Annotated in this window: 46 protein-coding genes and 1 pseudogene (1 of these 47 only partly in view); 25 read left to right on the top strand and 22 right to left on the bottom strand. The window is 68.8% G+C overall.

Features of this window, described 5'->3' with window-relative positions:
- Positions 1–681, bottom strand: partial view of a peptidoglycan DD-metalloendopeptidase family protein gene (locus tag I8J34_RS07015; protein ID WP_214360693.1) — the 5' portion only. Its footprint begins 147 nt before the window's first position; only the first 681 of its 828 coding nucleotides appear in the window; its start codon is at positions 679–681; its stop codon lies off the left edge, out of view.
- Positions 682–752: 71 nt separating this feature from the next.
- On the opposite strand from I8J34_RS07015, the gene I8J34_RS07010 reads away from it, so the two are divergent.
- The 10 genes from I8J34_RS07010 to I8J34_RS06965 all read left to right on the top strand — a co-directional run bounded on the left by I8J34_RS07010 (position 753) and on the right by I8J34_RS06965 (position 15751).
- A complete protein-coding gene (locus I8J34_RS07010) occupies positions 753–1121 on the top strand; it encodes a sirohydrochlorin chelatase (protein WP_214360692.1) in 369 nt (122 codons plus the stop codon).
- A gap of 54 nt (positions 1122–1175) precedes the next feature.
- Entirely contained in the window at positions 1176–2972 is a 1797-nt protein-coding gene (locus I8J34_RS07005; RefSeq protein WP_214360691.1) for a CHASE domain-containing protein, read from the top strand.
- A 74-nt stretch (positions 2973–3046) separates the two neighbouring features.
- Positions 3047–4090 carry an efflux RND transporter periplasmic adaptor subunit gene (locus tag I8J34_RS07000; protein WP_214360690.1) on the top strand — a complete coding sequence of 348 codons (1044 nt, stop codon included), beginning with the start codon at positions 3047–3049 and terminating at the stop codon, positions 4088–4090.
- Between the two features lie 92 nt (positions 4091–4182).
- Positions 4183–5469 carry an NAD(P)/FAD-dependent oxidoreductase gene (locus I8J34_RS06995; RefSeq protein WP_214360689.1) on the top strand — a complete coding sequence of 429 codons (1287 nt, stop codon included), beginning with the start codon at positions 4183–4185 and terminating at the stop codon, positions 5467–5469.
- Positions 5466–8732 (top strand): efflux RND transporter permease subunit, encoded by a 3267-nt coding sequence (locus tag I8J34_RS06990; protein ID WP_214360688.1) that lies wholly within the window; start codon positions 5466–5468, stop codon positions 8730–8732. The genes I8J34_RS06995 and I8J34_RS06990 overlap by 4 nt, the downstream gene beginning before the upstream one ends.
- Positions 8729–8953: a YgaP family membrane protein gene (locus tag I8J34_RS06985; protein ID WP_214360687.1), complete on the top strand. Its 225-nt coding sequence runs from the start codon at positions 8729–8731 to the stop codon at positions 8951–8953. The genes I8J34_RS06990 and I8J34_RS06985 overlap by 4 nt, the downstream gene beginning before the upstream one ends.
- Before the next feature lie 58 nt (positions 8954–9011).
- A complete protein-coding gene (locus tag I8J34_RS06980; RefSeq protein WP_214360686.1) occupies positions 9012–12752 on the top strand; it encodes a PAS domain S-box protein in 3741 nt (1246 codons plus the stop codon).
- On the top strand, positions 12749–13654 hold the full coding sequence (locus I8J34_RS06975) for a response regulator (RefSeq protein ID WP_214360685.1): 906 nt from the start codon (positions 12749–12751) through the stop codon (positions 13652–13654). Before I8J34_RS06980 ends, I8J34_RS06975 begins: the two co-directional genes overlap by 4 nt.
- Positions 13655–13789: 135 nt before the next feature.
- Entirely contained in the window at positions 13790–15379 is a 1590-nt protein-coding gene (locus I8J34_RS06970) for a SpoIIE family protein phosphatase (RefSeq protein ID WP_214360684.1), read from the top strand.
- Positions 15380–15448: 69 nt separating this feature from the next.
- Positions 15449–15751: a PilZ domain-containing protein gene (locus tag I8J34_RS06965; RefSeq protein WP_214360683.1), complete on the top strand. Its 303-nt coding sequence runs from the start codon at positions 15449–15451 to the stop codon at positions 15749–15751.
- 11 nt (positions 15752–15762) lie between these two features.
- On the opposite strand, the gene I8J34_RS06960 is transcribed toward I8J34_RS06965, so the two are convergent.
- The 12 genes from I8J34_RS06960 to I8J34_RS06905 form a co-directional block, all read right to left on the bottom strand.
- Positions 15763–16056 carry a hypothetical protein gene (locus I8J34_RS06960; RefSeq protein ID WP_214360682.1) on the bottom strand — a complete coding sequence of 98 codons (294 nt, stop codon included), beginning with the start codon at positions 16054–16056 and terminating at the stop codon, positions 15763–15765.
- 98 nt (positions 16057–16154) lie between these two features.
- Complete coding sequence (locus tag I8J34_RS06955; RefSeq protein WP_214360681.1) at positions 16155–17867, bottom strand: bifunctional protein-serine/threonine kinase/phosphatase; 1713 nt, start codon at positions 17865–17867, stop codon at positions 16155–16157.
- 128 nt (positions 17868–17995) lie between these two features.
- Positions 17996–19465, bottom strand: a complete 1470-nt coding sequence (locus I8J34_RS06950) for a NarK family nitrate/nitrite MFS transporter (protein WP_214360680.1) — start codon at positions 19463–19465, stop codon at positions 17996–17998.
- A gap of 115 nt (positions 19466–19580) precedes the next feature.
- Entirely contained in the window at positions 19581–19922 is a 342-nt protein-coding gene (gene nirD, locus I8J34_RS06945) for a nitrite reductase small subunit NirD (RefSeq protein WP_214360679.1), read from the bottom strand.
- A gap of 102 nt (positions 19923–20024) precedes the next feature.
- Positions 20025–22466 (bottom strand): nitrite reductase large subunit NirB, encoded by a 2442-nt coding sequence (nirB, locus tag I8J34_RS06940; RefSeq protein ID WP_214360678.1) that lies wholly within the window; start codon positions 22464–22466, stop codon positions 20025–20027.
- A 214-nt stretch (positions 22467–22680) separates the two neighbouring features.
- Positions 22681–23184, bottom strand: a complete 504-nt coding sequence (locus I8J34_RS06935; protein ID WP_214360677.1) for a disulfide bond formation protein B — start codon at positions 23182–23184, stop codon at positions 22681–22683.
- Positions 23185–23308: 124 nt separating this feature from the next.
- Positions 23309–24274, bottom strand: a complete 966-nt coding sequence (locus tag I8J34_RS06930; RefSeq protein ID WP_214360676.1) for a DMT family transporter — start codon at positions 24272–24274, stop codon at positions 23309–23311.
- Positions 24275–24346: 72 nt separating this feature from the next.
- Positions 24347–25168 carry an AraC family transcriptional regulator gene (locus tag I8J34_RS06925; protein ID WP_214360675.1) on the bottom strand — a complete coding sequence of 274 codons (822 nt, stop codon included), beginning with the start codon at positions 25166–25168 and terminating at the stop codon, positions 24347–24349.
- Between the two features lie 46 nt (positions 25169–25214).
- Positions 25215–25703 (bottom strand): thioredoxin domain-containing protein, encoded by a 489-nt coding sequence (locus I8J34_RS06920; RefSeq protein ID WP_214360674.1) that lies wholly within the window; start codon positions 25701–25703, stop codon positions 25215–25217.
- On the bottom strand, positions 25700–26956 hold the full coding sequence (locus tag I8J34_RS06915; RefSeq protein WP_214360673.1) for a sialidase family protein: 1257 nt from the start codon (positions 26954–26956) through the stop codon (positions 25700–25702). Before I8J34_RS06915 ends, I8J34_RS06920 begins: the two co-directional genes overlap by 4 nt.
- Positions 26956–29250 (bottom strand): TonB-dependent receptor, encoded by a 2295-nt coding sequence (locus tag I8J34_RS06910; RefSeq protein ID WP_214360672.1) that lies wholly within the window; start codon positions 29248–29250, stop codon positions 26956–26958. The genes I8J34_RS06915 and I8J34_RS06910 overlap by 1 nt, the downstream gene beginning before the upstream one ends.
- A gap of 185 nt (positions 29251–29435) precedes the next feature.
- Positions 29436–30113, bottom strand: a complete 678-nt coding sequence (locus I8J34_RS06905) for a Bax inhibitor-1/YccA family protein (protein WP_214360671.1) — start codon at positions 30111–30113, stop codon at positions 29436–29438.
- 166 nt (positions 30114–30279) lie between these two features.
- Here I8J34_RS06905 and nhaR point away from each other — a divergent pair, with 166 nt between their 5' ends.
- The 8 genes from nhaR to I8J34_RS06865 all read left to right on the top strand — a co-directional run bounded on the left by nhaR (position 30280) and on the right by I8J34_RS06865 (position 37900).
- The gene (nhaR, locus tag I8J34_RS06900; RefSeq protein ID WP_214360670.1) at positions 30280–31203 is read left to right on the top strand and encodes a transcriptional activator NhaR; all 924 of its coding nucleotides are present in this window, start codon (positions 30280–30282) and stop codon (positions 31201–31203) included.
- Positions 31204–31265: 62 nt separating this feature from the next.
- Positions 31266–32039 (top strand): hydroxypyruvate isomerase, encoded by a 774-nt coding sequence (gene hyi, locus I8J34_RS06895; protein WP_214360669.1) that lies wholly within the window; start codon positions 31266–31268, stop codon positions 32037–32039.
- Positions 32040–32125: 86 nt separating this feature from the next.
- Positions 32126–33121: an efflux RND transporter periplasmic adaptor subunit gene (locus I8J34_RS06890; RefSeq protein ID WP_214360668.1), complete on the top strand. Its 996-nt coding sequence runs from the start codon at positions 32126–32128 to the stop codon at positions 33119–33121.
- The gene (locus I8J34_RS06885) at positions 33121–36237 is read left to right on the top strand and encodes an efflux RND transporter permease subunit (protein WP_230411751.1); all 3117 of its coding nucleotides are present in this window, start codon (positions 33121–33123) and stop codon (positions 36235–36237) included. The genes I8J34_RS06890 and I8J34_RS06885 overlap by 1 nt, the downstream gene beginning before the upstream one ends.
- 1 nt (position 36238) lies before the next feature.
- On the top strand, positions 36239–36595 hold the full coding sequence (locus tag I8J34_RS06880; protein WP_214360666.1) for a hypothetical protein: 357 nt from the start codon (positions 36239–36241) through the stop codon (positions 36593–36595).
- Between the two features lie 62 nt (positions 36596–36657).
- The gene (locus I8J34_RS06875; RefSeq protein WP_214360665.1) at positions 36658–37110 is read left to right on the top strand and encodes a c-type cytochrome; all 453 of its coding nucleotides are present in this window, start codon (positions 36658–36660) and stop codon (positions 37108–37110) included.
- Positions 37107–37556, top strand: coding sequence for a DUF411 domain-containing protein (locus tag I8J34_RS06870; RefSeq protein ID WP_214360664.1), 450 nt, complete (start codon positions 37107–37109; stop codon positions 37554–37556). The genes I8J34_RS06875 and I8J34_RS06870 overlap by 4 nt, the downstream gene beginning before the upstream one ends.
- A 20-nt stretch (positions 37557–37576) precedes the next feature.
- Positions 37577–37900, top strand: coding sequence for a hypothetical protein (locus tag I8J34_RS06865; protein ID WP_214360663.1), 324 nt, complete (start codon positions 37577–37579; stop codon positions 37898–37900).
- Positions 37901–38531: 631 nt separating this feature from the next.
- Here I8J34_RS06865 and I8J34_RS06860 read toward each other — a convergent pair.
- On the bottom strand, positions 38532–39611 hold the full coding sequence (locus tag I8J34_RS06860; RefSeq protein WP_214360662.1) for a calcium:cation antiporter: 1080 nt from the start codon (positions 39609–39611) through the stop codon (positions 38532–38534).
- Positions 39612–39865: 254 nt separating this feature from the next.
- On the opposite strand from I8J34_RS06860, the gene I8J34_RS06855 reads away from it, so the two are divergent.
- From I8J34_RS06855 to I8J34_RS06845, 3 genes are all read left to right on the top strand, one after another.
- Entirely contained in the window at positions 39866–40786 is a 921-nt protein-coding gene (locus I8J34_RS06855; protein WP_214360661.1) for a hypothetical protein, read from the top strand.
- Complete coding sequence (locus tag I8J34_RS06850) at positions 40783–41487, top strand: AzlC family ABC transporter permease (RefSeq protein ID WP_214360660.1); 705 nt, start codon at positions 40783–40785, stop codon at positions 41485–41487. The genes I8J34_RS06855 and I8J34_RS06850 overlap by 4 nt, the downstream gene beginning before the upstream one ends.
- A gap of 312 nt (positions 41488–41799) precedes the next feature.
- Positions 41800–42126 (top strand): AzlD domain-containing protein, encoded by a 327-nt coding sequence (locus I8J34_RS06845; protein ID WP_214360659.1) that lies wholly within the window; start codon positions 41800–41802, stop codon positions 42124–42126.
- Between the two features lie 9 nt (positions 42127–42135).
- Here I8J34_RS06845 and I8J34_RS24940 read toward each other — a convergent pair whose 3' ends face one another.
- The 7 genes from I8J34_RS24940 to ybiB form a co-directional block, all read right to left on the bottom strand.
- Positions 42136–43959, bottom strand: a complete 1824-nt coding sequence (locus tag I8J34_RS24940; RefSeq protein ID WP_214360658.1) for an ATP-binding protein — start codon at positions 43957–43959, stop codon at positions 42136–42138.
- A 1-nt stretch (position 43960) separates the two neighbouring features.
- Positions 43961–44800: an HDOD domain-containing protein gene (locus I8J34_RS06835; RefSeq protein ID WP_214360657.1), complete on the bottom strand. Its 840-nt coding sequence runs from the start codon at positions 44798–44800 to the stop codon at positions 43961–43963.
- Positions 44801–44803: 3 nt separating this feature from the next.
- A complete protein-coding gene (locus tag I8J34_RS06830; RefSeq protein ID WP_230411741.1) occupies positions 44804–45598 on the bottom strand; it encodes a response regulator in 795 nt (264 codons plus the stop codon).
- A complete protein-coding gene (nosR, locus tag I8J34_RS06825; RefSeq protein ID WP_214360656.1) occupies positions 45595–46923 on the bottom strand; it encodes a response regulator c-di-GMP phosphodiesterase, NosR family in 1329 nt (442 codons plus the stop codon). The genes I8J34_RS06830 and nosR overlap by 4 nt, the downstream gene beginning before the upstream one ends.
- A 114-nt stretch (positions 46924–47037) precedes the next feature.
- Complete coding sequence (locus tag I8J34_RS06820; RefSeq protein ID WP_214360655.1) at positions 47038–48861, bottom strand: monovalent cation:proton antiporter-2 (CPA2) family protein; 1824 nt, start codon at positions 48859–48861, stop codon at positions 47038–47040.
- Positions 48862–49061: 200 nt separating this feature from the next.
- Positions 49062–51773, bottom strand: a complete 2712-nt coding sequence (locus I8J34_RS06815; RefSeq protein ID WP_214360654.1) for a nitrate reductase — start codon at positions 51771–51773, stop codon at positions 49062–49064.
- Between the two features lie 127 nt (positions 51774–51900).
- A complete protein-coding gene (gene ybiB / locus I8J34_RS06810; protein WP_214360653.1) occupies positions 51901–52818 on the bottom strand; it encodes a DNA-binding protein YbiB in 918 nt (305 codons plus the stop codon).
- 71 nt (positions 52819–52889) lie between these two features.
- Here ybiB and I8J34_RS06805 point away from each other — a divergent pair, with 71 nt between their 5' ends.
- The 4 genes from I8J34_RS06805 to I8J34_RS06790 all read left to right on the top strand — a co-directional run bounded on the left by I8J34_RS06805 (position 52890) and on the right by I8J34_RS06790 (position 56266).
- Complete coding sequence (locus tag I8J34_RS06805; RefSeq protein WP_214360652.1) at positions 52890–53972, top strand: CobW family GTP-binding protein; 1083 nt, start codon at positions 52890–52892, stop codon at positions 53970–53972.
- 61 nt (positions 53973–54033) lie between these two features.
- Complete coding sequence (locus tag I8J34_RS06800) at positions 54034–54903, top strand: NAD(P)-dependent oxidoreductase (protein ID WP_214360651.1); 870 nt, start codon at positions 54034–54036, stop codon at positions 54901–54903.
- On the top strand, positions 54900–55787 hold the full coding sequence (locus I8J34_RS06795) for an NAD(P)-dependent oxidoreductase (protein WP_214360650.1): 888 nt from the start codon (positions 54900–54902) through the stop codon (positions 55785–55787). The genes I8J34_RS06800 and I8J34_RS06795 overlap by 4 nt, the downstream gene beginning before the upstream one ends.
- Positions 55784–56266, top strand: a complete 483-nt coding sequence (locus tag I8J34_RS06790) for an LEA/WHy family protein (RefSeq protein WP_214360649.1) — start codon at positions 55784–55786, stop codon at positions 56264–56266. Before I8J34_RS06795 ends, I8J34_RS06790 begins: the two co-directional genes overlap by 4 nt.
- Positions 56267–56866: 600 nt before the next feature.
- Here the strand turns inward: I8J34_RS06790 and I8J34_RS06785 are convergent.
- A pseudogene (locus I8J34_RS06785) lies at positions 56867–57069 on the bottom strand (hypothetical protein); the annotation flags it as partial.

Below are 57069 nucleotides of genomic sequence, written 5' to 3'. Positions count from 1 at the left end.
GTCCAGGTGGCAGAACATCGAGATCAGCCCCTGGCCATGGTCGATGAAGACCGTCTTGCCATTGAAGAAAAAATCCCCCACATGCGTCACGATGCCCGCCGCCGGTGCCACCACCGGCGTGCCGGTGGCCGCGGCGATGTCCAGCCCGCGGTGCGGCGCGCGCGGCTGGCCGTTGAAGGTGCGGCGCAGGCCGAAGGCGCTGGAGCGACGCCCCTCGGTGGGCGTGACGAAGTCGATCTGCACCGTGTCGGTGTCGCGGAACAGCGTCTTGATCTCCTGCTGGGTCGCCGCTTCGGCCTCGATACGCTTGAGGTCCGCGGGGTTCGGCTCGACCATGCGCTGATTCTTGAGGCGGATGTGCTGCACCGGATAGGCCTTGTCGGCCAGGGTCAGTGCGCGAGTCTCCTGTGTCCCGCGGCGGATGACGGTGAGTGTCTGTTGCCCGGCCGGCAGATCCAGCGGCAGGCCGATCCACGCCGCCCAGTGCGTGCCTTCGCGCCGCACCAGCACGCGCTGGTCGGCAAACCGCACCTCGGGGCGCGCTTCGCTGGCCGGGGCGATCTGCAGATGGGCGATGCCGCCGGGCACCAGGGCGGGGGTCGGCGCGGCATGGGCCGCGGTCGCCATCGACAGCAGGAAGGCGGCTTGGCAGCAACGTTTCAGGATCAGGGATGTCATCATGGGCGCATGATAACGATTTGACCGATGATCGGCAGCGGGCCTCGCCGCGCGGCGATTGCAAGGAGTGATGCATGGCAGGAAATGGGATTGTGTTGTTCGGCCACGGGGCACGTGACCCCGAATGGGCCGGCCCGATGAAGCGGGTCGCGGCGCGCATCGCCGAGCGTTCGCCGCAGACGCCGGTGCAAGTGGCCTTCATGGAATTCCTGAGCCCGACGCTGGACGAGGCGGTCGACACGCTGGTGGCCGCGGGCTGCACCGAGCTGACCGTCGTGCCGGTGTTCCTCGCCCAGGGCGGGCATCTCAAGCGCGATGTGCCGCTGCTGGTGGAGACCGCGGCCGAGCGTCATCCGCAAGCCCGGCTGCGGCTGGTGACGGCGGCCGGCGAGGCCGACGGCGTGGTCGAGGCGATTGCCGACTACGCCCTCGGCCTGGCATGACGACCCGCCCGTTGCCTGGCGCGGTCCGTATGGACCTTTTCCCGGCGTGAGCACGTGATCCCGTCCGACGCGCCTGACGCGCCGTCGCACCGGCGATGGTGGTGGCCGCTGCTGGCGGTCGTGCTCGTCGTGTCGCTGGCGATGACCGCCTGGGCCGTGACCCGGGCGCGCGTGCTGGCGGCGGCCGAGGCCCGCTTCGCCGCCGATGCCGATGCCGTGGTGGCGGCGGCCGAGGCGCGACTGACCGGCTTCGCCCGCGTGTTGCGCGGCGCTGCCGGCCTGGTGTGGGTGGCCGGCACGGTGCCGCCCAGCGCGTGGGAGGCCTATGTCGACGGGCTCGATCTGGCGCGCGCCTATCCCGGCTTTTCCGGCATGTCGGTGGCTTGGCGCATCCATGACGAGGGCCGCGAGCAGCTCGATCGCTGGGTGGCCGGGGCGGTCGGCGAGTACTTCGACATCCGGCCGGACGGCGAGCGGGCGCAGTATCTGCCGGTGGTGCGGGTGGCGCCGGCGCCGGCCGATCTGTCGCGCGTGCTGGGCTTCGATCTGCTCTCCGACCCGGTGCGGCGCGAGGCCGCCGAGCGTGCCTGGCGCAGCGGCGCCCTCGCGCTGTCGGCGCATACCGCGGTGCGCGGCGACAGCGGCGAGGGCGAGCCGGCCTTTTCGCTGCTGATGCCGATCTATGTCACTGCCCAGGCGCCCAGCAGCGAGGCCGGGCGGGCGGTGGCGGCAACCGGTGTGATCAGTGCCGAGTTTCGCGCGGCCGCCTTTCTCGAATCCTTGCTGTCGGGGCCGACCCGTCTGATGTCGGTGCACCTGCACGATTCGCGGGCCGCCGACCCGGCCGAGCGGCTTGCCGTGCGCGGTGTGGACGAACCCATGGCACGCTTCACGGCCGCGCGCGCGCTGCATGTCGGCGGGCACAGCTGGTATTTTCGCCTCGCCTCGACGCCGGCTTACGAAGCCCAGCTGCCGGGGTGGCAGGCCGCCGCCGCGGCGGGGGCGGTGCTGGTACTGGGCAGCCTCTTTGCCGCCCTGATGCTGTCGCTGGCGGCCGGCCGGCGCCGGGCGCGAGACACGGCGCAGCAGCTGCGCGCCGAGGTGCAGGACGCGAGCCGGCGGCTGCAATTGGCGCTCGATGGCGCCGGGGAAGGGGGGTGGGACTGGGATCCGGCGCGTGGCGGCATGCATGCCTCGGCGCGCACGCTGGCGATCTTCGGTGTGACCGAGCCGCATCCGCCCAGCCAGTTGCTGGCGGTGTGGCGTAGCCGGCTGCATCCGGACGACCGCGCGACCGTCGATCTGGCGCTGTCGCAGCATCTCGAGGCCGGTGTGCCGCTCGATATGCGCTACCGCGTGGTGCTGCCCGACGGCGCGGTGCGCTGGGTGCGCACCCGCGGCCAGGCGCGCCACGATGCCGGCGGCAATCTGCTGGGGGTGGCCGGCTTCGTTGCCGACGTCAGCGCGGCGCAACAGGCGGCCGAGGCGCAGACCCGCCTGGCCGCTTGCCATGCGGGCACGCTGGCGCTGTTGCCCGGCACGCTCCTCGAATTCGACGCCGAGGGGCGCTGCGTCGCGCGGCAGGGGCCGGACGACGCGCGCTCGGGGCTGCCGATGACGGATGTCGTCGGCCGGCGCCTGGCCGACCTGTTGCCCGCCGCGGCGGCGCGACGGGTGATGCAGGCCTTCCACCGCGTGGCGGTCCATGGGGGTGTCGAACGGATCGCCTATGAGCGCGACGGCGCGGACGGCGAGACCCCACGCATCGAAGCCGGGGTGACGCGGATCGAGACCGGCGGCTTCTTGTGCCTCCTGCGCCCGCTCGGCGCGCATTCGGCGCACCAATCGTAGCGCCATAGCCCGCGCGGCGGGGCGGGCGGCTTGACACGCAACAATATAAGAATAAACTAATATGCGTGAATTCCATGACCCGACCCCTTCCTGTGCTTGCCGCCTGCGCCGTGATCCTGACCGGCCAGCCCGCGGCATCCGCCGCCGATCTCGAAACGGCGCTTGTCGAACGCGCGCCGGTGGCGGTGCTGCATGTCGCCGAAGGCGTGGTGGAGGCGGTCAATAGCGCCACCCTCGCTGCCCAGGTGCAGGGGCGCATCGTCGATGTGCGCGCCGATGCCGGTGATGCGGTGAAGAGTGGGCAGGTGCTGATGCGCATCGACGCCAGCGAGGCCAACCAGGCGGTGGCCGGCGCCGCCGCTTCGGTGGCGCAGGCACAGGCGACCTATACCAATGCCCAGGCGCAATGGGCGCGCAATGTCGCGCTGCGTGACAAGGGCTTCGTCAGCCAGGCGGTGGTGGATCAGTCGCTGGCCGCCATGCGCGCCGCCGAGGCCGGGCTCAAGGCCGCTCGCGCCGGGCGCGGGCAGGCGGTGACGGTGCGTGACTTCACCACCATCGTGGCGCCGCTCGCCGGGGTGGTGGCCGAGCGCCATGCCGAGGCCGGCGAAATGGCCCAGCCGGGCCGCCCGCTGCTGACCCTCTATGACCCCGCCCGCTTGCGCGTCGTGGCGCAGCTGCCGCAATCGGTGGCACAGGGCGTGCAAGGCACGTCGCTGGCGGCCGACATCATGCTCTCCGGGCGCGATGCGCCGCTGGCCGCCGAGGCGGTGATGCTGGTGCCTTCGGCCGACCCGCGCACCCACACCATGGAAGTACGCGCCAGCTTGCCGGCGACGGTGACCGGCGTGGTGCCCGGGCAGTTCGCCCGCCTGGTCCTGCGGGTGGGGAGCGCGCCGCGCCTGACGGTGCCGGCCGCTGCCGTGCTGCGCCGTGGCGAGGTGACGGCGGTGTATGTCCAGACCGAGGCGGGTTTCCGCCTGCGCCAGATACGACCCGGCCAGGCGCTGCCGGATGGCCGGATCGAGATCCTGGCCGGACTGAACGTGGGAGACAGGGTTGCCCTGGATCCCGTCAGAGCGAGTCTGTCGCGCCAACAAAACGCATCACCACAATAGCGCGGACTCGCAGCGAGGCGGCCGAATGGCGCATCGGTGAGGCCGATGAGCGGGCAGGGCGCCGGTACTCATGGGCCAGGAGGAGAGACGAGATGGCGCATATCGTGATTGTGGGAGCAGGGCTCGGCGGTTTGCCGATGGCCTACGAAATGAAGGCGCTGGCACGCGCCGGGGACCGGGTCACGGTGGTGGCCAATACCGGGCGGTTTCACTTCACGCCGTCCAACCCGTGGGTGGCGGTGAACTGGCGCAAGCGCGACGACATCGAGCTGGAGATCGCGCCGCTCTTGGCGAAGAAGAAGATCGACTTCGTCCAGCAGGCGGTTACCCAGGTGCAAGCGGCCGACAACTGCCTGGTGCTGGCCGACGGCAGCAGCCTGGCCTACGACGTGCTGGTGCTGGCCACCGGCCCGCAGCTGGCTTTCGACGAGATCCCCGGGCTCGGGCCCGAGGGCTTCACCCAGTCGATCTGCCATGTGGATCACGCGGTGGGCGCCGAGTCGAACTGGCAGGCCTTTGTCGATGACCCCGGCCCGATCGTGGTCGGCGCGGTGCAGGGCGCCTCGTGCTTCGGGCCGGCCTACGAGTTCGCGCGCATCATGGAAACCGACCTCCGCAAACGCAAGCTGCGCGACCGGGTGCCGATGACCTTCGTCACCTCCGAGCCCTACATCGGCCATCTCGGCCTGGGCGGCGTGGGCGACTCCAAGGGCATGATCGAGTCGATGTTCCGCGACCGCCACATCAAGTGGATCTGCAACGCCAAGGTGGACAAGGTCGAGGCCGGCACCATGTTCGTCACCGAGCATGACGACGAGGGCAAGCCCAAACGCCAGCACGAGCTGCCGTTCAAGTATTCGATGATGCTGCCGGCCTTCCGCGGCATCGACGCGGTGCGCGGCGTCGAGGGGCTGGTCAATCCGCGCGGTTTCGTGCTGATCGACGAATTCCAGCGCAACCCGCGCTATCCGAACATCTACGGCGTTGGCGTGTGCGTGGCGATCCCGCCGGTGGAGGCGACGCCGGTGCCGACCGGGGTGCCCAAGACCGGCTACATGATCGAGTCGATGGTGACCGCCACCGCCAAGAACATCCGCGCCGCGCTCGACGGCAAGGACCCGGCCGAGCGCGCCACCTGGAATGCGGTGTGCCTGGCCGATTTCGGCGACACCGGCGCCGCCTTCGTGGCGCTGCCGCAGATCCCGCCGCGCAATGTGAACTGGTATTCGGAAGGGCGCTGGGTGCATCTGGCCAAGGTCGGCTTCGAGAAGTACTTCCTGCGCAAGATGAAGAAGGGCACCACCGAGCCGATCTACGAAAAGATCGTGCTCGATGCGCTGGGCATCATGAAACTCAAGAAGACTGAACGTACGACGTGACTGACGCAACACCGCCCCTCGGCCTGTCCGGCAAGATCGCCAGCGGCTTCCAGCGCAATGCGCTGACGCCGCTTTTGGCGCTGGTGCTCTTCCTCATGGGCGTGTTCGCCACGCTGGTGACGCCCAAGGAGGAAGAGCCGCAGATCGACGTGACCATGGCCAATGTGTTCATCCCCTTTCCGGGGGCGGCGGCGCAGGAGGTCGAGGCGCTGGTGGCGCGGCCGGCCGAGCAGGTGCTCTCGCGCATGGCCGGCGTCGAGCATGTGTATTCGGTGTCGCGTCCGGACATGGCGGTGCTCACCGTGCAGTTCGAGGTCGGCGTGCCCAACCAGACCGCGCTGGTGCGCCTCTACGACACGCTCGAATCGCACCGCGACTGGCTGAGCGAGGAGCTCGGCGTGCTGGCGCCGATCGTCAAGCCCAAGGGCATCGACGATGTGCCGATCCTCGGTCTCACGCTGTGGACCGAGGATCCGGCGCGTGCCGGTTTCGAGATGCAGCAGGTGGCGCGCGCGGTGGAGATCGAGCTCAAGCGCATCGGCGGCACGCGCGACGTGGTGACCATCGGCGGCCCCGGCCATGTGCTGCGCGTGCTGATGGACCCGGCGCGGATGAATGCCCATGGCGTCACCGCCACCGACCTGAAGGCCGCGCTGCAAGTGGCCAACGCCTCGCAGTCGGCCGGCCGGCTGGTGCGCGACAACCAGGAGGTGCTGGTGCAGACCGGCACCTACATCCGCTCGGCCGAGGACGTGCGTGCGCTGGTGGTCGGCGTCACCGCCGGCAAGCCGGTGTATCTGTCGGACGTGGCCGCGGTCGACGACGGCCCCGACCAGCCCTCGCGCTATGTGTGGTTCGGCGCCGGCGCGGCGGCGGCCGAGCGCGGCATCGCGGCCGGCAGCGTGTCGCCGGCGGTCACGCTGGCGGTGTCGAAGAAGCCGGGCGCCAACGCCTCCGACGTGGCCAACGACCTGATCGCCCGCATCGACGGCCTGAAGGGCACGGTGATCCCCGAGGGCGTGCAGGTGACGGTCACGCGCAACTACGGTGAGACCGCCAACGACAAGGCCAACAAGCTGATCGGCAAGCTGGTCTTCGCCACCAGTGCGGTGGTGGTGCTGGTGCTGCTGGCACTGGGCTGGCGCGAGGCGATCATCGTCGGCCTGGCGGTGACGCTGACCCTGGCGGCCACCCTGTTCGCCTCCTGGGCTTGGGGCTTCACGCTCAACCGGGTCAGCCTGTTCGCGCTGATCTTCTCCATCGGCATCCTGGTCGACGACGCCATCGTGGTGGTCGAGAACATCCACCGCTGGCATCTGCTCGAACCCGACAAGCCGCTGTGGCGCCTCATCCCCAAGGCGGTGGACGAGGTCGGCGGGCCGACCATCCTGGCCACCTTCACGGTGATCGCGGCATTGCTGCCAATGGCCTTCGTCACCGGGTTGATGGGGCCCTACATGAGCCCGATCCCGATCAACGCCTCGATGGGCATGTTCATCTCGCTGCTGGTGGCCTTCATCGTCACGCCCTGGCTGGCGCAGAAGATGCTCAAGTCGGTCGATGGGCATGGCCATGCCGGCGAGGACAAGATGACCCGCCGGCTGACCGGCTTCTTCGGCGCCATCATGCGCCCGCTGCTCGACGTGCGGCGCGGCCGGCGCAACCGCAGCCTGTTGTGGCTGCTGGTGATGGCGCTGATCGCCGCCTCGGTGTCGCTGGCGGTGTTCAAGCTGGTGGTGCTCAAAATGCTGCCGCTCGACAACAAGTCGGAATTCCAGGTGGTGCTCGACATGCCGGTCGGCACGCCGCTGGAGCGCACCGCCCAGGTGCTGCTGGAGATCGGCGAGGCGGTCGGCCAGACGCCCGAAGTGACCGACTGGCAGGCCTATGCCGGCACCGCCAGCCCGATCAACTTCAACGGCCTGGTGCGCCAGTACTACCTGAGGAGCGCGCCCGAGCAGGGCGACCTGCAGATCAATCTGGTGGACAAGCACCACCGCGAGCGCAGCAGCCACCAGGTGGCCGCCGCGGTGCGCGACACGGTGGTGGCCATCGCCACCCGCCATGGCGGCAACGCCAAGGTGGTGGAAGTGCCGCCCGGGCCGCCGGTGCTCTCGCCGATCGTCGCCGAGGTGTACGGGCCGGACTACACCGGCCAGCTGGCGGTGGCGCAGCAGGTGCGCGCCGCCTTCGAGGCCACCGAGGGCATCGTCGGCGCCGACGACACCATCGACGAGACCGCGCCCAAGCTGGTGTTGCGGGTCAACCAGGCCAAGGCGGCGCTGATGGGCGTGGCGCAGGCGCAGATCGTCGAGCTGATGCGCCTCGGTCTGGCCGGCGAGAGCGTCACGCCGGTGCATGGCGGCGACAACAAGTACGAGATCCCGGTGCGCATCCAGCTGCCGCCGGCCAGTCAGTCGTCGGTGGCCCATCTGCTGCAGCTCAAGGTGCGCGCGCGCGACGGCACGCTGGTGCCGGTGTCGGAGTTCGTGACGGTGCACGAGACCGGTCGCGAGCAGGTCATCTACCGCAAGGACCTGCTGCCGGTGGTGTATGTCACCGGCGATATGGGCGGCGCGCTCGACTCGCCCTTGTACGGCATGTTCGACATCCGCAGCCGCATCAAGGACTTGCCGCTGGTGGGCGAGCGCCTGGCCGGCACACTGGGCGAGTGGTTCATCCGCCAGCCGGACGATCCGTACAGCGGCTACAGCGTGAAGTGGGACGGCGAGTGGCAGGTCACCTACGAGACCTTCCGCGACATGGGCGCCGCCTACGCGGTCGGCCTGATCCTCATCTACCTGCTGGTGGTGGCGCAGTTCAAGAGCTACCTGGTGCCGCTCATCATCATGGCGCCGATCCCGCTCACCATCATCGGTGTGATGCCCGGTCATGCGCTGCTCGGCGCGCAATTCACCGCCACCTCGATGATCGGCATGATCGCGCTGGCCGGCATCATCGTGCGCAACTCGATCCTGCTGGTGGACTTCATCAACCACCAGCTGCGCGAGGGCGTGCCCTTCGCCGAGGCGGTGATCACCTCGGCCGCGGTGCGTGCCAAGCCGATCGGCCTGACCGCGCTGGCGGCGATGATCGGCGCGGCCTTCATCCTCGACGACCCGATTTTCAACGGGCTGGCGATCAGCCTGATCTTCGGCATCCTGGTGTCCACCGTGCTCACGCTGGTGGTGATCCCGGTGCTCTACTTCGCGGCCATGCGCAACACGCCGGCCGCCCGACCGTCGGAAGGGGCCACCTCATGAATCTCACCGTCAATCAATTCGTCCGCATCTTCGCCGGCGCCTTCGTGCTGATCTCGCTGGCGCTCGGCGTCGAGGGTTCGCCGCTGTTCGTCAATGCCAACTTCCTGTGGTTCACTGCCTTCGTCGGCGCCAACCTGTTCCAGAGCGGCTTTACCCGCATCTGCCCGCTGGAGACCATTCTGCGCAAGTTCGGCGTAAAGGACAGCGTCGGCTGCAGCTGACCTGCCCGGCGGCCTGCGGGCCGCTCAAGTCCACCTGCATGCGGGCCGATAAGCAGGAATGTCGTCGCCCGCCGAGTCTCCTTCCTCCTCGCTGACGGACCTCGTGGACAGCGCGCCCGAGGCGTCCTGGCGCCGCGCTTTGCCGCTGGCCCTGGGGGTGCTGTTTCTCGGATCGGTCCTGACCGGGATCGGGGCGCTCTATGTCGACCGTCTCGAATCGGCGCGCGATGCGCAGGACATCGAACATGCCATCAACCGCGTCACCGCGGCCTTGTCCGAACGCCTCGATTACTACGTGGCGCACATGCGTGCCGCCGCCGGCCTTTTCTCGGCCAGCGACCGCGTCAACCTGTTCGAATGGGAGCGCTATGTCGACACCACCGAGCTGAGTCCGCTCAACGCGATGGGGGCGGCCGGCCTGGTGTATGCCCCGCGTGTCGAGGCCGATCGCCGTGCCGATTGGGAAGACTTCATGTTCTACGCCTACGATCGAGCCATCCCGATCCGCGGCTCGAGCAGCGGCGTCGCCTTTCCCGTGCAGTTCGCTGCGCCGCGCGTGACCTCCCTGGAAGTGATTCTCGGTTTCGACATGGTGTCCCACCCGACCCGGCGTGCCGCCATCGTCGAAGCCATCGAGCGTGGCGATGTGGTGCTCAGCGCGCCGCTGGTGCTCAAGGACGCGGGTGACGATTCGCCGGGCGCCATCCTCGCCCTGCCGGTGTATCACCCGGCGGCACACCTGATGAAGGGCGCGCATTCCGACGAGATGGTGCGCGGTGTGGTGGTGCTCGGGCTGCGGTATCGCGACTGGCTGGCGGCGGTGTCGGCGGGCTGGTCGGACAAGGTTCGGGTCGATCTGTTCGACCTCCACCAGACGCAGGCCACGCCGCTGGTGACGACCGGCGCCGGGACGGCGGTGGAGGACGGGCGCACGCGCAATCTCACGGTCGGCGGCCGGCAACTGCAGCTGGTGTTCCACCCGGTCGTGCAGACGGGCGCCAATCTGGCCGGCGTGACGGTGCGCAGTGCCGGCATCTTCCTGACGCTCGCCCTGACCCTGCTGACCTTCTACCTAAGCTCAGGCCGGCAACGCGCCATGGCCGCTGCCGCCTGGGCCAGCGGCGCGCTGGCCGACTCGGAGCGGCGCTTCGCCCTGGCGGCCAGCGCCACCAGCGATGGCATCTGGGAATGGATGCCGCAGCGGCGCAGCATCTACCTCTCGCCGCGCGCCCAAGGCCTCCTGCAACGCGGAACACAGCCGGCCGCGCCCGGCCTGCGCGAGATCCTGCGCTGCTTGCCGATGGCCGAGCGCCGGGTGCTGCTGCTGGCGCTGCGCGGTCATCTGCGGCACCGCCAGCCGCTCGAAGTGGCGGTCAGCCTGCCGCTGGACGAGGGCGGTGCCCGTCATCTGTTGGTGCGCGGCCAGGCCGTCTGGGACGCGCTCGGCCGGCCGACCCGCGTGGCCGGGGCGATTTCGGACGTGTCGCTACTGCGCGAGCGGGAGCTGGCGCTGGATCGGGCGCGCCAGTTCTATGCGCGCGTGCTCGATTTCCTGCCGCATCCGGTGATGCTCAAATCCGAAGACCATCGCTATGTGCTGGCCAACCGCGCGGCGGGGGAGTTTCTCGACCGGCCGCCGCAGGCCATCATCGGCGCTCGCACCGAGGATCTCCTGCCCGGCCAGGCGTCCGCGCATACCGACGAGGACCGGCGGGTGCTCGACGAGGGTGGCGTCAGTTCGCGGGAGTTTCACCTGGTGCTCGACAACGGCAACGAGCGCGACGCGATCGTCAACAAGGTCGGCGTGGCCGGGCTGGACGGTCAGCCGGTGGTGCTGGTGACGATGACTGACGTGACCACCCTGCGCCGCACCGAGCAGGCGCTGCGCCAGTCGCTGGTCGAACTCGACGCGCTGTTCCGCAATGCGTCGCTGGGTATGGCGATGATCAAGGTCAATGGCACCATCGTGCGGGCCAACGAGGCCTTCTCCCGCATCGTCGGCGTGCCGCTGGCCGAGCTGCCGGGCATGCGCTATGCCGATCTGACGCCGCCGCGCATGCAGGTGCTGGACCGCGAAATGACCATCGACGCCCTGCGCCAGGGCAAGGTGACCCCGTACGAACGCGCCTTCCTGCGCCCGGATGGCAGCGAGGTGGAGGTGGTGCTCAGCGGTGCGGTGATGCTCGATGCCGAGGGCGGCGCGGCCATCTGGACGGTGGTCGCCGACATCTCCAAGCGCAAGGCGGCCGAACGGGCGCTGGCCGCCGCCCATGCCACCAATGCCTCGATCGTCGAGGCCATGCCGGACATGCTGGTGCAGTTCGACGAGGATCTGCGGCTGGTGGGCATGCGGGTGCCGCCCGGGCTGCGCCTGGCCGTCGATCAGGCCTCGGTGGTGGGGCAGCCGCTTGAGGCGATCGTGACGCCCAGGCGCCTGGCGCAGGTGTTGCCGACATTGCGCCTGGCGCTCTCCAGTGGCCAGTTGCAGTGCATGGAATACCGCGCGCGCGATGCCGACGGCGCGATGCAGGACTACGAGGCGCGGGCCGTGCCGGTGAGCACCGGGGGGCTGTTGGTGGTCTTGCGCAATGTGTCAGAACTGAAGGCGCGCGAGCGGGCGCTGCGCGAGAGCGAGGCACGTTTCCGTCTGCTGGCCGAGGCCGCGCCGGTGGTGATCTGGCTGGCCGACACGTCGATGAACATCACCTACGCCAATCGCGCATGGCGGACGCTCACCGGCCTGTCGCTGGAAGAGACTCTCGACACCCGCTGGCTGCAGGTGGTGCACCCCGACGACGTGGCGCCGCTCAAGGCGGCCGGCCGCGCCGCGCGCGCCGCACCGGCGGCGTATCAGATGGAGTTCAGGGTGCGCCGGCCGGCGGGGCCTGATGCCTGGCTGATGATCAAGGGCGAGCCGCGGGTGGACGACCAGGGGCAGGTGGTCGGCTTCGTCGGCGTCGGCGTCGATATCTCGAACGAGAAGCAGACCCGCGAAGCGCTGCGCCGACATCGCGACCACCTGGCGGAACTGGTGACCGAGAAGACCGCCAGCCTGATCGAGGCCAAGGAGGTCGCCGAGCGGGCCAATGCGGCCAAGTCGCGCTTTCTGGCGAACATGTCGCACGAACTGCGCTCGCCGATGCATGCGGTGCTCAGCTATGCCCGGCTGGGCGAAGACAAGGCGCTGCAGGCCACGCCCGACAAGCTCAAGGACTACTTCCAGCGCATTCGCACGAGCGGCGATCGCTTGCTGAAGCTGGTCGACAATCTGCTCGACCTGTCCCAGCTCGAGGCCGGCCGCATGGTCCTCGACCGGCAGGCCTTCGCGCTGCCTACGGTGGTCGCGGCGGAGGCGGAGGCGCTGGACGGCCTGCGCGTGGCGCGCGACGTTCGGCTGTCGATAGACGTCGACGCCGACGTGCCGCCGGTCGACGGAGATGCGCTGCGGATCGCCCAGGTGGTGCGCCATCTGCTCTCCAACGCGTTCAAGTTCTCCCCGGCCGGTGGGCAGGTCACGGTGCACATCGGCCACAGCGAGCCGGCCGGCGTCTGTCTGCGGGTGAGCGACCAGGGCGTGGGCATCCCCGCCGAGGAGCTCGAGACGGTGTTCGACGCGTTCGTGCAAAGTAGCGCGACGCGTACCGGTGCCGGCGGTACCGGCCTGGGCCTGGCACTGTGCCGCGAGATCGTCACGGCCCATGGTGGGCGCATCCGTGCCGGCAACCTGCCGGGCGGTGGCGCCTGTTTCGATATCATTTTGCCGGCAGCCCAGCTGACCGAGGAGCCCTTGCAACCATGAGTCAAACCCGAATCCTGGTGGTCGACGACGAGCCCTTCAACCTCGACATCATCAGCGAGTACCTGGAAGGCGCGGGCTATCTGCTGGAGATGGCGCCCAGCGGCGAGGAGGCCTGGGCGCTGCTGCGCAGTCACCAGACGTCCTTCGATCTGGTGGTGCTCGACCGCATGATGCCCGGCATCGACGGGCTCGAACTGCTGCGCTGGATCAAGGCCGACCGGCGTCTGGCCGACATTCCGGTGGTCATGCAGACCGCGGCGGCCAGCCCCGAGCAGGTGCGCGAGGGCTTGGCGGCAGGCGCTTACTACTACCTGACCAAGCCCTTCGAGCCCGAGAGCCTGCAGAGCATCGTCCGTGCCGCGCTCGACGACCTGCATCAGCGGCGCGCACTGGCCGAGCGCCTGGCGGTCCAGCGCAACGCACTGCAGACCCTGCAGCGGGGGGTCTTTGTCTTTCGTAGTATCGACGAGGCGCATGGCGTGGCGGCCGTGGCGGCATCGATCTGCGACGAACCCGATGTGGTGGTGCTGGGGCTGTCGGAGTTGCTGGTCAACGGCGTCGAGCACGGCAATCTGGGGATCCGCTTCGACGAGAAGTCGCGCTTGCGCGAGACCGGCCAGTGGGAGGCGGAGGTCGCGCGCCGTCTCGCCCAGCCCGACAACCAGCACAAGCAGGTGCGTCTGACCGTCTCCAGCGATGCGCAGGCCTGGGTCTTCTGCATCGAGGACGAGGGCAACGGCTTCGACTGGAAGGAGTTTCTCGAACTGGCGCCGGAGCGCGCCTTCGCCCCCAACGGTCGTGGCATCGCGCTGGCGCGGCAGTTGGCCTTCGACACGCTGGAGTATCAGGGCTGCGGCAACAGCGTACGGGCCACCGTGCGCAAACGCACGAAGGCGGGGTGAGAAGTCCGCGTCGGTACGCAATTTGTGATCTCCGACAATTCTTTGCGGCCCGAATCGGGCACACTATGTCTAAAGATATAAATGTTCCAGCGCTGCGGACCAGCTGACCGGCACCAGTGCACCGATCGGGCGAGCATGATGACCGACGCCAATCCGAGCTCCTCGCTGACCGTCCTGGTGGTCGATGACGCCGCCACCAACCGCAATCTGATGGCGGCATTCCTGGCCCGGCTGGGGCATGAGGTGATATTCGCGGTCGACGGCGTGGATGCGCTCGAATGCTTTGCCGCGCAGCGGCCGGACATGGTGCTGATGGACCTGATGATGCCGCGCATGGACGGCTTCGAGGCCACCCGCCAGCTCCGTAGCCGGCAGGACATGGCCTGGGCGCCCATCATCATCATGTCGGCGCTCAACACCGATGCGGACATCGTCGCCGGCCTCGATGCCGGCGCCGACGACTACCTGGTCAAACCCGTGTCCTTTGCCGTGTTTGCCGCCAAGATGCGCACCATGGCGCGCCTGCTGGGCATGGAGCGCCGGCAGCGCGAACTGCTCGAGCGCATGCAGGCCATCTCCAACGGGGTCATCGACGGCCTCGTCACTTTTGACGAGCGCGGCATCATCCGTTCGGCCAATCCGGCCGCCAGCCGGATGTTCGCCTGCGCCGACGGCGGCCTGAACGGCCTGCGCGTGACCGAGCTTGTCGCGCCCCGCGGCGAGCGCCCGCCATACCGCCTGCTGGCACGGGATCTGGCCGGCAGCCCGGTGGGGGCGGACGGCGTGGTGCATCAGCTGGACGGCCAGCGCGCCGACGGTACGGTGTTTCCGCTCGAAGTGGGGGTGACCGAACTGCACCTGGACGGTCAGCCGCTGTACATCGGTGTGCTGCGCGATATCAGCGAGCGCATCAGCCAGCAGGCGGCCATGGCCGACCATGCTTACCGCCTGCAGCGCTATCACGACGAGCAGCATCGCGAGCAGGAGCTGGCCCGCCAGATCATGGGCAGCCAGATCGATGCCGAGGCGCTCCGCGATCCGCGGATCCATTTCACGGTGATGCCGGCACGCCGTTTTTCCGGCGATCTGGTGGTGGCGGCCCGCTCGCCCAGCGGCCGGCTGTTCGCCATGCTGGCCGATGCCACCGGCCACGGCCTGACGGCAGCGATCAGCGTGCAGCCGGTGTTGCCGGTGTTCTATACGCTGGTGGCGCGCGATGAGCCGCTGGCGCAGCTGGTCGGCGATCTCAACGCCGTGTTGCATCGCTCCTTGCCGGTCGGGCGCTTTGTCGGCGCCGCGCTGGTGTGCCTGAGCGGCGACGGTCGCGAAGCCGAGATCTGGGTCGGCGGGGTGCCGGAGGTGGCGGTGATCGGTACCGACGGCCGGGTGCGGCAGCGTTTCCCGTCCGATCATGTGCCGCTGGGGGTGGTGAATACCGCGGCCGAGGGGTGCCAGGTGGCGCGCTGCGCGGTGTTGCCGGGCGAGCAGCTGGTGATGTACTCAGACGGGGTGGTCGAGGCGACCAACGATGAGGCGGACAGCTTCGGCGTGGCGCGCCTGGAGCAGTTGCTTGCCGCGCATCCGGCCGACGGGCGCATCGAGGCCTTGCGCATCGCGCTGGCGGAGCATCTGGCCGGCGCCTCGGCGCATGACGATATGTCGGCATTGCTGCTCGATTGCGCGCCGTCTTCGGATTTTTTCGGGCTCTGGGACGCGATGATCTGAAAAAAACGCTACGGTTTGCCGACGCGGCGCCGTTAGTGACTGGATTTCCCTGATTTCGGCCAATCCGACATGAAACCTTATGACGATCGACGCCAGACCCGGCGAATTCCCCTGGGCTGCAACGCCCTGATCAAACCGGCCGGCGCTGCGCCGGCGGTGGAGGCGCAGTGCATCGAGATCAGCCCCGGCGGCATGACGCTGGAGAGCGACTACGTGCCCAGTCTGGCCGAGTTGCTCGACGTGCTGGTGCGCCAGCCCGAGGGCGGCGTGGAGCGGCCACCGCTGCATGTGCGGGTCGAGGTCAAGCGCTGCCACAAGGCCGAGTCGGGCAAATACGTGCTGGGCGTCCAGATCGTCAAGGTACTGCGCTAGGGGCACTGCGCCTACTGGCAGCTCAGCGCGGGCGCCAGGGCATCCTTGCCGATCTTGCCGGTGGCGCTGGCGACGACGCATTTCATGGCGCCGCACTCGCAGTTGAACACCACGGCGCCGGTCGGGCTCAGGGCTTCGCCGGCCGAGCAGTGGCAGGGTTCGACATATTTCTTCGCCATCGGGGCGCCCGGCGCCGGCGAGGTGCTGGCTGCCGGGGGTTGGGCCGGGGTGGCGGGGGCGGCGATCGACATGAGGCTCGTCAGGCCAAGCACGAGGCCGGCGAGCAGGGAGCTTGTCCTGCGCATGGTGCTGTCTCCGTTGCGGTTGCCGCAGCGATGCGCCACGGCGATGGTGCTCCCAGTATGGTCAAGGGATGGCACGGAGGAAAGGCGCGCGGGCGCTGCTAACGCGCCAGCTGCCACAGATTGAGCAGGAACAGGATCGCGCACAGCACCTGCCACACCGCCACCGGGTTTTTCTGGATCAGCGGCTGGCGCCGGATGTCGGCGGCCAGCCGTGGATTGGGGACGGTGAAGTCCTGCAGGAACTCGGAGAAGGCGTCGTAGCGGTCGGCCGGGTTGGGTTGCAAGGCTTTTTTCAGGCAGCCTTCGATCCACAGCGGCAGGTCGTGGCGGCGGTGGCGCGCGGGGATGTAGGCCAGCTCGGTGTAGGACTTGAGGCTGACACGCTTGACCGCCGGTTCGTCGAAGGGCAGCGTGCCGGTGATCATCTCGTAGGCGATCACCGCCAGCGAGAACAGGTCGGAGCGGAAGCTGCCGCGCTCGCCCATCAGGTATTCGGGCGCTACGTAGTTGACGCTGCCCTGCGGCACGGATTTGTCGAGCGGCGAGGCGATCTCGTCGGTGCCGGCGATCATCACCGTGCCGAAATCGAGAATCTTCACCCGGCCGTCGCGGTTGATCATGATGTTTTCGGGCTTGAGGTCCTGGTGCACCATGTCGGCGCGCTGGAAGGCGCGCAGCCCGGCCACCGCCTGGCGGATGATGTCGCGCACCGCATCGAGCGAGGGCCGCGGGTTGTCCTGCATCCATTCGCGCAGGTTCATGCCCTCGATGTGCTCGCCCAGGTAGGTCATGAACTGCTTGTCGGGCCGGCCGGGGTAGGTCTTCATCACGTTGGGATGGTCGATGCGCTGGCCGACCCACTCCTCGCGGATGAAGCCGTCGAGATACACCGCGTCCTCGGCGAAGTTTTCGGACGGCGCCTTGAGCACGTAACGCTGGCCGCTGTCGCAGTCCTTGACCAGGTACATGTGGCTGCGCGTGCCGGAGAAGATCACATCCAGCACTTCGTAGCCGTCGATCTTGTGGCCGGCGGCCAGCACCGGTGGGATCGGCCGCTGGGTGAGGCGGCGGTGGGTCTCCTCCAGGGTTTCGAGCGGCAGGGTGTCGATGCTGACGATCAGCGCCGAGAGATTGTCGTCCGAGCCGGCGGCCAGCGCTTCGTCGACCAGCTGGCGGGCGAGTGCTTCGAGGTCGCCGTCGGTGCCGGTGACGATGTCGCGGATGCGCGCCGGCGGCAGAGCACCGTGCACGCCGTCGGTGGTCAGCAGCACGCGGTCGCCGACGTTGAGCTCCCGGGTCAGGTAGTCCACTTCGAGGCGGGTGTCGGCGCCCAGCGCGCGGGCCAGGAATTCGCGCCCGCCCTCGCTCATCACATGGTCGCGGGTGAGCTGCTCCAGCGTGTCGCCGCGCAGATGCCACACCCGGCTGTCGCCGGCATGGAAGACATGCAGGGTGTTGGACTTGATGACCGCCGCCGAGAAGGTGGTGAGCAGGCTGTCGCGCACGCCGTGGCGGGCGGCGTTCTGGCGGTACACCCACTGGTTGAGCCCGTTGAGCACCGAGCTGGCGGCCTTGCGCACGCTCCAGGTGGGCGGGGTGGAGAAGTAGTCGTTGATGAAGCCGGTGACCGCCATCTGGCTGGCGATCTCGGAGTCGGCCGCGCTGCTCACGCCGTCGCACATGACGGCGGCGGCGCCCTTGAGGTCGCGCTCGGTGCCCTCGGGCAGGTGGGCGGCAAAGGCGTCCTGGTTGACGCTCTTGCGCCCCTCGACGGAATGCCCGCCGAAGCGGACTTCAAGACGTGTGCTCATGGGCGGTTGGGGCTCCGGGGGCGGCAAGGCGGGTTGAAACCCGCCCTACGCCACCCGTTGGATGCTCGTAGGGCGGGTTTCAACCCGCCAATGCAGCCGTCAATCAAAGGGCAATCATACCGCCGCGCTCAGCTCACACTGATCAGCTCGACCGTGCCGTCTTCGCGCACTTCGGCCATGTGGCCCTTGGGTTCTTCCATGAACAGTAGGGTGACGAAGCCGACGACCGCGGTGAGGGCGATCACGCTGAAGAAGATCTCGTAGCTGACCAGCGACAGCACGGTGAGGTACACCACCGCGCCGACGTTGCCGTAGGCGCCGGTCATGCCGGCGATCTGGCCGGTGAGGCGGCGCTTGATCAGCGGCACCACGGCGAACACCGCGCCTTCGCCGGCCTGCACGAAGAAGGAGCAGGCCATGGCCACGGCGACTGCCAGCCACAGCGGCCAGCTGGCGTTGGTCGCCGCCATCAGGGCGTAGCCCGCGGCCAGCCCGGCGGTGAGGATCAGCAGCGTCTTCTTGCGGCCGAAGCGGTCGGAGATCCAGCCGCCACCGGGGCGCGACATGAGGTTCATGAAGGCATAGGCCGAGGCCACCAGGCCGGCATAGACCGGGTCGAGGTTGAAGGTTTCGGCGAAGAACAGCGGCAGCATCGAGACCACGGCCAGCTCGGAGCCGAAGGTGGCGAAGTACAGGATGTTGAGCACCGCGACCTGCTTGAACTTGTAGCGGTGCATCTCCGGCACCGGCTTCTCGAAGATCTCGTGATTGACGCGATAGGCGCTGTAGCAGTCATACACGTAGATGGCGGCCAGGCCGAGGTAGATGGCGTTGGCGGCGAAGTCGGTGATCATCTTCACGCCGGCCGGCGACAGCTTCCAGGCCAGCAGGGCGAGGGCCAGGTACATCGGCACCTTCATGGCCAGCAGAAAGACGAAGTCGCCCTTGCTGGTCACTTCCAGGCCGCCGCTCTTCTTGGGCTTGAAATAGGTCGAGCCCTTGGGCGTGTCGCTGACGTTGAAATACCAGATGAAGGAGAACAGCAGGCTCAGCGCGCCGGTGATGCCGATGGCGTAGCGCCAGCCGTTGTCGCCGCCGAACACCAGGGCGATGGTGGGCAGCAGCATGGCCGCTGCAGCCGAGCCGAAGTTGCCCCAGCCGCCGTAGATGCCCTCGGCCGTGCCCAGCTCGTTGGCCGGAAACCACTCGCTGACCATGCGGATGCCGATCACGAAGCCGGCGCCGATGAAGCCGAGCAGGAAGCGGGCGATGGCAGCCTGGGTGAAGGTGTCGGCCAGCGCGAACATGAAGCAGGGCACGCTGGAGATGAACAGCAGCGCGGCATAGGTGATGCGCGGGCCGTATTTGTCGGTGAGCATGCCGATGAGGATGCGCGCCGGAATCGTGAGCGCCACGTTGAGGATCAGCAGCGTCTTGACCTGGCCCTTTTCGAGACCCAGCGATTCGGCGATGGCGCCGAGCAGCGGGGCATGGTTGAACCACACGAAGAAGGTGATGAAAAACACCATCCACGACAGGTGGAGGATCTTCATCTTTCCGGTGAAGGAGAACAGGTTGAAGCCTTTCTCGTTGGACATGGTGCACCTCTGGATGCTGAAAAGAACCGGGGGACGCGTGCCGACTTCGGGCTGAGTGCGGCCGCCGCAGGCACCGCGGTGCCTGCGTTCGCGTCATGGAATGGGGGGCTGTGCCTTACAGCTGCAGGAACACCGTGCCGTTTTCGACCTTGACCGCGAAGGGCTTGGTGCAGCCCTTGTCGGGCGCGACCGCCTCGCCGTTTTCGAGCTGGATCTTCCAGTTGTGCAGCGGGCAGGTCACCGAGCGGCCATGCACGATGCCCTGCGACAGCGGGCCGCCCTTGTGCGGGCACTTGTCATGCACCGCGAAGACTTCGTCCTCGCGGTTGCGGAACACCGCGATGTCGCCATGGGTGGCGCTGCTGACCACGCGCGAGCCGAGGACCGGGATCTCCTCGAGCGGGAAGACCGGCTGCCAGCTCAGATCGGCGGAGGGTTCGAGTGATTGTGTCGTCATGGTGTGGTGTCTCGATGCGTGAATGATGTCGGTCACAGCGGCGTGCCGTCGGTGTCGGGCTCGGTGGCCCACCAGGGATCCCATTCGTTCATGGCGGTGTCCTCAGGCCGTGACGTCTTCGAAGTTGCGGCGCAGCTCGGCCTTTTCGGCATGCTCCTGCCACGGGTCGACATAGTCCTGCAGCGCGAACAGCAGCCGCTCGTAGAGCGCCTTGCGGTTGGCCACGTCGTCGAGCACATGCTTCTTCACGTAGTCGAGGCCGACCCGCTCGATGTAATGCACGGTGCGCTCCAGGTAGTAGCCCTCTTCGCGGTACAGCTGCAGGAAGGCGCCGGAGATTTCCTTCACTTCCTCGTCGGTCTGCACCTTGCAGAAGAACTGCGCCACCTCGGTCTTGATGCCGCCGTTGCCGGCCACGTAGATCTCGTAGCCCGAATCGACACCGATCACGCCCACGTCCTTGATGCCGGCCTCGGCGCAGTTGCGCGGGCAGCCGGACACCGCCAGCTTGACCTTGTGCGGGCTGTACATGCCGAACAGCATCTTCTCCAGCTTGACGCCCAGCTCCATCGAACGCTGCGTACCGAAGCGGCAGTGCTCCGAGCCGACGCAGGTCTTCACCGTGCGGATCGACTTGCCGTAGGCGTGGCCGGAGACCATGCCGGCCTTGTTGAGGTCATGCCAGATCAGCGGCAGGTCGCCCTTTTTGACGCCGAGCAGGTCGATGCGCTGGCCGCCGGTGACCTTCACCGTCGGCACCTGGTATTTCTCGGCCGCATCGGCAATCGCGCGCAGCTCGGCCGGCGTGGTCAGCCCGCCCCACATGCGTGGCACCACCGAGTAGGTGCCGTCCTTCTGGATGTTGGCGTGGGCGCGCTCGTTGATGAAGCGGCTTTGCGCATCGTCCTGCGCCTCGTGCGGCCAGGTGGAGATGCAGTAGTAGTTGAGCGCGGGGCGGCAGGAGGCGCAGCCGTTGGGCGTGTTCCACTCCATGAAGTCCATCACCGCCTGCGGCGAGAGCAGTTTGTGCTCGCGGATCGCCTTGCGCACTTCGCCATGCGAGTGCTCGGTACAGCCGCACACCGCCTTGTTGTTGGAGTCGGCCGGCTGGTAGGCACCGCCGATGGTCGAGGCCAGGATCTGCTCGACCAGGCCGGTGCAGGAACCGCAGGAGCTCGACGCCTTGGTGTGCTTGCGCACCTCGTCCAGCGTGAACAGGCCGTTTTCCTTGATCGACTTGACGATGTCGCCCTTGCACACGCCGTTGCAGCCGCACACCTCGGCGGTGTCCGGCATGGCCGCCGCGGAATTGACGCCCTTGTGGCCGGCGTCGCCCAGGTGGCTGTTGCCGAACAGCAGGTGGTCGCGGATTTCGGCAATGTTCTGGCCGTCCTTGAGCATCTGGAAGTACCAGGCGCCGTCCTTGGTGTCGCCGTACATCACGGCGCCGACCAGCTTGTCGTCCTTGAGCACCACGCGCTTGTAGACGCCCGCACCCGGGTCGTTGAGCACGATGTCTTCGGTGCCGTCGCCGCCCATGAAGTTGCCGGCCGAGAACACGTCGATGCCGGTCACCTTCAGCTTGGTCGAGGTCACCGAGCCCTTGTACAGCCCGATGCCGAACATCGCCAGGTGGTTGGCGCAGACCTTGGCCTGCTCGAACAGCGGTGCCACCAGGCCGTAGGCCGTGCCGCGGTGGTTGGCGCATTCGCCCACCGCATACACGCGCGGATCGTAGGTCTGCAGGGTGTCGTTGACCACGATGCCGCGCTCGCAGTGGATGCCGGCCGATTCGGCCAGCGCGGTGTTGGGGCGGATGCCGGCGGCCATGACGACCAGGTCGGCCGGAATCGTGGCGCCGTCCTTGAACACCACTTTCGAGACACGGCCCGACTCGCCGGCCTGCAGCTCGGCGGTGAAGGCCGGCAGGCGGAACTTCATGCCCTTGGCTTCGAGCGACTTCTGCAGCATGTCGGCAGCGGTCTTGTCGAGCTGGCGCTCCATGATCCAGTCGGCGATGTGTACCACGGTCACGTCCATGCCGCGCAGCGCCAGGCCGTTGGCCGCTTCCAGGCCGAGCAGGCCGGCGCCGATCACTACCGCATGCTTGTGGCGGGCCGCCGCTTCGATCATGGCGTCGGTGTCGGCGATGTCGCGATAGGCGATCACGCCCGGCAGGTCGGCGCCGGGGACGGGCAGCATGAAAGGATTCGAGCCGGTGGCCAGCAGCAGGCGGTCGTACTCGCATTCGCTGCCGTCGGCGGCGAAGACCTTGCGTGCGCGGCGGTCGATCTTCACCACCTTGTTGTTCAGGCGCAGGTCGATGCCGTTGTCGGCGTACCACTGCTTGTCGTTGAGGATGATGTCCTGGATCGTCATCTCGCCGGCCAGCACCGGGGAGAGCAGGATGCGGTTGTAGTTGGGATGCGGCTCGGCGCCGAACACCGTGATGTCGTACATCTCGGGCGCGATCTTGATCAGCTCTTCCAGCGTGCGCACGCCGGCCATGCCGTTGCCCACCATCACCAGTTTCAGTTTGCGCATGTCTTGCCCCTTGCTGCGGCCCCGGCCGTTGTGGCCCGGTCGTCCGGTTGTCGGTGCGACGCGGTGGTGCGTCGCTTCAACAGCCTGTTAGCAAGGGGTGTGCCAGTGGCTCAGATGCACTGTTCTGGATGCTGCAGTGCCGCATCGGCACCGAAAGAGGGGGTAAAACTGCACCATGGCGGTGCGTTGCGCACCGCCGCAAGGCATGCGTGGCTCAGCGCGGTGCGACGCGCCGGAAAATCACATGCAAACCGAAAGCCAGCACCGCGGTGAAGGACAGCAGCGACCAGTTGGCGATCGACAACCCGAGGAAAGTCCAGTCGATGGCGGTGCAGTCGCCAGCGCCGCGGAAGATCATCGGCAGCAGTTCGGTGAGCGGAAAGCTCTCCATCAGGTATTCGATGCCGGGGCCGCATTCGGCCAGGTTCGGCGGGAAGCGCTGCATCCAGCTCTGCCAGGCGGCCACGCCGCCGCCGGCCAGCGCGAACAGCGTGATCAGGGCGCCATAGACCTTGCGCCCGCTGCCGGTGCTGCCATGCAGGCCGCCGACCAGACCGAACAGCGTGGCCACGGCGAAGGCATAGCGCTGCATGATGCACATGGGGCAGGGCTCGAGGCCGACCACATGCTGCAGGTACAGGCCAAAGCCAAGCAGGCCGCTGCCCACCAGGAAGAGGGCGAAGAACGGCAGGCGGGGGCGGTCGAGCAGGCTGAGCATGGGGGATCGCTGGCGGAAAAAGGTTGGGGCGGATTCTAGCAGCCCGGCTTGGGTACCGCTCTTCAGACGGGGCGGCGGCGGTCAAGTTCCCGCGGAGCGGTGCTGACCGGCCCGCGACACCGGCTCAGCGCCGGGCCGGGCTCGGCACCGCCGGCCGTGGCCGGCGAAAGGCCCGCACGGCCAGCACCACGCCGGCGATCAGCAGGACGATGCCGCCGCCCTCGGCCGGCGTTGGCCAGCGTTGATACCAGACGAAGGCATAGGTCAGCGCGGCCAGGGTTTCGAAGACGATCAGCTGGCCGGTCAGCGCCGCCGGTAGCTGGTGGCTGGCGTGGTTCCACAGCAGTGCGCCCAGCCACGAGGCGAGCAGGCCGGTGAGCAGCATCAGCAGGACGAACAGACCCGGGCGCGGGCCGAGGAGGTCGACGGCGCCCTCGGTGGCCTGCTGCCATGCCGCGATGGCCGCGAAGGCGATCAGCGCCGCCGGCAGCGTCATCAGGCCCTGCGCGGTGGCCCAAGGGCGGGCCAGGCCAGGCCCCTGGCGGCGCAGCCAGCGGCTGTTGGTGAGCGGATACCAAGTCCAGCAGGCGAGGCCGACCACCGCCAGCCCCAGGCCCAGCCAGTAGCGTGCGTTCTGCTCGACCTCGCCCGCCGTGTCGGCCTGTGCATGGACCAGCACCAGGCCGGCGGCGATCACGCCCAGCGGCAGGGCAAGGCGGCTCCACGGCAGGCCGTGATCGGCCTCGTCGTGGCTGGTGAGCTTGGCGCCAATGGCGATGGCCACCGGCAAGGTGCCGATGATCATGGTCGGCACCGGCGCGCCGGCCAGCTGGATGGCGCTGGCCAGCGTGCCGTAGTAGACCAGGTTGCCGACCACCGCCAGCTTGGCCGCCTCGATCCAGTCGGCGCGCGTCAGGCGCTTGAGCGCGGCGCGGTCGGCGCGGGCGAGAAACACCGCGAGCACGCCGAAGGCCAGGTAGCGGCCGGCGGCCAGGCTCACGCCCGGGTAGTCGGGCAGGATCAGCGGCACGATGAACACCATGCCCCAGATCAGGCCGGCGCCGAGCGCGGCGCTCAGGCCGCCGAGCATGGGGACTCCGAGGAGGTGGTGCGGTGGAACATGCGGGGCCTGCAGGCAATGGGTGAGCCTGCAGGGTAGCCCTCAGCGGCTGTGCGGTCTTGTACCGATTTGCTGTTGGTACTCGGCCGGCGTCACGCCGTAGGCCTGGCGGAACCAGCGGGTGAGGTGGCTCTGGTCGGTGAAACCGGCGTCGAGCGCCACCGCCAGCGGGCGCTGTGCGCCGGCCAGCCCTTGCTTGGCGCGCAGCACGCGGCGGGCCTGCACATAGCGGTGCGGGCTGAGGTGGAAGTGGGCGGCGAAGGCGCGGGCGAAGTGGTGCATCGACAGCCCGGCCACGGCGGCGAGGCGTTCGAGGTCGAGCGCCTGGTCGAGATGCGCTTCGATGTAGTCGACCACCCGGTCGAAGCGCTGCATGGCGACATCGCTCGCCGGCCGGGCATGGCGGCCGTGGCGTTCGGCGATGGTGGCGATGGCATCGGTCAGGGCGGTCTGCGCGGCGATCGGCTCGTCAGCCTGCCACATGCGCCGGAACGCGATGGCCAGCATCTGCGACAGCGCGGCGTCCTTGACCGCGGCCTGCGGGAAATACACCTGCGGCCCGGCAATCGCGCTCATCGCCGCCGGTTGCAGATACACCATGTGGTAGTGCCAGCCGCCCTCGTCGGCGGCCTCGCCGGTGTGCGGTTCGTCCGGGTTGAGCAGCACCAGGGTGGCCGGATCGGCGATATGGCCGCTGCCGCGATAGTGGAAGCGCTCGACGCCGCTGGCGATCACGCCGACCGAGAAGCCCTCGTGCACATGGGCGGAAAAGGCGTGCTCGATCAGCCGCGCGTTGTATAGCTCCACGCCCGGCAGAAAGGGCGCCGGGCGGAAGGTGACGAATTCGCCGGGGTGGTCGAACATGGGCGGGGCGTGTCGCGGGCGGAGGCCCCGATTCTACGCCCCGGGGCTAGTCGTGTCGGGCGCGGATGTCCGCGGTGCCGAGCCAGCGGCTCAGCGTCGGGGCGTCGAGCAGCCCGCTGCGCGCCTGGCGGGGCTGGCCGGCGCGGTAGAAGTAGCTGCGCGGCAGCTCGCCGAACCAGGTCGGGTCGATGCGCTGGCGCAGGCGCTCGGGCTCGGTGGCGTCGAAGGCCCAGTGCTCCAGGTCGCCCAGGCCGAAGCGGGTCAGCAGGGCCTCGGCCTCGGCATGGCGCTCGGGATCGTCGGTGACGATCAGCACCAGGCGCCGGCGCGCATTCGCGTCCTTGAGCGTGCCGAACAGCGCCAGTTCCTTGAGGCAGGGCGGGCAGTCTGTCGACCACAGCACCAGCACGAAGTCGCTGCCCGCGCGGCGCGCCTCGATCTGCGTCAGGCTGTCGGCGCCGAAGGCGTTGAAGTCGGCCAGCGCCGGCCGCGCGAGCAGGAGCAGACCGGCGAGCAGGACAGCGAGGCGCGTCATGGGGCCGGGACCGGGATCAGCCGATAGCCGTCGGCCTGGGTCTGCCAGGAGACGAACGGCTCGCCCTGGCGCACGATCATCAGCGGGTGGTCTGAGCCGCCGGTGGTGACGGCCAGCGTCCGCTCGGCCGACCAGTGCTGTCCGCCGTCTGTCGACTGGCGGCTCAGCAGGGCCGTGCCGTTGGGCTGCAGCGCCTTCCAGGCGACGACGACCCGGCCGCCGCCGAGTGCCCGCACCTGTGCGCGGCCGGCGCCGGGTTGATGGGATAGGCGGAAGCTCGCGCTGCGCGCGCCGGTGGCTGGGTCGATGCGGCCGTAGTGCAGGCCGGGCGTCGGCCCGCCGCCGGCGAACCAGACCATGTGCGCCTGGCCGTCGGCGTCGACGCTGAGGTCGGGGCCGTGGTGCGGGCAGCCGTCGATCACCCAGCCGTCGTCGGTGGCGCGCATCGGCTCGGCCACCGGCGGGGCGGCCGGGTCGAGGCGGGCGATGGCATGGTCGCGCACATTGACCGGGAACACATGGCGCCACAGCGCCAGCGGTGGGCGGTCGCCGTCGGCGGCCAGCGCGATGCGGCAGCACTCGCAGCTGTGGTCGGCGAGCTTGCGGTTGGGCGCGAAGCGGGCGCCGTCGTCGCTGGAGGTGGCGGTGTAGATGGCGGCGCCGGGGTAGTCGGAGCCACCTTGTTTGGCGGCGGCCAGGTCGCGCTTGTCGATCCAGGCCAGGGTGATGCGCCCGGCGGCGTCGACTACCAACGACTCGAAGCGGTGGCTGATCGGCGCGCGATCGTCGTTGATGGTGAGCGGCGCCTCGAAGCGCTGGCCGCCGTCGGTCGAACGGGCAAAGCGGATATTGCCGGCATAGGCGCCGGGGATCTTCTGCGTCCAGCTCACCACCAGGGTGCCGGTGGGGGTGAAGGCGATCTTGGGGCGGTTCTCGCCGTCGCTGTAGATCGATTCGGCCTGCGCGTTGACCGCCACGGCCGGGGCAAAGGTGTTTTCCCCATCGGCGCCATGGGTGACGTACACATGGCCGCCCTGGACGAAGGCCAGCCACAGGCGGCCCAGCGCATCGAAGGCGGGGGTGGGCGTGCGGCCGCAATGGGGCGAGGGCAGCGCTGCCGCGTCCTGGCATTGCGGCAGCACGGGCCCGCTCGGCGCGTCCCCATGACCGCCGTGAGTGGCGGCCAGACCGGTGCCGCTCATCGGCGGCAAGAGAAGCAGGGCGACGAGGCCCAGGATGGCGGGTGTTCGCATCAGAAGCTCAGCTTGCCTTCGACATACAGCGTGCGCTGCGGCCAGGGGTGGGCGACGAAGGCTTCGTCGTTGAAGAGGTTGTCGATGCCCACCGCAAGATGGCCGTTGCGGGTGGCGCGCCAGGTCGCCTTGAGGTCGACGAAGAGGTAGTCGTCCTGCGCCCCATACACATTCGTCTCCTTGTCCGAGTTGTCGAGATTGCCATAGTTCTTGCTGGCGTAGCGGATGCCGAGCGAGGTGTCGAACGTGTCGCCGGCATGCCAGGTGGTCAGCAGGTTGGCACGCCAGCGCGGCATGCGCGGGAAGCGCTTGCCCTCGGTGCTTGGGTCGGCGCCGTTCTTGACGATCTTGCTGTCGGTCCAGGTGATATTGGCGTTCACGTCGACCGGCAGGGCGAAGACGCGGTTCTGTTGCAGCACCAGCTCCAGCCCGGTGGTGCGCACCTTGTCGACCGGCAGGAAGGTGCTCACGCTGTTGATGACGTCGGTCTGGCTCCAGATGGCGTCCTTGACGGTTTCGTGGAACAGGTTGGCGCGCACGAAACCGTGGGTGATCAGGCGCTCGACCATGAGGTTGTGGTGGATGCCGACCTCGGGGCGCAGATGGGCGTTGGCGATGGTGCTGCTGTTGATCTTCTCTTCGTTGCTGAACAGCTCCTCGACGATCGGGAAGCGGTAGGCGCGGCCGAGCGAGTAGCGCAATTGCCAGGCGTCGGCAGGCCGGAAACCGAGCGAGAACTTGGGCGAGAAGCCGGTGGCGTCGCGGTCGTCGAAGTCGAGCAGGGCGGCGCTTTTGTGCTTGTAGTAGAAGCCGTCGTAGGTCTGCCACTGCTCGTAGCGCGCGCCGAGCGCCACGTCCCACTGCGGGGCGAAATCCCAACCCCACTGCGCAAAGGCGGCATGGGTGCGGGTCTTGCCGCCGGTGGTCTGGTCATGCACCGATTTGGCGCCGACGGTGTAGTCGGTGGAGTCGTAGCTGTCGATGGCGAGGCTGTTGCGGTCGAAGTGGTAGCCGGTGACGAAGTTCATGTCGTCGCGGCCGGCGAAGCGTTCGGTGCGGGCCTTCACGTCCAGCGACAGCCAGCCGGTGTCTTCGTAGTCCGACACCGAGCCGGCGGTGGTGTAGGTCGGGTCGTCGGGGTTCTTGTTGGAGCTGCGGGTGTGGTCCTTGAGTACGTCGAAATGGCTCAGGTTCGTTTCCAGCGTCCAGCCGCTGGCGCCGAGCGGGCCTTCCAGGCCGACGCCGAGTTGCAGGGTCTGGCGGATCTGGTCGCTGACCGCGAAGTGACTCGAGCTCACGCTGAACCCGGCACCGTTGTAGACCGCGTTGCCGCTCCACACCGTGTTGCCGGCGGCGTCGCGCAGGTAGTTGGTGGGGCGGGTGCGCCAGTCGCGGTCTTCATAGGCGACAGTGGCGGTGGCCTGCCATTCGCCCAGCGTGTAGCCGAGCTTGAACTTGGTCAGATCGGTGAGGGTGGCGGCCGGGCCGGAGTCGCCCACCCAGATCACGTCGTTGCTCTGGCTGTCACGGCCACGGACGGCGCCATCGGCGATCACGGTGGCGCCGCCGGCCGGCGCGCCCACGCTGCGGCTGCGGAAGGTCTGCGGTTGCCCCTTGTTTTCGAGATGGTTGTGGAACACGAACAGGCGCAGGTCACCGAAGGCGTCGCCAAAGGCGAGGTATTCGCGATGACCCGAGTAGGTCTGGTCGGCGCCGAGGTGGTCGAACTGCTGATGGAAGCTCGCGGCCTCGGCATGCAGTACGCGCTGGGTGGGCAGCTTGGTCTTCATGTTGACCACGCCGCCCATGGCGTTGCCGCTGTATTCGGCCGAGAACGGGCCATAGATGACCTCCGCCGATTCCAGCTCGTCGGCCGCCACCAGACCCCAGCGCGGTGCGCCCGACCAGCGGGTTTCGAGCAGCGAATGCAGCGGCATGCCGTCGGCGAAAACCATGGTGCGCGCGGTCTGGAACATGTTGGCGCCGCGCATGCCGACGGTGCCGTTGGAGTCGCCGATGTAGCGTTTGCGGATGATCAGGCTGGGCGCGTGCTTGAAGACATCCTCGACCGTGGTGGCATTGACCTGCTCGGCCTGTTCGGGGCCGATCAGCACCGACGGGCTGGTGAAGTGGGTGGGGATGACGGCCGTGTCCCTGACCACGACGTCCGCCATGCGCTGCGTGTCCGCTGCGGCCGGGGCGCTGTCGGCCGCCGCCGGTGCGCCGACGGCGGCGAGCAGACCGGCGGCGATGGCATGGCGGCGGAAGCGGGGTGCGGACAGGCGGACGGGCATGAGCGGATTTCCTGGAAAGGGGCGACGAATGCGTCGGGGCAAAAGGCGCCCGGACTATACGGTCGTCCCCGTGTCGAAAATCGTGCTTGCGACCTCATGTCGCAGCATGCGGCCTTGGGTGGGCGCCCAAAGCACATCGGGCAGCCCGTGGGCTGCCCGATGCGTGTTCTCCCGATTCGCGGCGATCAGTCGTTGTTCATGAAGCCCAGCAGGTGCAGCAGGCTGGTGAAGAGGTTGAAGATCGACACGAACAGCGTCACGGTGGCCATGATGTAGTTGGTCTCGCCGCCGTGGATGATGTTGGAGGTCTCATACAGGATGAGGCCCGACATCAGCAGTACGAAGGCGGCCGACACGGTCAGCGACAGGGCCGGGATGCTGAAGAAGATCGCGCCCAGGCCGGCCAGGAAGGCGACCAGGATGCCGACCATCAGGAAGCCCCCCATGAAGGAGAAGTCCTTGCGGGTGGTCAGCGCGTAGCCCGACAGGCCGAGGAAGATGGCGCCGGTGGCGGCCATCGCGGTCATGACGGTCTGCGTGCCGTTGGGCAGGTTGATGTAGTGGCTGATGATCGGACCGAGGGTGTAGCCCATGAAGCCGGTCAGCGCGAACACGGCCAGGATGCCGCCGGCGCTGTTGCGCAGCTTGGAGGTCAGGAAGAGCAGGCCGAAGTAGCCGACCAGGGTGATGATCAGGCCCGGATGCGGCAGGTTCAGCGCCATCGACATGCCGGCGGTCAGTGCCGAGAACAGCAGCGTGGCCGACAGCAGCATGTAGGTGTTGCGGATCACCTTGTTGGTCGCGAGTACGGACGTTTGCTGGCCGCGACCGATATCGGTGGGGAAGGGGGACGTGCGGTTCATGGTGCGCTCCGTAAAGTCTCTGAGAGTGTTGCCGGCTTGCTGGCTCGGCCAAGGCGAGCCCGTAGATTAAAGCCGTTTCTACGCGTTGCAGTGTAGTCGTAGTGTTTGGTACGAACAAATCGAATAAAGTTCATGGGGTGTTCGAAAATTTCGAGGTCTCGGCGCCGTGGCTGCACTCAACTACAAGCACCTGCGTTATTTCTGGATGGTGGCCAAGGCCGGCAGCATCGCGCGTGCCAGCGCCCAGTTGCATCTGACCCCACAGTCGGTGAGCGGGCAGATTTCCGCGTTCGAGCAGCGCCTCGGCGTGCCGCTGTTCCAGCGCACCGGGCGCCGGCTGGTGGTGACCGAGGCGGGCCAGCGCATCCTGCGCTACGCCGAGGAGATCTTCGCCCTCGGCGACGAGTTGATCGAGGTGCTGCATGACGCCCAAGCCGCCCAGGCACCGCCGTTTCGCGTCGGCATCGCCGACTCGGTGCCCAAACAGATGGCCTACCGGCTGGTGGCGCCGACGCTTTCGCTCGACGACCCGGTGCGCCTGGTGTGCCGTGAGGGCCGCCTGACGCCGCTGCTGGCGGAGCTGTCGGTGCACCATCTCGACATGGTCATCGCCGACCGGCCGATGCCGGCGCGCTACAACGTGCGCGCCTACAGCCATCTGCTGGGCGAGAGCGGCCTGACGGTGATGGCGGCACCGGCCTTGCTGGCGCGCATTGCCGGCGCCTTCCCGGCGTTGCTGGACGAAGCGCCCTTTCTGCTGCCGGGCGAGGACGTGGCGGTGCGTGTGCCCCTGATGCAGTGGTTCGAGGCCGAGCGGCTGCGCCCGCAGATCGTCGGCGAGTTCGACGACAGTGCGCTGCTCAAGGCCTTCGGCGGCGCGGGCGCCGGCTTCTTCTGCGCGCCCAGCGCGGTGGTGCCCGACGTGCAGGCCCAGTACGGCGTGGTGCCGGTGGGCGAGATCCCGGGCCTCACCGAGCAGATCTACGGCATCACCACCGAGCGCAAGCTCACCCATCCGGCCATCGTGGCGATCAGCGCGGCCTCGGGCGCCGCGGAGGCGCTTGCCAGCCCCAAGGCCCGACGCCGCTGAGCGACGGTTTCGTCGCGCCGCCTGCCTCGCTATGCTGAGCGCTGTTGCCCGGGAGCCCCGCCATGCCGAAATTCGCCGCCAACCTGACGCTGTTGTTCAACGAGCATCCTTTCCTGAGTCGCTTCGCCGCGGCCCGGGCGGTTGGCTTCGAGGGGGTCGAATACCTGTTTCCCTACGGCTGGCCGGCCGACCAGCTGGCCGAGGCCTTGCAGGCCAACAGCCTGGTGCAGGTGCTGCACAACCTGCCGCCGGGCGACTGGGAGGCCGGCGAGCGCGGCATTGCCTGCCACCCCGACCGGATCGGCGAGTTCCAGGACGGCGTCGGCCACGGCATCGCCTATGCCAAGGCCCTGGGCTGCCCGCAACTCAACTGCCTGGCCGGCATCCGGCCCGAGGGCGTGGATCCGGCGCGTGCGCTGACCACCTTCATCGACAACCTGCGCTTCGCCGCGACGGCGCTGGCGGCCGAGGGACTCAAGCTGCTGATCGAGCCGATCAACACCTTCGACATCCCCGGTTTCTTCCTGAATCGCACCGCGCAGGCGGCCGAGATCCTCGCCGCGGTGGGCGCCGACAACCTGTTCATCCAGTACGACATCTACCATGCCCAGCGCATGGAAGGCGAGCTGGCCAACACCATTGCCCGCTACCTGCCGCAGATCGCCCACATGCAGCTGGCCGACACGCCGGGCCGGCATGAACCGGGCACCGGCGAGATCCACTTTCCCTTTCTTTTTCGGCACATCGACGCGCTCGGCTACACCGGCTGGATCGGCTGCGAATACCGGCCGCTGGCCGATACGGCCGGGGGGTTGGGCTGGCGGCCGGCGCCGTGATTGTCACTGCGCCGGTCATGCCATGGCGTTAAACTCTGCGCTTTCCCGCACCGATGTGCGGGCGGTTTTCACGAGATGCTCTCCCCATGACAGCCTTCCGACGCCTTGCCCTGTGCGCCCTGTTGCCCTTGACGGTGCAGGCCGCCGACCTGACCACCCGCCCGCTGTCCGAGCTGGCGGTGTATCCGACCTATCGCGTCAACGCCTCGGCCAATGCGGTGGACGAGGCGCAGCTGGGCATGGCGGTGGCCGGGCGCATCGACGCGCTGCCGGTGCGCATCGGCGAGACGGTCAAGCGCGGCAGCCGGCTGGTGGCGCTGGATGACCGCGAATACCGCATCGCCCGCGATCGCGCCCGCGCGCAGGCCGACCTGGTGGCCAGCCAGCTCAAGCTGGCCGAAAGCCAGCTGGCGCAGAACCGGGCGCTGGCCGATCGCAACTTCCTCAGCCCCGACGCGCTGCGGGTCAAGGAGACCGAGCTGGCGGTGCGCCAGAACGAGCTGGCCGCGGCGCGCCAGGCGCTGGCGGCGGCCGAGCTGGCGCTGACCCGCACGGTGCTGAGTGCGCCCTTCGACGGCGTGGTCAAGGCGCGCCTGGCCAGTGTCGGCGACTATGTGGCGGCCGGTGCGCCGGTGCTGGTGCTGGCCGCCAGCGCCACGCCCGAGATCCGCGCCAGCGTGCCGGTGTCGCAGATCGCCAGCCTGCGCGCGGCCAAGGCCTGGGTGCTCGACGCCGCCGGGCTGGAGGTGCCGCTGGCGCTCAAGCGGGTCTCGCCGCTGGTCGACCGCGCGGCGCAGGCGCAGGACGTGATCTTCGCGCCGACCCGGCCGATGCCCATCGGCCTGGCCGGCGAGGTGCGCTGGCAGGGCGGGCAGCCGATGCTGCCGCCGGCCTATGTGCAAAAGCGCGACGGCGTCTTCGGGGTGTACGTGATGGACGGCGAGGCGCCGCGCTTTCGCCCGCTGCCTGAGGCGCAGCAGGGCCGGCCGGTGCCGGTGCCGGCCGACTGGCCGGCGAGCCTGGCGGTGATCGACGAAGGCCGTTTCCAGATCGGCTTGAAACCGGTGGGAGCCGTGCAGTGATGGGCTTCTATCGGCGCCTGATCGACAACCACCCGCTGGCCAACATCGCCTTCGCGCTGGTGCTCATCGGCGGCACGCTGACTTATCTGCTGATGCCGCGCGCGCAGGACCCGGAGATCAATTTCAACTGGGTCAACATCATCACCACCTTGCCCGGCGCCTCGGCCGAGGATGTGGAGCAGGAACTGACCTCGCCGCTCGAGGACGCCATCGCCCAGGTCAAGGACATCAAGTATGTGTCCTCGTCGAGCCGCGAGAACCTGTCGTCGATCCTGGTGCGCTTCAACGAGCTGTCGGAACGCGACTTCGACAAACGCATCGCCGACCTGCGCCGCGAAATCCAGAACAAGGCCTCGGACGAGTTGCCCGAGGAGGCCACCGACCCGCAGGTGGTCGAGATCACTACCTCCAACGGTTTCCCGACCGCCATCCTGGCCGTCTATGGCCCGGCGCTCGACGAGCGCCTGCGCCGCGCCGCCTTCGACCTCAAGAAAGACCTCGAACGCCTGCCCGGGGTGGACAAGGTGATCGCCGCCGGCATGGACGATCCGGAGCTGCATGTCGATTTCGACCCAGCAGCGCTGGCGGCGCGCGGGCTGTCGCCGGTGCAGGTGGCCGACTCGGTGCTCGGCTGGTTCCGCAACACGCTCGGCGGCCGGGTGCGGGTGCAGGACCGTGAATGGCTGGTGCGTCTCGAGGGCAAGACCGACGACCCCGACGCGCTGGCCGCCACCGCGCTGATCACCCCCGAGGGGCGGGTGGCGCTGGGCGAGGTGGCCGAGGTCAGCCGCGGCCATGAGCGCACCACCCAACGGGTCAGCGTGCGCGGCCAGCCGGCGGTGATGCTGTCGGTGACCAAGCAGAGCCGGGTCAATACCCTGTCGCTGGTCGACGAACTGCGCGCCTTTGCCGAAGCGCGCAATCCACTGCTGCAGCACCAGGGTGTGCAGCTGGTGATGCTCGACGACCAGACCGACATGACCCGCAACGCCATCGGCATCATGGAATCCAACGCCCTGCTGGGCCTGATCGCGGTGCTGGTGATGTGCTGGCTGTTCCTCGGTCCGCGCATGGCGTTGCTGGTGGGGCTCGGCGTGCCCTTCTCGCTGGCCGGCACCTTTTTGGTGGTCAATGCCATCGGCTCCACGCTCAACCTCACCGTGCTGCTCGGCGTGGTGATCGCGCTGGGCATGCTGGTGGACGACGCGGTGGTAGTGGTCGAGGCCATCTATTACCGCATGCAGCGTGGCGAGCCGGCGCGCGAGGCGGTGATCAACGGCGTGCTCGAAGTGGCCGCGCCGGTGACCAGTGCGGTGCTCACCACCATGGCCGCCTTTTTGCCGCTGATGCTGCTGCCGGGCATCCTCGGCAAGTTCATGTTCGTGGTGCCGTTTGTGGTCACCGTGGCGCTCGGCGTCAGCCTGTTCGAGGCCTTCTGGATCCTGCCCACCCATGTGCTGAGCATCCGCGCCAAGGCCGGTACGCGTGCCGGGGCGGGGCAGGCGCGCCGGGTGCGCTTCACCCACTGGGTGCGGGTGCGCTACTCGCGCGCGCTGATCCGCGTCATGCGCTGGCCCAAGCTGGCGCTGCTGGTGGTGCTGCTGACGGTGGTCGGCGCCGGCGCAATGGTCGCCAGCGGGGTGGTCAAGCAGCAGTTCTTCGCCTTCGACTCGATGCGCCTGTTCTATGTGAACGTCGACATGCCCGCCGGCATGTCGCTGGAGCGCACCCTGCAACGTGCCGATGAGGTGGCCGAAACTGTCCGTGCCCGGCTCGACCCGGCCGAAATGCGCACCGTGACCGCCTACGCCGGTATCAAGTTCACCGAGACCGAACCGCTCTACGGCGACCAGTACGGCCAGGTGCTGGTGTCGCTGGCGCCGCGTCAGCCCGACGGTGCCTTCACCGGCGAGATCATCGAACGCCTGCGCGAACCGGTGATGGGCCTGACCGGCGAGGCGAAGCTCTCTTTCCTCGAAATGAAGGGCGGGCCGCCCTCGGGCAAGCCGATCAGCGTCAAGGTCAAGGCCGACGATTACGCCGTGCTGCGCGAGGCGGCCGATGCGCTCAAGGCCGAGGTGGCGAAGATCCCCGGCGTGAAGGACCTGACCGATGACGACGTGCCCGGCCGCACCGAGATGCGCCTCACGCTCGACCGCGAAAAGCTCGCCCGCGCCGGCGTGCAACCGGCCACCGTGGCCCGCGTGCTGCGCCTCTACGGCGAGGGCGAAACCCTGGCCAGCGTGCGCATCGACGGCGAGAAAGTGGACCTCGTGGTGCGCGCCCAGCCGCAGACCCTGACCGACATCGACGCCTTGCTCCAGCGCACCGTGCCGCTGGACGACGGTCGCCAGGTGCAGCTGAGCGAGCTGGTGGACGCGCAGATGCGCATCTCCAAGGGCTACATCCGCCACTACCAGCTGCGCCGCGCCATCACCGTCGAGGCCGATCTGGCGCCCGACACCACCGACACCGTGACCGCCAACAACCTGCTCAAGGCCGCCTGGGCCGAGCTGCAGCCGCGCTTCCCGACCGTGGCGCTGGATTTCTCGGGCGAGCTCGACGACATCCAGGAAAGCCTGGATTCGATGGTCAGGCTCTTCGCCTTCGGCATCGGCCTGATCTACCTGATCCTCGCCACCCAGTTCCGCAGCTACTGGCAGCCGATCCTGATCCTGGTGACCGTGCCGCTGGCCTTCACCGGCGTGGTGCTCGGCCTGTTCGTCTCGGGCAACCCGATGTCGCTGTACACCCTGTATGGCGTCATCGCCCTGACCGGCATCGCGGTCAACAGCGCCATCGTGCTCATCGACGCGGCCAACGACCGCCTCGCGCGCGGCATGAGCGTGCTGCATGCCGCGGTGTATGCCGCGCGCCGGCGCGTGGTGCCGATCCTCATCACCACCACCACCACCATCGGCGGCCTGTTCTCGCTGGCCGTCGGTCTCGGCGGCAAGTCGCTGATGTGGGGGCCGGTGGCCGCCAGCATCGTCTGGGGGCTGGGCTTCTCGACCGTGCTCACGCTGTTCGCCGTGCCGCTGCTCTACCGGCTGGTGATGCGCGCGCCGACGCCCGAGGTCGATCTGGATCAAGGTTCGGCGCCGGCGATGGCGTAGCATGCACCGCATGTGGCGCCGCTGGGTGATCCTCCTGCTGATGCTGGCCTTGCCGCTGCCTTCGCTGGCCGCGTGGCGCGGTGACGGCTGCGCGCCGGCCGGCGGCGGCATGGAGGCACCGGCCATGCATGCCATGGCCGATGCCGACGAACACGCCGCCGCCCCGTGCTGCCCCGACACCGGCAAGGCCGGCGGCTGCACCCAGGCCGACTGCGCCGCCGTGACAGCGCATCTTGCCCTGCCGGTGCGTCTCGCCGACAATGTTGCCCGCACCCATGTGCTGGTGGCCCGGACCCCGACGGTGCGATCCGACCCGGCGCCCGCGCGCCACGACCGACCCCCGATCCCGTCCGCCTGAATCCGATCCGTCCGGGGCAAACCTTGCCCTGCCGTTTCTGTCGAGATTTGGGAGCCTCCCGCATGAAGACATTCGCCCTGGCCGTCGCGGCCAGCGCCCTGCTGGCTGCCTGCAGCGAACCGCCGTCGGCGCCTGCCGCCAACGGTGCGGTGCTGTACGCGACGCACTGCGCCAGTTGCCACGGCGCCAATCTGGAAGGCCAACCGAACTGGCGCGAGCGCAAGCCGGACGGGCGTCTGCCGGCCCCGCCGCATGACGCCAGCGGCCACACCTGGCATCACCCGATGGAGATGCTGTTCCAGATGACCCGCGACGGCCTGGTGCCGCCGCTGGCGCCCGAGGGCTACCAGAGCGACATGCCGGCCTTCGGCGGCACGCTCTCCGACGACGAGATCCGCGCCATCCTCGCCTTTATCGAAAGCCAATGGCCCGATGAGGTGAAACAAATGCGCGCCCAACGATTCAAAGCTTCCGGGCGCAGAGCGTCCGGCCAAGATAAAAGGACTCACCCATGAACTTCATTCAAACGATTCGCCAGGCGACACTGACCGCCGCCATGGCCCTGCTGGCCGGCACTGCCCTCGCCGCCGGGCCCGCCGCCACCATGTACAAGGACCCCAACTGCGGCTGCTGCAGCCGATGGGCCGAACACATGCGCGCCGCCGGCTTCGCCGTCAAGGAAGTGCCCAGCGCCGACATGGGCCGTATCAAGGCCCAGCTTGGCGTCCCCGAAGCGCTCGGCTCCTGCCACACTGCGCGCATCGGCAACTACGTCATCGAAGGCCACGTGCCGGCGGCCGACGTCAAACGGCTGCTCGCCGAGCAGCCCGCCGGCGCCCGCGGCCTGTCCGCGCCGGGCATGCCGATGGGCTCGCCCGGCATGGAAGGCGGCACGCCGGACCGCTATGAGGTGGTGCAGTTCAACACCGATGGCGGCGCGACGGTGTTCGCCCGTCATTGAGTTCGTGAAGGAGGTTTGCCATGAAGTCGTACGGCGGGATGTTTTTGTTGATCGTGGCGCTGGGCATGTCGCCGGTGTATGCCCAGGAGCGCGGTTCGGTCTCCGGCGACAAGGCCACCGACATGGCCGTCGACCTCGTGGTGGTGCGCCCGCTCGGTGTCGTCGGCGCGGTGGTCGGCACGGTCGGCTTCGTGCTGGCGCTACCCTTCACCGTGCCCAGCGGCTCGGTGGGCGAGACGGCCGAGGCATGGATCGGGCGGCCGCTCGAATACACCTTCAATCGGCCGCTGGGGAATTTCGACCAGTGCGGGGCGGATCGGCATCCCTGCGGGAATTCGCCCTGACGGGGTGAGGGGGCATGAGCGTTGCCACGCTTGGGGTTTGTTGCCTTCGGCGGAGGTGCGTTGGCCGGGTCTCGCCCCGGCGGGCGAGTTACTTCTTTGTCGCGCGACAAAGAAGTAACCAAGAAAACGCGCCCCACTGTGCCGCCGGCTTCGCCGGTGCCCTCTCTACGCCCGGCGCCGGCGGGTCGTGTCGCGAACTCGCCCTACGGGCTCAAACAGGCGACACGACAATTCCCGCCGTCGCCGGTCTCCGTTCGGCGGCACAGAAGGGGACGGGTACGCGGGCTCGGCTTCGCCGTTGCCCACGCAAGAACCGAATGCCGTGCCTATGGGCACCCCATCCCCCTCTGTCGTGCCGAGCGCAGCAAGTGCGGGGCGGAAAAAGCGGCTTCGCTGTTTGAGCCCGAAGGGCGAGTTTGCGAAGTCGCCCGCCCCGTGCTTGCGGAGGGAGGGAAGCCCGAAGGGCCACGACAGTGGGGCGTGCTTCTTTGCCTACCTTTCTTGCACGAGCAAGAAAGTAAGTCGCCCGCCGGGGCGAGACCCGGCCAACGTCCCCTTCCCGAAGCCACGCCCCGCGGAATCGGGCAAAGCACACCCCAGCGCCGCCCGGATGCCGCAAGCCGCGTCGCGCCTACAGCAACCCGATCGCCACCAACCCGGCAAAGGCAAAGAACAGCGCCAGATGGCTGACCCCTTCGATGGCGTTGGTCTCGCCATTGTGCAGGTTGTTCATCACCGCCAGCATGGTCAGCAGCAGCATGCCGCCCTGCATTGGCGTCAGCGCCATGATGATGCGGTCGCCGGTGAAGAGCGCGATGCCTTCGATCACCGGCAGGGTCAGCAGCACCGTGGCCAGCGAGGCGCCCAGGGCGATGTTGACCGTGGTCTGCATGCGGTTGGCCGCGGCGGCGCGGGCGGCGGTGAGGATTTCCGGGCTGGCCGAGAGCAGGGCGACGAGCACGGCGGGCAGGCTCTTGGGCAGGCCGCTGCCGGCCAGGCCGGCGTCGAGCAGTACCGACAGCACTTCCGAGAGCAGGCCGACCAGCACGATGGCGCCGAGCATGATCGCGCCATGCAGCCAGGAGGGGCTGTGGGCGGTGTCGTGGGCTTCTTCGTCGACCGCGGCGACATGCTCGAAGAAGGTCCGGTGCTCGACCGTCTGCAGGCGCAGGAAGGCGGCGTACATCAGCACCATGGTGCCGACGCTGAACGCGGAATAGGCTTTCCAGTGTTCGTCGGGCACGAAGTCGGGGATGAACATGCCGATGCCGATGGCGACGATCAGCATGGCCATGAAGGAGTTGGCCGAATCCAGGTTGTAGCGGGTGATGCCGTGCTTGAGCCCGCCGATGATGGCGGCCAGGCCGAGGATGCCGTTGATGTCGAGCATCAGGGCGGCAAACACGGTGTCGCGCGCCAGTGTGGGATTGGGTGCGCCTTGCAGCAGCACCACCAGGATCACCACTTCCACCGACACCGCGGCGAGGGTCAGCACCAGCGTGCCGTAGGGTTCGCCCCAGCGCACGGCGAGCACTTCGGCATGATGGCTGATGCGCACGGCAACGGCGATGATGGCCGCGAGGATCAGGCCGAGCAGGCCCCACAGCAGCGCGCCGCCGTGGCCGACTGCGCCATGTTCGAGTGTCACGCCGGCGCCGAGCACGGCGGCGGCGAGGAAGAGGGGGACTTCGGCTTTGACGAGGCGTCGCATGGCAAATCACGGTCGTGAGAACGAGGCCCGATTGTGCCCTGCGTCCGCCGTCGGCTCTACCCGTCGTGTGTGATGTTTTGCGAAGGCGCCGCAGCCGCCGGCCGTGTCGCGCCGCGGTGGAGCAGGCGCGGCCGAAGAAATCAAGGCCCAATGCGACGGCGGCGGCGGCCAAGGCGTGGCGGGGCAAGCGGCCGGCGCTTGGCTAGAATGCCTGCATGATGCCGGGGGTGTCGGCAGAACCGACGAGGTGAGCTGTGATCAAGCAGGTGAGATGTCTGGGCGACAAGATCGAGGCGGTGGCGCCGACCGTCGATATCGTGCTCAAGGAGCTGGCGCGGCGCATTGTGGCGCGCGATGCGGCGCTGGCCGGGGTGCTCGACGAAGTGGTGGTGGCCGACGACTTCCCGGCGGCGCTGCAGGCGCTGGGCGAGCCGCCGGCGCCGGCCGGGGCGATCGTGCCGACCGTGGCGCGCACGCTGTATCGCGAGACCGGCCCGGTGTTGGTGCTGGAGGGCGCACAGGTGGCCGCCGCGCTGGGCAGCGAGGTCGATGCCATGGCGCGCTTCGTGCATTTGCTGCATGGCGAGCTGTGGCGCATCCGCCTGCACCTCGACGCACTGGCCGCCGGCGAGGCCGGCCTTGGCGCCTGGCATGATTCGGTGTTCGACAGCCAGCTGCGCCCGGTGGTCGAGGCGATGCGTAGCGAGTACGCGGTGAGCCGGTGCACGGTGTGGTCGTTGCCGGCCGATGCCGACCTGATGCTCAAACATCTGCTCGATGTGATCGACGCCTTGCCGGCGGCAACCACCGAGGACGTGGCGGCCAACCCCGCTGATGTCGATGGCCTGTTCGTGCGCAGCCTCGGGCGCATCGCCCACCTGATGCAGACCGCGGCGCATGCGCAGGGATCTCTGGCCGGGCTGGAGCGTTCGATGGCGAGCATCAGCCCCGACATGGCGGCGGCCATCGCGGCCAGCTTCTTCGGCCCGCACTGGGCGGCGCTGCCGGCGCAACTGGCGGCCACCTTCGAAGCGCCCGACGCGGCTACGCTGGAAGCGGCCCGCGGCGAGCTGCAGCGCAGCGTGCAGGCGGTGTTCGCCGCGCTCGGCCTGCAGCTGCGCCGTGCCGAGGACGGCGGCGTGTGGTTGGCGCCGGGCGCGGCGGCCTCTCCATGAACCGACGTTTTCTGGCCGGCGCGCGCTCGGGGTTCCGTACCTTCCTGCCGCTGTCGATCGGCCTGATTCCGTGGGCGCTGGTGACCGGCGTGGCGCTGACCTCGGGCGGCCTGAGCGTGGTCGAGGCGATGGGCATGAACCTGATGGTGTATGCCGGGGTGGCGCAGATCGCCACCTTGCCGCTGATCATGGGCGGCGCGCCGCTGTGGCTGATCGGCCTGACCGGGCTGGCGCTCAATCTGCGCTTCCTCATCTTCAGCGCGGCGATCGCCCGTGGCTTTCGCGGCATGCCGCTGCGGCTGCGCATCCCGTCCGGCTACCTGCTGATCGACGGCGTTTTCGCCTTGTGCACCGAGCGCCTGCTCAAGGTGCACGACCGGCACTGGCGCTTCGGCTACTTCGTGGCCCCGTCGGTGTGGGGCTGGGTGTTGTGGCAGGTCTTCGTGCTGACCGGGGTGCTCGGTGCCGGCGCGCTGCCGCAGGGCTGGTCGCTGGAGTTCATGGCCACCATTGCGCTGATGATGATCCTGGTGCCCTTGTCGAAAAACCGCTCGATGCTGGTGGCGGCGCTGACCGGCGGGGTGGCCTCGGTGCTGCTGCGCGACATCCCGCTCAAACTGGGCGTGATTGTCGCCATCCTCCTCGGCATCGTGGCCGGCTTCGTGGCCAGCCGGGCGCTGGCCGAACACAAGGAGGCATGATCCTAGAAACCGCAGTTGACCGCTTGAGCTCATGAACAAGGTATTGAACATGCGAACCTTTTCGGCTTCGAGGCCGATCACCCGGTGGGTGACAGTGCTACGCACCCGATTGCACGCCTGGCGGGCCGCCTGGCCGTGTTGCTCCTCCTTACAGCGTGCAGGCTGTGCGTCGTCGCGCCTTGCCCACCCGCTCGCCGGGCCGCCCCAAGAGCGGGTACAGCCCCCTCGGGGGGCAGCGAACGAAGTGAGCGTGGGGGCCTGCGCTCATCTCGCCAGACGCACACTCGGGCGCGTCCAACTACGGTATCTAGGATGATGGAAGGCATCTGGTTGTGGATCAGTTTCGCGCTGGTGTCGATGGCTACGCATATTCCGCGCGGCAGTTTCATCGTGCTTGGCCAGCGCGCCAGCCTGCCGCCGGCGGTGCTGGGGGCGCTGCGTTATGCGCCGGCGGCCGCGCTGGCGGCCATCGTGGCGCCGGGTGTGTTCGTCGTCGAGGGGGCGGTGCAGCCTTTCAACCCCAAGTTTGCTGCGGCCATCGCGGTGCTGGTGGTGACGCTGCGCTGGAAGAACCCGTGGCTGCCCTTCATCGCCGGCATGGGGGTGTTGCTGGCTTTGCGCAAGGGGCTGGGCCTGTAGGCGGCGCCGTCATTGCGGCGATGACGGATCCGCCGGGGCGGTGGTTTCGGTGGCGGTTTGCCGCACCGGCAGGATGACATGAAAGGTCGTGCCCTTCCCCGGCGGACTGTCGATGTCGATGCGGCCGCGGTGCTGCTGGACGATGCCGTAGGACAGCGACAGCCCGAGCCCGGTGCCTTTGCCGACCGGCTTGGTGGTGAAGAAGGGCTCGAAGAGGCGTGCCTTGATCGCTTCGGGGATGCCGCAACCGGTGTCGTGGATGCTCACCTGGATGTGTTCGGGATCGGGCTGGCCGGTGGTGATGGTGATGGTGCCGCGCTCGGCGATGGCATGGGCGGCATTGACCAGCAGGTTCATGAACACCTGGTTGAGCTGCGAGGGCATGCACTGGATGGCCGGCAGCTCGGCGAAGTCGCGCACCACCTCGGCCTTGTACTTGAGCTCGTTGTTCACCACATTGAGCGTGCTTTCGATGCCGGCCGTGATGTCGGCCCACACCCATTCCTGCGCCTGGTCGACGCGTGAGAAATCCTTCAGATCGGCGACGATCTTGCGTACCCGTGAGGCCCCTTCCTCGCTCTCGCGCAGCAGGGCGGGCAGGTCGGCCTTGAGGAAGGCGAAATCGACCTCCTGCTTGAGGCGGGTGATGGCGCGCCGTGCCGGATCGTCGGCGGGGCGGCTGGTCTCCAGCGTCTCGAAGGCGTCGAACAGGCGGAAGAGGTCGTCCATGTAGCTGCGCAGGCTGGTGATGTTGGACAGCACGTAGCCGATCGGGTTGTTGATCTCGTGCGCCACGCCGGCGGCGAGTTGGCCGATGGAGGCGAGTTTTTCGGATTGCACCAGTTGTTCCTGGGCATCGTGGAGTTGGCAGTTCAATTCGGTCAGCTCCGCATAGCGTTTGAGCAGCTCCGCTTCGGCCTGCTGGCGCTGGGCGATGTCGTTGGCCAGGCGGTTGTTGGCCTCGGCCAGCTGCGTGGTGCGGGCGGCTACCTGCGCTTCGAGATCCTGGTTGGTGCGCGCCAGCGCGTCTTCGGCCCGCTTGCGCTCGGTGATGTCCTGCACGGTCTCGATCACGGCGATGGTCCGGCCTTGCGGGTCGCGCAGCGGGGCGGCAAGGAAGTAGATCCAGCACCCTGACTGGCCCAGCTTGGGGTAGTAGCCCTCGGCCTCGACGGCGTCGGGCGTATGCGTCGAGCGCCGCCAGCGGTTGCCGTAGTAGTGGTTCATCAAGTCGGTGTCGCCGTCGGCCTGGTCGAGGATGAGATCGGCCATGAGCGGCCGCGGCGCATCGAAAAAGGCCGACCAGTGCTCGCACGTGCCCAGCAGGCGCGCGGCCGGCACGCCGGAGATGCGTTCGCAGGCCCGGTTCCAGTGGGTGACGCGATGTGCGCTGTCGATGATGAAGGTGGCGATCGGCAGGTCGTCGACGATGTCGTCGAACAAGGCGCCGAGGGCATGATCCGGCGCGCGCAGCGGAGGGATGTCGACAAACACGTGGAGCGCGCAGGGGCCGTCGTCGTCTTCGACCCGGCTGGCGCGCACTTCGACGCTGCGCGGCGCAGCGTCGGGGGGCGTGACGGTGATCTGGATCGGTGCCGGATTCTCGCCGGTCAGGCAGGCCATGCCCTGGGCCCGCAGGCGCTCGGCGCTCGGCGGATGGTCGAGGGCGTGGAAGGGGCGCGCATACAGCGTGGCCAGATCGCAGCCCAGTTGCCGGGCCAGCACGGCGTCGGCCCATTGAGGCTGTGCGCCGCGGTGCATCAGGGTGCCGTGGCCGGCGAGGGCCATCGCCTGTTGCCACAGCTGGGCCGATGGGGGCTGGGCGGGCGGCATGTCAGGCGTCGGGTTCGAGCACACGGGCCAGTGCATCGGCTTCGTCGATCGCCGCCGCCAGTTCGGCGGCATCGGGCAAGGGCGATGCGCCCATGGCGCGCGCGATCCAGGGGGCCAGCCGTTCGGGTGGGAAGGGGTCGGCGCGCTCCAGGTCGGTGTGTGCCAGGCCGTCGGCCAGGGCCACGAGCGCGCTCAGGGGCGACAGCGTGTCCGGGGCTTCATGATGCTTCCCGGTCGATTCGCACAAAGCGTCGGGAAACTGCCACCGTTCGAGCAACACCATGCCCAGCTCGGCATGATCCGTACCGAAGGCTTCGCGCTCGGCCGGCAGGTCGCTGTGTTCGACCCACCGGTGCGGAGTGGAAGCATCGATACCCGCCCGCGGCGTTGCCTGGACCAACACCATCTTGCCGACATCGTGCAGCAGCCCGGCGGTAAAGGCTTCTTCGGGGGAATGCCCGGTGCGTTCGGCGAGCAGGCGGGCGAGCATCGCGCAGCGGGTGCTGTGGCGCAGCAACTCGCCCAGCGAGGTGCGCAGCCCGGGCGGCAGCTGCATCAGGCCGACGGCGCCGACCGCCAGCACCAGCAGGCGCACCGAGCGGAAGCCGAGAATGGCGATGGCTTCGTGCACCGAGGTGATGCGCTTGCTGAGACCGTAGAAGGGGGAGTTGGCGACCTTGAGCGTGCGCAGGCTGAGCACCACATCACCGGCAATGGCGTCGGCGATGCGCCGCGCGTCCACCTCCGGGCGGGCGAACAGCACCAGCAGGTCGGTCATGACCTGGGGCGGCGGGGGCAGCTGCGGGGTGTCGCGGATGATGTCTTCGGCCGTGCTGCGCATGATTCAGTCCTCGGCCGCGGGCAGGCTGTCGGGCGGCAGCAAGGCGATCAGGCGGCCGCGGCTCGTCGAGTGCTGGCCGAGCGGTGTGCGCGAGACGCGCAGCCGGGTGGTGCCTGCCTGGAAGTAGGGTGCCGAGCCGAGCAGTTCGGCGGGCAGCACGGTGTCGGCAGATTGCCCGAGTTCGATCGCATGGCTGTCGAGGAGTTTCATCGCCATGCCGTTGCAAAAGGCGATGAGGCCCTCGGAGTCGATGCCCAGCACACCGACGGGCAGGGCGTCGAGGACCTCGTGGAAGACGCCGAGCGCCTCCGAGCGGATCTGCACCTGGCCCGAGCGCTCGGCCAGCAGGACCTGGAGTTGGGCGTTCTTGGCCCTCAATTCCTGGGTCAGCCGGCGGTTCTCCTCGACCATGCGGCGGCGCTCGACGGCTTCGGCGATATTGGCCTTGAGGTGGCCGTCATCCCAGGGTTTGCACAGGAACTTGTAGATCGCGCCATCGTTGATGGCCGAGGTGACGGCCTGCAATTCGGTGTAGCCGGACAGCACGATGCGCACGCAGTCGGGCTGTATGTCCTTGGCCTGGCGCAGGAAATCCACGCCCGACATGCCCGGCATGCGCTGGTCGGACATCACCACGTCGATGCTTTCGGTCTTGAGGACCTCGATGCCCTCGGCGCCGCTGTTGGCGGTGAAGATGCGATAGCCTTCGCCGCGCAGCAGGCGACGCAGGGCCGAGAGGATGTTCTGCTCGTCGTCGACCAAGAGCAGTGCCGGCTGATGAATGGAGGTCTCGCTCATGCGTCCGGCCCTCGTTGGGTGTCCTCGATCTGGACGACGATATGCCGATTGCTCGACGCCTCGAGCCGGCGCAACTGGACGATGCTGTCTTCGTCGCACACATGGCCGCGCGGCAGCAGCAGATAGCCGTCGGGGTGGAGCAGGTCCTGGGCCAGGCGCATGCCCTGTTTGAGCATGCCGGGGCGCAGGCTCAGGCCGCTCTCGCGCCGATTGCCGTTGCGCTCGGAGACCATGCGCACGAAGGTGTTGGCCAGCTCCGGGTTGTAGCGTTTGCCGGCGTTCTGGCTGATGTACACCAGCGCTTCGCGCGGCGGCAGTGGCCGGGCGGTGAGCTGGCCCTGCTGCAGGCCGTCGAAGTCGTTGGCGATGGCCAGGATCTGCGCACCGATCGGGATGGCCAGGCCGACCAGCTGGTCCGGAAAGCCGGAGCCGTCCCACAGCTCATGGTGATGGCGCACCAGCTTGCCGACTGCCTTGAGCTGGCTGACCGCGGTCAGCGCCGCCTCGCCGCGCTCGGTGTGGCGGATGTAGACGCTGCGCTCCTCGGGCTTGAGGCTGTTGTAGGGCTTGGCCAGCAGCTCGTCCGGCAGGCCGATCTTGCCGATGTCGTGGAGCAGGCCGGCGAGCATCACGTTCTGGGTGGCCGCCTCGTCCAGACCGGCCGCCTTGGCCAGTTCGCGGGCATGTTGGGCGACACGCCGGCTGTGGCCGGCCATGTGGCCGCTGCGCATCTCGACCAGCTCGCTGAACACCCGCACCGTGGTGAGAAAGTTCTGCTTGAGCGATTCGTTGGCGTCCTTGATCTTGCCGATGGCCGTCTGCAAGTCGCGGGTGCGCGCCTGCACCCGGGTCTCGAGCTCGGCGTTCATGTTCTTGAGCTGGGCGTTCTGTTCGGCGGTCAGCGCATGCAGTCGTGCCACCTCGGCCTGCAGGCGGCCACGCTCGACGGCGTCCTTCACCGCGGTGAGGATGTCCTGGTCCTGCCACGGCTTGTTCAGGTAGCGCGAAATGCCGCCTTCGTTGACCGCCGAGACGGTCGAGTCCATGTCGGCGAAGCCGGTCAGCAGGATGCGCTCGATCTGCGGATGGCGTTCGCGCACGGCCTTGAGGAAGGTGGCGCCGTCCATCTGCGGCATGCGCATGTCGGAGACGACCACGTCGACCGCTTCGGCCGCCAGCACATCGAGCCCGGCCGGCCCGTCGGGCGCGGTCAGCACGCGCAGGCCGGTGGGGCGGAACAGGCGCTTGAGGGCGTTCAGGATGTTGGGCTCGTCGTCTACGAAGAGCACCGTGCCGACGCCGGCGGAGGAATCAGGTTGAGTCATCGACGATCGTCCGGATGAGACGTATGCCCTCCCTTACGGACCCCTTGCCGCGAACTTGAGGGGCGTCCGACCAGCGTTGCCGCCACCCGTCTCGGGTGGTGGCGGATGCGGGGCTCAGCGCTCGCCGGCCGTGGCGGGCGGTGTGGGGGCGTCGTCCGGCGTGTCGGGCGCGGGCCGGGCGTCGCCCACTTCCTGCTCGAGGATCAGCATCAGCTCCTCGCTGGCCTCGCGGGAGGTCTGGATGAGCTGGTGTTCGTCATGATAGAGCGCCTGCTCGCGCCCGAGCAGTTCGGCGTCATGCTCGGCGAAGCGGTCGACGATCTGCTGCGCCTTGTCCGGCGCCTTGCCCAGCGCCTCGAACACCATGCGCGCCATGTCGAGGCTGGAGCGGAAGGTCTCGCGCATCATCAGCTCCACGCCCAGGTCCATCAGGCGATAGGCGTGGAAGCGGTTGCGCGCGCGGGCGATGACGGTCACGTCGGGAAAGTGCTTGCGCACCAGCTCGGCGGTGCGCAGCGAGGTCTCGATGTTGTCGATGGCCAGCACGAACACCTTGGCCTCGCCGACGCGCGCCGCGTGCAGCACGTCCAGATGCGCGGCGTTGCCGTAGTAGGCCTGGATGCCGAAGCGCTTGATGGTCTGGACCTCTTCATGGTCGATGTCGAGCGCCGTGAACGGCACCTTGCGCGCCAGCAGGATGCGCCCGACGATCTGGCCGACCCGGCCGAAGCCGGCCATCACCACCGGGTTGGGCAGGTCAGGCAGATCGTCGGTTTCCGGCTCGGCGGGCGGGGTGGCCGCCGCCTCGCGCGCGTTGAGCCGGTCGGCGAGGATGAACAGCAAGGGCGCGATCGCCATCGACAAGGCCACCGACAGGTTCAGCTGCGCCACCACTTCGGCCTCCAGCAAGCGGCTGCCCTGGGCCACGCCGAACAGCACGAAGGCGAATTCGCCGCACTGCGCCAGCGCCAGCGCCTGCATGCGCGACACCTGGCGGCTGCCGCGCACCAGGCGGCGCAGGCCGTACAGGCCGAAGCCCTTGACCAGGATGAGGGCCAGCGTCAGGCCGAGCACGTTGAGCGGGTGCGCGACGATCATCCCCAGGTCGATGGTCATGCCCACGGCAATGAAGAAGAAGCCCATCAACAGGCCCTGGAAGGGGGCGATGGCCGCCTCCAGCTCGTGGCGGAAGTCCGAATCCGATAGCAGCACGCCGGCCACGAAGGCGCCCAGCGACATCGACAGTCCGCCGGCCTGCAGCAGCAGCGCCAGGCCCAGCGCGGTGGCCAGGGCGGCAGCGGTGAACATCTCGCGGCTGTTGATGCGGGTGACATGGCGGAACACTGCATCCAGCGCCGGCCGGCCGATCAGCAGCACCACGGTCAGAAAGCCCAGGCCGACCAGCGGCGACACATCGTCTTCGCCACCGGCGACGCCCAGCAGCGGCAGCAGGGCCAGCAGCGGGATCACCATCAGATCCTGGAACAGCAGGATGGCGAAGGTTTCGCGGCCGTAGCGGCTGTGCATCTCGTGGCGCTCGGCCAGGGTCGGCAGCACGAAGGCGGTCGACGACAGCGCCAGGGTGAGGCCGATCAGGATCGCCACCGGCCAGTCGAAGCCCAGCAGATACGCGCCGCCGATGAGCAGGGCGCCGACGCCGAAGAACTGCAGGCCGCCGAGGCCGAACACCGGCTTGCGCAGTGCCCACAGGCGCGAGGGTTGCAGCTCAAGGCCGATGATGAAGAGCAGCAGCACCACGCCCAGCTCGGCCGTGTGCAAGAGGTTCTCGCCGTCGTGCACCACGCCGAAACCGGAGGGGCCGATCAGCACGCCGGCGGCCAGGTAGCCGAGCACGGTGCCCAGCCCGGCCCGCTTGAACACGGGCACCAGCAGCACGGCCACGGCCAGCAGGGCCGCAAAAGTGGCGACGGATTGCATCGGGGGTCTCCTCGCATGCCACCCTTCGCCATGGCGGCGCGGGCGGTCTTGTGGCTCCGCGATGTCGGTGCGGGAGCTGCCGACGGGCGCGTCCAGCACGCGCCCGTGGCCTCTTTATACCATTGCGCTCTCAAGGAGACGCCGCACCGCCCCTGGTTTCATCGGCCCGCCGGGGACAAGGGCCGGTCGCCGCCCGGCCCCTACGCCGGCCGGCTGGCAAGGCGTTTCAGTTCGGGCAGACAGGAGCCGCAGTTGGTGCCGCACTTGGTGCGCGCTTGCAGCTGGTCCAGGCTTTCGCCGGCATGGAAGGCGGCGAGGATGGCCTCTTCGGAGACATCGAAGCAGTTGCACACCACCTTGCCACGGGTCGGCTGGCCGGCCGGCGGCTGGGTGAGCGGGGCGAGCAGCCAGCGGCGCAGCGGCCCGGCCGGCTCGCCGCGTACCATCAGCTCGGTGAGCCATTCGGCGGCGCGGGTCTCGCCCGACAGGCGCACCGCGCTGAGCACGTCCTGGTCGACCCGCGCGCGCTTGGCGATGTCGCGATGGGTGTCGTCATACACCAGGGTGTGGGCCGCATCGTCCAGGCCCATGGCCGCATCCACGGCGGCGAGCAGGGCCGGTTCGGCCTCGCCGACACGCGCCTTGAGCACCACCACCGGCACCTCGCGCCCGGCCAGGGTGAGGCTGGCATAGGGCAGGTCCGGCAGCTGTTGGCGCAGGGCGCCGAGCACGGCAAAGGGGTCGTCGCCGGTGACCCGGCGCATGGCCATCAGCGCGTGGCCGTCGGTGAGTTTCTCGACCTGCACGGCGGCATGCTTGAGCTCCGGCTGCTTCGAGGTCGGGTCGGCGGCCGACGGGGTCAGGGCGTTGATGCCGAGGCGGCCGGCCATGGCGTTGCCGCCCCAGTGCATCGGCACGAAGCACTGGCCCGGACGCACTGTGTCGCTGGCGATCACCTTGAGCACCGCCGCGCCCTGGCGCGAGCGCACGCGCACGATGTCGCCGTCGGCCAGATCGCGCCGTGCCAGGTCTTCGGCATGCATGTGCAGCTGGGGCTCGGGTTCGTGGTTGAACAGGCGCGGCACCAGACCGGTGCGCGTCATGCTGTGCCACTGGTCGCGCAGGCGGCCGGTGATCAGGTGCAGTGGGTAGCGGGCGCTGGGGCGCTCGGCGGTGGCCACGTACTCGGTGGCGACGAAGCGGGCCTTGCCCGAGGGGGTGGGGAACACGCCGTCTTCGTAGAGGCGCACGCGGCCGGACGCGGCGCCTGCGGGGAAGGGCCACTGCTGCGGGCCGTCGGCCTCCAGCTTGGCGTAGCTCAGGCCGGTGATGTCCAGGTCGCGGCCGCGGGTGCTCTCGCGGTGCTCGTTCCACACCGCTTCGGGTGAATCGAAGCCGAACATGCGCTCGGCCAGCTCGGCCTTGTCGAGGCGTGCGCCCAGGCGGCGTGCGAAGTCGCAGGCGATCTGCCAGTCGTGGCGCGATTCGCCCTGCGGCGGCACGGCGGCACGGGTGCGGCTGATGCGTCGCTCGGAATTGGTGACGGTGCCGTCCTTCTCGCCCCAGCCGGTGGCCGGCAGCAGCACGTCGGCGTAGGCGGCGGTTTCGGTGTGGCGGTAGGTGTCCTGCACCACCACCAGCTCGGCCGCTGCGAGGGCGGCGTGCACCACGGCCTGATCGGGCAGCGACTGGGCCGGGTTGGTGGCGGCGATCCACACCGCTTTGATCTCGCCGCGGCCGATGGCCTCGAACAGCTCGACCGCCGGCTTGCCCGGCACGGCCGGCACCTCGGGCACGCCCCACAGCGCGGCGACCTCGGCGCGGTGCTCGGCATTGCCCAGATCGCGATGGGCCGACAGCAGATTGGACAGCGCACCCACCTCGCGCCCGCCCATGGCATTGGGCTGGCCGGTGAGCGAGAAGGGGCCGGCGCCGGCGCGGCCGATCTGGCCGCTGGCCAGGTGCAGGTTGATCAGCGCGGAATTCTTGTGGGTGCCGGAGGTGGACTGGTTGAGCCCCTGGCAGTACATCGACAGCGTGGCCGGGCTGGTGGCGAACCATTCGGCGGCCAGTTCGATGTCGCGCTTGGGCAGGCCGCAGATGGTGGCGGCCATGGCCGGGGTGTATTCGCGCACCAGGCGCTTGAGCGCATCGAAGCCCTCGGTGTGTGCTTCGATGTAGTCGCGGTTCAGCCAGCCTTCCCACAGCATGACGTGGAGCATGGCGTTGAACAGCGCGATGTCGGTGCCCGGCAGCAGTGGCAGGAACAGGTCGGCCGCTTCGGCGGTGTCGGTGCGGCGCGGGTCGACCACCACCAGCTTCATCGCCGGATTGGCCGCGCGCGCGGCCTCGATGCGGCGGAACACGATGGGATGGGCAAAGGCGGTGTTGGAGCCGGCGATGAACAGGCAGGCGGTGGCGTCGATGTCGGTGTAGCTGCACGGCGGCGCGTCCACGCCCAGGCTCAGCTTGTAGCCGGCCACCGCGCTGGACATGCACAGGCGCGAGTTGGTGTCGAGGTTGTTGGTGCCGATCAGGCCCTTGGTCAGCTTGTTGAAGACATAGTAGTCCTCGGTCAGCCACTGGCCGGAGCCGTAGAAGGCGACGGCGTCGGGGCCGTGCTCGCGGATGATGGCGGCAAAGCGCTCGGCGACATGGTCGAGGGCCGCGTCCCAGCCGACCCGCTGACGCGGGGCGCCGCGTTCGGTGCGCAGCTCCGGATGGAGGGCGCGTTGCGAGCGGGTGTCGGGCGCGACCGTCAGGTGCAGCGTGGCGCCCTTGGTGCACAGCCGACCGAAGTTGGCCGGATGCTCGGGGTCGCCGCGCACGCCGGTGATCTGCGCGCCGTCATGCTCGACGATGACGCCGCAGCCGACGCCGCAGTAGCAACAGGTGGATTTCGTCTCGGACATTGAATCTCCTTTGTCCGGACAGTAGCAACCGCCATGCCAAGCGCCGCGCACCGGCATGGCTCGGTTTTGCTCAGAATCAAGATTTGAAATGGTGCGACGCGATAAAAAGCCGCACCAAAGTGGGGCGTCAGGCGGCGCCGGCGAGGCGTTTGAGGGCGTCGACCTGGATCCGGATGGGTTCGGGCACCGGTGTGGTGCCTGCCAGCATGGCGCGGATCAGCGCCGCGTTGCCGGCCACCTCGGGCACATCGGGCACCTCGGCCTTGGGCGGGGCGCCGCCGCCTTCGCCCTCGAGCGTTTCCAGCGCGCCGTCGCGGTACAGCGCCAGCGGTGGGCGGCGGCGCGGGTTGGCATAGGCCTCGCCTTCGGTGCCGCGCATCAGCATGGCGTGGCCGCCGTCGGCCCGCAGGAATTCATCCATGCGCACGAGGTACTCGGGGTGCGTCACGGCCACCACGCGCACGCTGCGTCCGCGCGCCGGGTCGAGCAGTTTGGCCAGGGTGTGGCCGCTGTTGCGCACGCCCAGGCGCGGGCGCAGGGCGAGCAGGCGGTCGAGGCCGGGCAGCAGGGTGTCGAGGGCGATGGCAGCGATGCGGGTCTCGGTAAGCGCGGCGCCGGCCGCGGCGGCGTCGGGGCTGAGCGGCAGGTCGAGCGCGGCGAGCAGGTCGAAGGGGCTGACCCGGGTGTCGAAGTCGTGCCGGCCCTGGATCAGCACCGGCACGCCCTCGCGCGCCAGCAGCAGAGCCAGCAGCGGCATCAGGTTGGGTTGGCGGCGCGCGCCGTTGTAGCTGGGCAGCACCACGCAGCGCGGGCCGTCGGGCACGGCCACCTGGGCGGTGCGGGCATCCATGGCGCGCTTGAAGCCGAGCAGCTCGTCGAGCGATTCGCCCTTGATGCGCAGCGACAGCACGATGGCGCCCAGCTCCAGCTCGGGCACGCGGCCGTCGAGCATGTCGCCGAACAGGGTTTCGGACTGGTCGATGGTGAGCGGCTTGGCGCCCTTGGCGCCGCGGCCGATTTCCTTGATGAGGGGAGCGTAGGTCATGGCGCGGATTATGGCAGTCTTCGCCATGGCCGGCGACGGCCTCGCAGTGTGCCCATGACTAGGATCAAACCATGACCGACCCCGACCGCCGCATCCCGGTGACCGTGCTGACCGGCTTTCTCGGCGCCGGCAAGACCACCGTGCTCAACCATGTGCTGCGCCACCCCGGCGCGGCGCGCACCGCGGTGCTGATCAACGAGCTGGGCGACGTGGGCGTGGACCATCACCTGGTCGAGCAGGTGGACGAAACCCTGGTGGTGCTCGACGGTGGCTGCGTGTGCTGCAGCGTGCAGGGCGACCTGGTGGCAGCGCTCAAGCGCCTGTTCATGCAGGCCTTTCGCAAGGAGATCCCGCCCATCGACCGGGTGCTGCTGGAGACCACCGGCCTGGCCGATCCGGCGCCGGTGGTGCACACCTTGATGGAGGAGCCTTTCATCGCCGACCGCTACCGCTGTGACGGGGTGGTGACGGCGGTGGACGTGACCCATGCCGCCGGCCAATTGCACGAACACCGCGAGGCCCTGCGCCAGGCGGCGATGGCCGACCGCCTGCTGCTGACCAAGTGCGATCTGGCGGCACCGGACGACATCGCCGCGCTGCAGGCGACCCTGGCAACGCTCAACCCCGGCGCGCGGCAGATCCCGGTCACCCATGGCGAGGTAGCCATCGACGACATGTTTGGCGGCGGCTTGTACACCGCCACCGGCAAGCTGCCCGAGGTGGCGGCCTGGCTGGGCGAGGCGCAAGTGCGCGCCGCCGCCGCGGCCACCCCGGCCTGGCGCAAGCCCGGCAAGAAGGCGCCGGCCGGGCCGGTGACGCATCATGCCGACGGCGTCGAGAGCTATGTGCTGCGCTTCGAGGCGCCGCTGCCCTGGTGGGAGTTCTCGGATGCGCTGAACCTGATCCTGCAGGCCTACAGCCACCGCATCCTGCGCATCAAGGGCGTGCTCGATGTGCGCGGCGACCCGCTGCCGCGCGTGATCCAGTGCGTGCAGCACAGCATCTACCCGGCCGTCAGCCTGCCCGCCTGGCCCGACACACCACCCTTCGACGACCACTGCAGCCGGCTGGTGTTCATCGTGCGCGGCCTGCCCAGCGAGGAGGTGGTGCGCACCCTGCACGAATTCACCGGCGTGGCGGTGTCGGTGCAGTGACTGGCCGGCAGCGCCTGGGCGCGTAGAATCGAAGGCCTGTCGATCCAGTCGGAGTGCGCGCATGAACCTCGGATTCATCGGTCTGGGCCTGATGGGGCGGCCCATGGTGCTCAACCTGCGCAAGGCCGGTTTCGCGGTCAGCGTGTGGGCGCGGCGTGAGGCCTCGCTGACGCTGGTGGTGGCCGCCGGGGCTGTTGCTCGCGGCAGCATCGCCGAGGTGGCGGCGGCGTCCGACCTGGTCTTCTCCTGTGTGCCCGATGCGCCCCAGGTGGCCGAGGTGGCGCAGGCGGTGGCCGACGGCGCGCGCGAGGGCCTGGTGTATGCCGACATGAGCACCATCGCCCCGGCCGCGGCGCGCGAGATCGCTGCCGACCTCAAGGCGCGTGGCGTGATCATGCTCGATGCGCCGGTATCCGGCGGCGAGGCTGGCGCCATCGCCGGCACGCTGACCCTCATGGTCGGCGGCGAGCAGGCGGCCTTCGACAAAGCCCTGCCGGCCTTCCAGGCGATGGGCCAGCGTGTCACCCGGGTGGGCGACTCGGGGGCCGGCCAAGTGGCCAAGGCCTGCAACCAGATCCTCACCGGCGTCGGCGTGGCGGCGGTGGCCGAGGCGCTCAATTTCGCGCGCATGAGCGGGGTCGATGGCGCCCGCGTGCGCGAGGTGCTGCTCGGTGGGCTGGCCGCCAGCCGGGTGCTCGACAATCACGGCCAGCGCATGCTCGATCGCAACTTCAAACCTGGCTTCAAGGCCTGGATGCACCAGAAGGACATGCGCATCGTCATGGAAGAGGCGCACCGGCTCGGCCTCGCCTTGCCGGCGGCAGGCGCCACCGCACAACTGTTCAACGCCCTGGTCGGCAACGGCATGGGCGAGGAGGACTCGGTGGCCATGCTCCAACTGTTCGAGACGATGAGCGGAGGTGCGGCATGAAGATCGGACTGATCGGCCTGGGCGACATGGGCCTGTCGATGGCCCGCCACCTGCTCCGCGCCGGCCACGCGCTGGCGGTGTGGGCGCGGCGCGAGGCCTCGGCCGAGTCGCTGTTCGCCGACGGCGCCGCCTGGTGCGGCTCGCCGGCCGACCTGGCGCGGCACAGCGAGGTGGTGATCACCATGGTCGGCGGCAGCGCCGATGTCGAAGACCTGGCCCTGCGCGCCGACGGCCTGCTCGCCGGCTTCGCGCCCGGCAGCGTGCATGTCGACATGAGCACCATCGCCCCCGCCACCGCCCGGCTGCTCGCCGCCCGCTATGCCAGCCACGGCATTGGCTGGCTCGACGCGCCCGTCTCCGGCGGGCCGAAGGGGGCACTCGAAGCCCGGCTGGCGATCATGGTCGGCGGCGAGGCGGCCACGCTCGACCGCTTGCGCCCGGTCTTCGAGGTGCTCGGCGAGCGCGTCGTGCACATCGGCCCGGCCGGCGCCGGCCAGGTGGCCAAGGCCTGCAACCAGATGATCATGGTGGCCGCCATCGAAGCCGGTGCCGAAGCCCTGCATCTGGCCGCCGCCAACGGGGTCGATGTGGGCAAGGTCCGCGAGGCCCTGATGGGCGGCTCGGCCGCCTCGCGGGTGCTGGAGGTGATGGGCGAGCGCATGGTCAGCCGCAACTTCGACAAGGGCGTCGACGCGCGCCTGCATCACAAGGATTTCGCCCTGCTCCTGGGCGAAGCCCACGCCCTCGGCGCGCCGCTGCCGATCGCCGCCACGGTGGGTCAGCAGCTCAACGCCCTGATCGCCCGCGGCGGCGCGCGGCAGGACACGGCGGCGCTGATCACCGTGCTCGAAGCCATGTCCGGCCCGAGGAGGACCGAACCATGATCCGCCGCCGCCTCCTGATGGCCGCCGCCGCGCTGGCCCTGGCCGGCTGCGCCGGTCTGCCGATGAACATGCAGCCGCCCGAAGTGTCGGTGGCCGACCTGCGCCTGCTCGACGTCGGCCTGTTCGAACAGCGCTTCGGCCTGCGCCTGCGGGTGCTCAACCCCAACGACGCCGAACTCCCCATCGACGGCCTGAGCTTCGCCATCGAACTCAACGGCAAACCCTTTGCCAAGGGCGTCAGCAACCAGACCCTCACCGTACCGCGCCTCAGCGAAGCCATGCTCGACGTCGAAGCCGTCAGCTCGCTCACCGGCCTGCTACGCCAGTTCGGCACCATGGCCCAGGGGCAGGAGAGGATCGACTACCGGATTCACGGCACGCTCTATACCGGCCGCCTGTTCGGCGGGGTGCCGTTCGACCAGAAGGGCGAGGTGGATTTCGCCGATCTGGGGGTGCCGGCTGGGACCAGGCGGTTCTAGGGATTGCTTGCCCACGCTCGGGGGTATTGCCTTCGGCGACGGGCCGTTGGCCGGGTCTCGCCCCGGCGGGCGAGTTACTTCTTTGTCGCGCGACAAAGAAGTAACCAAGAAAACGCGCCCCGCTGTGCCGCCGGCTTCGCCGGTGCCCTCTCTACGCCCGGCGCCGGCGGGTCGTGTCGCGAACTCGCCCTACGGGCTCAAACAGGCGACACGACAATTCCCGCCGTCCCCGGGCTCCGTTCGGCGGCACAGAAGGGGAAGGGGGCGCGGGCTCGGCTTCGCCGTTGCCCGCTCGGGCGGTACTTAGTTGGGCGGGTTTCAACCCGCCATCGGTATTCGTTCGCAGATCATTGGCGGGTTGAAACCCGCCCTAAAAACCTCCGATTGTTCCCGCTGTTGCCGGCTGGCACCCCATCCCCTCTGTCGTGCCGAGCGCAGCAAGTGCGGGGCGGAAAAAGCGGCTTCGCTGTCTGAGCCCGCAGGGCGAGTTTGCGAAGTCGCCCGCCCCGTGCTTGCGGAGGGAGGGAAGCCCGAAGGGCCACGACAGTGGGGCCTGTACGAGTCAATCACATGGGTAACAGTTTTGTTCGGAGACATGGGTTACACCCTGAGCGTCAGGTAGTCATCTTTTTCGCCGGCAGTGCATCGCTCATCGAAGTGGCCGATCTTGAGCGGGCCGAAGTAGACATCCCATAGTCCGTCGCCGACCGGTTCGAAACCAACGCTCTGGCCTGTGAGCAGGTAGCCGATGTAAATGCGCATGGAGCGCCAATAGATCAGGCCGCCACTGGATACCCTGTTGC

Origin of the sequence: Denitromonas iodatirespirans, assembly GCF_018524365.1 — a bacterium.
Taxonomy (GTDB): Bacteria; Pseudomonadota; Gammaproteobacteria; order Burkholderiales; family Rhodocyclaceae; genus Nitrogeniibacter; species Nitrogeniibacter iodatirespirans.
Note: the sequence above shows the minus strand (reverse complement) of the source record. Positions and strands in the feature narration are given on the sequence as shown.

Excerpts from the sequence above, each read along its gene's own strand:
- I8J34_RS07010 (WP_214360692.1), top strand. The coding sequence starts at position 753 with ATGGCAGGAAATGGGATTGTGTTGTTCGGCCACGGGGCACGTGACCCC.
- I8J34_RS07000 (WP_214360690.1), top strand. The coding sequence starts at position 3,047 with ATGACCCGACCCCTTCCTGTGCTTGCCGCCTGCGCCGTGATCCTGACC.
- I8J34_RS06995 (WP_214360689.1), top strand. The coding sequence starts at position 4,183 with ATGGCGCATATCGTGATTGTGGGAGCAGGGCTCGGCGGTTTGCCGATG.
- I8J34_RS06985 (WP_214360687.1), top strand. The coding sequence starts at position 8,729 with ATGAATCTCACCGTCAATCAATTCGTCCGCATCTTCGCCGGCGCCTTC.
- I8J34_RS06980 (WP_214360686.1), top strand. The coding sequence starts at position 9,012 with ATGTCGTCGCCCGCCGAGTCTCCTTCCTCCTCGCTGACGGACCTCGTG.
- I8J34_RS06975 (WP_214360685.1), top strand. The coding sequence starts at position 12,749 with ATGAGTCAAACCCGAATCCTGGTGGTCGACGACGAGCCCTTCAACCTC.
- I8J34_RS06970 (WP_214360684.1), top strand. The coding sequence starts at position 13,790 with ATGATGACCGACGCCAATCCGAGCTCCTCGCTGACCGTCCTGGTGGTC.
- I8J34_RS06965 (WP_214360683.1), top strand. The coding sequence starts at position 15,449 with ATGAAACCTTATGACGATCGACGCCAGACCCGGCGAATTCCCCTGGGC.
- I8J34_RS06960 (WP_214360682.1), bottom strand. The coding sequence starts at position 16,056 with ATGCGCAGGACAAGCTCCCTGCTCGCCGGCCTCGTGCTTGGCCTGACG.
- I8J34_RS06955 (WP_214360681.1), bottom strand. The coding sequence starts at position 17,867 with ATGAGCACACGTCTTGAAGTCCGCTTCGGCGGGCATTCCGTCGAGGGG.
- I8J34_RS06950 (WP_214360680.1), bottom strand. The coding sequence starts at position 19,465 with ATGTCCAACGAGAAAGGCTTCAACCTGTTCTCCTTCACCGGAAAGATG.
- nirD (WP_214360679.1), bottom strand. The coding sequence starts at position 19,922 with ATGACGACACAATCACTCGAACCCTCCGCCGATCTGAGCTGGCAGCCG.
- nirB (WP_214360678.1), bottom strand. The coding sequence starts at position 22,466 with ATGCGCAAACTGAAACTGGTGATGGTGGGCAACGGCATGGCCGGCGTG.
- I8J34_RS06935 (WP_214360677.1), bottom strand. The coding sequence starts at position 23,184 with ATGCTCAGCCTGCTCGACCGCCCCCGCCTGCCGTTCTTCGCCCTCTTC.
- I8J34_RS06930 (WP_214360676.1), bottom strand. The coding sequence starts at position 24,274 with ATGCTCGGCGGCCTGAGCGCCGCGCTCGGCGCCGGCCTGATCTGGGGC.
- I8J34_RS06925 (WP_214360675.1), bottom strand. The coding sequence starts at position 25,168 with ATGTTCGACCACCCCGGCGAATTCGTCACCTTCCGCCCGGCGCCCTTT.
- I8J34_RS06920 (WP_214360674.1), bottom strand. The coding sequence starts at position 25,703 with ATGACGCGCCTCGCTGTCCTGCTCGCCGGTCTGCTCCTGCTCGCGCGG.
- I8J34_RS06915 (WP_214360673.1), bottom strand. The coding sequence starts at position 26,956 with ATGCGAACACCCGCCATCCTGGGCCTCGTCGCCCTGCTTCTCTTGCCG.
- I8J34_RS06910 (WP_214360672.1), bottom strand. The coding sequence starts at position 29,250 with ATGCCCGTCCGCCTGTCCGCACCCCGCTTCCGCCGCCATGCCATCGCC.
- I8J34_RS06905 (WP_214360671.1), bottom strand. The coding sequence starts at position 30,113 with ATGAACCGCACGTCCCCCTTCCCCACCGATATCGGTCGCGGCCAGCAA.
- hyi (WP_214360669.1), top strand. The coding sequence starts at position 31,266 with ATGCCGAAATTCGCCGCCAACCTGACGCTGTTGTTCAACGAGCATCCT.
- I8J34_RS06890 (WP_214360668.1), top strand. The coding sequence starts at position 32,126 with ATGACAGCCTTCCGACGCCTTGCCCTGTGCGCCCTGTTGCCCTTGACG.
- I8J34_RS06885 (WP_230411751.1), top strand. The coding sequence starts at position 33,121 with ATGGGCTTCTATCGGCGCCTGATCGACAACCACCCGCTGGCCAACATC.
- I8J34_RS06880 (WP_214360666.1), top strand. The coding sequence starts at position 36,239 with ATGCACCGCATGTGGCGCCGCTGGGTGATCCTCCTGCTGATGCTGGCC.
- I8J34_RS06875 (WP_214360665.1), top strand. The coding sequence starts at position 36,658 with ATGAAGACATTCGCCCTGGCCGTCGCGGCCAGCGCCCTGCTGGCTGCC.
- I8J34_RS06870 (WP_214360664.1), top strand. The coding sequence starts at position 37,107 with ATGAACTTCATTCAAACGATTCGCCAGGCGACACTGACCGCCGCCATG.
- I8J34_RS06865 (WP_214360663.1), top strand. The coding sequence starts at position 37,577 with ATGAAGTCGTACGGCGGGATGTTTTTGTTGATCGTGGCGCTGGGCATG.
- I8J34_RS06860 (WP_214360662.1), bottom strand. The coding sequence starts at position 39,611 with ATGCGACGCCTCGTCAAAGCCGAAGTCCCCCTCTTCCTCGCCGCCGCC.
- I8J34_RS06850 (WP_214360660.1), top strand. The coding sequence starts at position 40,783 with ATGAACCGACGTTTTCTGGCCGGCGCGCGCTCGGGGTTCCGTACCTTC.
- I8J34_RS06845 (WP_214360659.1), top strand. The coding sequence starts at position 41,800 with ATGATGGAAGGCATCTGGTTGTGGATCAGTTTCGCGCTGGTGTCGATG.
- I8J34_RS24940 (WP_214360658.1), bottom strand. The coding sequence starts at position 43,959 with ATGCCGCCCGCCCAGCCCCCATCGGCCCAGCTGTGGCAACAGGCGATG.
- I8J34_RS06835 (WP_214360657.1), bottom strand. The coding sequence starts at position 44,800 with ATGCGCAGCACGGCCGAAGACATCATCCGCGACACCCCGCAGCTGCCC.
- I8J34_RS06830 (WP_230411741.1), bottom strand. The coding sequence starts at position 45,598 with ATGAGCGAGACCTCCATTCATCAGCCGGCACTGCTCTTGGTCGACGAC.
- nosR (WP_214360656.1), bottom strand. The coding sequence starts at position 46,923 with ATGACTCAACCTGATTCCTCCGCCGGCGTCGGCACGGTGCTCTTCGTA.
- I8J34_RS06820 (WP_214360655.1), bottom strand. The coding sequence starts at position 48,861 with ATGCAATCCGTCGCCACTTTTGCGGCCCTGCTGGCCGTGGCCGTGCTG.
- I8J34_RS06815 (WP_214360654.1), bottom strand. The coding sequence starts at position 51,773 with ATGTCCGAGACGAAATCCACCTGTTGCTACTGCGGCGTCGGCTGCGGC.
- ybiB (WP_214360653.1), bottom strand. The coding sequence starts at position 52,818 with ATGACCTACGCTCCCCTCATCAAGGAAATCGGCCGCGGCGCCAAGGGC.
- I8J34_RS06805 (WP_214360652.1), top strand. The coding sequence starts at position 52,890 with ATGACCGACCCCGACCGCCGCATCCCGGTGACCGTGCTGACCGGCTTT.
- I8J34_RS06800 (WP_214360651.1), top strand. The coding sequence starts at position 54,034 with ATGAACCTCGGATTCATCGGTCTGGGCCTGATGGGGCGGCCCATGGTG.
- I8J34_RS06795 (WP_214360650.1), top strand. The coding sequence starts at position 54,900 with ATGAAGATCGGACTGATCGGCCTGGGCGACATGGGCCTGTCGATGGCC.
- I8J34_RS06790 (WP_214360649.1), top strand. The coding sequence starts at position 55,784 with ATGATCCGCCGCCGCCTCCTGATGGCCGCCGCCGCGCTGGCCCTGGCC.